The sequence below is a fragment of the Streptomyces bohaiensis genome, from assembly GCF_012033785.1.
Lineage (GTDB): Bacteria > Actinomycetota > Actinomycetes > Streptomycetales > Streptomycetaceae > Streptomyces > Streptomyces bohaiensis.
This window is the reverse complement of sequence record NZ_JAAVJC010000013.1, coordinates 1-45,771: the sequence shown is the minus strand read 5'-3', so window position 1 is coordinate 45,771 and position 45,771 is coordinate 1. Positions and strand designations below refer to the sequence as shown.

42 protein-coding genes, 1 pseudogene and 2 riboswitches are annotated in these 45,771 nt (G+C 74.3%); of the genes and pseudogenes, 24 read left to right on the top strand and 19 right to left on the bottom strand.

The genetic code is table 11. The annotated features are described in order from the left end of the window. Positions 1–47 precede the first annotated feature (47 nt). Complete coding sequence (locus HCN52_RS03515) at positions 48–515, bottom strand: ATP-binding protein (RefSeq protein ID WP_168086864.1); 468 nt, start codon at positions 513–515, stop codon at positions 48–50. 213 nt (positions 516–728) lie between these two features. On the opposite strand from HCN52_RS03515, the pseudogene HCN52_RS26335 reads away from it, so the two are divergent. Next, positions 729–1,178, top strand: a pseudogene (locus HCN52_RS26335) (siderophore-interacting protein); the annotation flags it as partial. 86 nt (positions 1,179–1,264) lie between these two features. Beyond that, on the top strand, positions 1,265–1,804 hold the full coding sequence (locus HCN52_RS24660; protein ID WP_209314116.1) for a hypothetical protein: 540 nt from the start codon (positions 1,265–1,267) through the stop codon (positions 1,802–1,804). A gap of 459 nt (positions 1,805–2,263) precedes the next feature. Here HCN52_RS24660 and HCN52_RS03505 read toward each other — a convergent pair whose 3' ends face one another. Beyond that, the gene (locus tag HCN52_RS03505) at positions 2,264–3,034 is read right to left on the bottom strand and encodes an enoyl-CoA hydratase/isomerase family protein (protein WP_168086863.1); all 771 of its coding nucleotides are present in this window, start codon (positions 3,032–3,034) and stop codon (positions 2,264–2,266) included. Between the two features lie 150 nt (positions 3,035–3,184). Continuing rightward, positions 3,185–4,417: a L,D-transpeptidase gene (locus HCN52_RS03500; RefSeq protein ID WP_312876515.1), complete on the bottom strand. Its 1,233-nt coding sequence runs from the start codon at positions 4,415–4,417 to the stop codon at positions 3,185–3,187. Positions 4,418–4,888: 471 nt separating this feature from the next. On the opposite strand from HCN52_RS03500, the gene glgX reads away from it, so the two are divergent. Next, positions 4,889–7,150 (top strand): glycogen debranching protein GlgX, encoded by a 2,262-nt coding sequence (gene glgX, locus HCN52_RS03495; protein ID WP_168086868.1) that lies wholly within the window; start codon positions 4,889–4,891, stop codon positions 7,148–7,150. A gap of 205 nt (positions 7,151–7,355) precedes the next feature. Here the strand turns inward: glgX and HCN52_RS03490 are convergent, their stop codons facing one another. From HCN52_RS03490 to HCN52_RS03475, 4 genes are all read right to left on the bottom strand, one after another. Beyond that, positions 7,356–7,751 carry a DUF6479 family protein gene (locus tag HCN52_RS03490; RefSeq protein WP_168086862.1) on the bottom strand — a complete coding sequence of 132 codons (396 nt, stop codon included), beginning with the start codon at positions 7,749–7,751 and terminating at the stop codon, positions 7,356–7,358. 11 nt (positions 7,752–7,762) lie between these two features. Continuing rightward, on the bottom strand, positions 7,763–8,965 hold the full coding sequence (locus HCN52_RS03485; RefSeq protein WP_168086861.1) for a baeRF2 domain-containing protein: 1,203 nt from the start codon (positions 8,963–8,965) through the stop codon (positions 7,763–7,765). 359 nt (positions 8,966–9,324) lie between these two features. Continuing rightward, the gene (locus HCN52_RS03480; protein ID WP_168086860.1) at positions 9,325–10,497 is read right to left on the bottom strand and encodes a glutathione-independent formaldehyde dehydrogenase; all 1,173 of its coding nucleotides are present in this window, start codon (positions 10,495–10,497) and stop codon (positions 9,325–9,327) included. 139 nt (positions 10,498–10,636) lie between these two features. Next, a complete protein-coding gene (locus tag HCN52_RS03475; protein ID WP_312876514.1) occupies positions 10,637–11,062 on the bottom strand; it encodes an ATP-binding protein in 426 nt (141 codons plus the stop codon). A 200-nt stretch (positions 11,063–11,262) separates the two neighbouring features. Between HCN52_RS03475 and HCN52_RS03470 the strand changes: the two genes are divergently transcribed. From HCN52_RS03470 to HCN52_RS03445, 6 genes are all read left to right on the top strand, one after another. Continuing rightward, positions 11,263–12,144 carry a helix-turn-helix domain-containing protein gene (locus HCN52_RS03470; RefSeq protein ID WP_168086859.1) on the top strand — a complete coding sequence of 294 codons (882 nt, stop codon included), beginning with the start codon at positions 11,263–11,265 and terminating at the stop codon, positions 12,142–12,144. Next, positions 12,137–12,346, top strand: coding sequence for a DUF397 domain-containing protein (locus HCN52_RS03465; protein ID WP_168086858.1), 210 nt, complete (start codon positions 12,137–12,139; stop codon positions 12,344–12,346). Before HCN52_RS03470 ends, HCN52_RS03465 begins: the two co-directional genes overlap by 8 nt. Before the next feature lie 90 nt (positions 12,347–12,436). After that, entirely contained in the window at positions 12,437–12,970 is a 534-nt protein-coding gene (locus tag HCN52_RS03460; RefSeq protein WP_168086857.1) for a flavoprotein, read from the top strand. Positions 12,971–13,101: 131 nt separating this feature from the next. Further along, the gene (locus HCN52_RS03455; RefSeq protein ID WP_168086856.1) at positions 13,102–14,241 is read left to right on the top strand and encodes an LLM class flavin-dependent oxidoreductase; all 1,140 of its coding nucleotides are present in this window, start codon (positions 13,102–13,104) and stop codon (positions 14,239–14,241) included. Then, complete coding sequence (locus HCN52_RS03450; RefSeq protein WP_168086855.1) at positions 14,238–14,966, top strand: CE1759 family FMN reductase; 729 nt, start codon at positions 14,238–14,240, stop codon at positions 14,964–14,966. Before HCN52_RS03455 ends, HCN52_RS03450 begins: the two co-directional genes overlap by 4 nt. Before the next feature lie 70 nt (positions 14,967–15,036). Further along, entirely contained in the window at positions 15,037–15,540 is a 504-nt protein-coding gene (locus tag HCN52_RS03445; RefSeq protein ID WP_168086854.1) for a TrmH family RNA methyltransferase, read from the top strand. Between the two features lie 391 nt (positions 15,541–15,931). Here the strand turns inward: HCN52_RS03445 and HCN52_RS03440 are convergent, their stop codons facing one another. Both HCN52_RS03440 and HCN52_RS03435 read right to left on the bottom strand, forming a co-directional pair. After that, entirely contained in the window at positions 15,932–16,840 is a 909-nt protein-coding gene (locus HCN52_RS03440; RefSeq protein WP_168086853.1) for an RluA family pseudouridine synthase, read from the bottom strand. A 162-nt stretch (positions 16,841–17,002) separates the two neighbouring features. After that, positions 17,003–17,464, bottom strand: coding sequence for an Lrp/AsnC family transcriptional regulator (locus tag HCN52_RS03435; protein ID WP_168086852.1), 462 nt, complete (start codon positions 17,462–17,464; stop codon positions 17,003–17,005). A gap of 62 nt (positions 17,465–17,526) precedes the next feature. Here HCN52_RS03435 and HCN52_RS03430 point away from each other — a divergent pair, with 62 nt between their 5' ends. Together HCN52_RS03430 and HCN52_RS03425 are read left to right on the top strand one after the other, a co-directional pair. Beyond that, on the top strand, positions 17,527–18,273 hold the full coding sequence (locus HCN52_RS03430; RefSeq protein WP_168086851.1) for an AzlC family ABC transporter permease: 747 nt from the start codon (positions 17,527–17,529) through the stop codon (positions 18,271–18,273). Then, positions 18,266–18,583: an AzlD domain-containing protein gene (locus HCN52_RS03425; protein ID WP_168086850.1), complete on the top strand. Its 318-nt coding sequence runs from the start codon at positions 18,266–18,268 to the stop codon at positions 18,581–18,583. The genes HCN52_RS03430 and HCN52_RS03425 overlap by 8 nt, the downstream gene beginning before the upstream one ends. Before the next feature lie 312 nt (positions 18,584–18,895). Here the strand turns inward: HCN52_RS03425 and HCN52_RS03420 are convergent, their stop codons facing one another. From HCN52_RS03420 to HCN52_RS03405, 4 genes are all read right to left on the bottom strand, one after another. Continuing rightward, entirely contained in the window at positions 18,896–19,720 is an 825-nt protein-coding gene (locus tag HCN52_RS03420; protein ID WP_168086849.1) for a hypothetical protein, read from the bottom strand. 66 nt (positions 19,721–19,786) lie between these two features. Further along, positions 19,787–20,728 carry an SRPBCC family protein gene (locus tag HCN52_RS03415; protein ID WP_209314115.1) on the bottom strand — a complete coding sequence of 314 codons (942 nt, stop codon included), beginning with the start codon at positions 20,726–20,728 and terminating at the stop codon, positions 19,787–19,789. After that, a complete protein-coding gene (locus HCN52_RS03410; protein WP_168086848.1) occupies positions 20,728–21,708 on the bottom strand; it encodes a hypothetical protein in 981 nt (326 codons plus the stop codon). Before HCN52_RS03410 ends, HCN52_RS03415 begins: the two co-directional genes overlap by 1 nt. A 294-nt stretch (positions 21,709–22,002) precedes the next feature. Continuing rightward, a complete protein-coding gene (locus tag HCN52_RS03405) occupies positions 22,003–22,323 on the bottom strand; it encodes a hypothetical protein (protein ID WP_168086847.1) in 321 nt (106 codons plus the stop codon). Positions 22,324–22,595: 272 nt separating this feature from the next. Between HCN52_RS03405 and HCN52_RS03400 the strand changes: the two genes are divergently transcribed. Continuing rightward, positions 22,596–25,034 (top strand): SpoIIE family protein phosphatase, encoded by a 2,439-nt coding sequence (locus HCN52_RS03400; RefSeq protein ID WP_168086846.1) that lies wholly within the window; start codon positions 22,596–22,598, stop codon positions 25,032–25,034. A gap of 81 nt (positions 25,035–25,115) precedes the next feature. On the opposite strand, the gene HCN52_RS03395 is transcribed toward HCN52_RS03400, so the two are convergent. From HCN52_RS03395 to gcvT, 4 genes are all read right to left on the bottom strand, one after another. Then, complete coding sequence (locus tag HCN52_RS03395; RefSeq protein WP_168086845.1) at positions 25,116–26,498, bottom strand: L-serine ammonia-lyase; 1,383 nt, start codon at positions 26,496–26,498, stop codon at positions 25,116–25,118. Between the two features lie 165 nt (positions 26,499–26,663). Beyond that, positions 26,664–27,923: a serine hydroxymethyltransferase gene (glyA, locus tag HCN52_RS03390; RefSeq protein ID WP_168086844.1), complete on the bottom strand. Its 1,260-nt coding sequence runs from the start codon at positions 27,921–27,923 to the stop codon at positions 26,664–26,666. Between the two features lie 167 nt (positions 27,924–28,090). Continuing rightward, entirely contained in the window at positions 28,091–28,468 is a 378-nt protein-coding gene (gcvH, locus tag HCN52_RS03385) for a glycine cleavage system protein GcvH (protein ID WP_168086843.1), read from the bottom strand. 98 nt (positions 28,469–28,566) lie between these two features. Further along, positions 28,567–29,730, bottom strand: a complete 1,164-nt coding sequence (gene gcvT / locus HCN52_RS03380) for a glycine cleavage system aminomethyltransferase GcvT (protein ID WP_168086842.1) — start codon at positions 29,728–29,730, stop codon at positions 28,567–28,569. 58 nt (positions 29,731–29,788) lie between these two features. Continuing rightward, a riboswitch (glycine riboswitch) is annotated at positions 29,789–29,890 on the bottom strand. Between the two features lies 1 nt (position 29,891). After that, positions 29,892–29,982, bottom strand: a riboswitch (glycine riboswitch). Positions 29,983–30,167: 185 nt separating this feature from the next. Here gcvT and HCN52_RS03375 point away from each other — a divergent pair. The 6 genes from HCN52_RS03375 to HCN52_RS03355 all read left to right on the top strand — a co-directional run bounded on the left by HCN52_RS03375 (position 30,168) and on the right by HCN52_RS03355 (position 35,255). After that, positions 30,168–30,959, top strand: coding sequence for an enhanced serine sensitivity protein SseB C-terminal domain-containing protein (locus HCN52_RS03375; protein WP_168086841.1), 792 nt, complete (start codon positions 30,168–30,170; stop codon positions 30,957–30,959). A 215-nt stretch (positions 30,960–31,174) separates the two neighbouring features. Continuing rightward, a complete protein-coding gene (locus tag HCN52_RS03370; protein WP_168086840.1) occupies positions 31,175–31,906 on the top strand; it encodes an enhanced serine sensitivity protein SseB C-terminal domain-containing protein in 732 nt (243 codons plus the stop codon). A 75-nt stretch (positions 31,907–31,981) separates the two neighbouring features. Further along, a complete protein-coding gene (locus HCN52_RS26080) occupies positions 31,982–32,152 on the top strand; it encodes a hypothetical protein (RefSeq protein WP_312876513.1) in 171 nt (56 codons plus the stop codon). 344 nt (positions 32,153–32,496) lie between these two features. Beyond that, complete coding sequence (locus HCN52_RS26075; RefSeq protein WP_376767083.1) at positions 32,497–32,871, top strand: thioesterase family protein; 375 nt, start codon at positions 32,497–32,499, stop codon at positions 32,869–32,871. Positions 32,872–33,078: 207 nt separating this feature from the next. Further along, positions 33,079–33,552 carry a Dps family protein gene (locus HCN52_RS03360; RefSeq protein WP_168086839.1) on the top strand — a complete coding sequence of 158 codons (474 nt, stop codon included), beginning with the start codon at positions 33,079–33,081 and terminating at the stop codon, positions 33,550–33,552. A gap of 347 nt (positions 33,553–33,899) precedes the next feature. Then, positions 33,900–35,255, top strand: coding sequence for a type III PLP-dependent enzyme domain-containing protein (locus tag HCN52_RS03355; protein ID WP_168086838.1), 1,356 nt, complete (start codon positions 33,900–33,902; stop codon positions 35,253–35,255). A 63-nt stretch (positions 35,256–35,318) separates the two neighbouring features. Here HCN52_RS03355 and HCN52_RS03350 read toward each other — a convergent pair whose 3' ends face one another. Then, positions 35,319–36,140 carry an N-acetylmuramoyl-L-alanine amidase gene (locus HCN52_RS03350; protein WP_168086837.1) on the bottom strand — a complete coding sequence of 274 codons (822 nt, stop codon included), beginning with the start codon at positions 36,138–36,140 and terminating at the stop codon, positions 35,319–35,321. A gap of 107 nt (positions 36,141–36,247) precedes the next feature. On the opposite strand from HCN52_RS03350, the gene HCN52_RS03345 reads away from it, so the two are divergent. Next, positions 36,248–37,417, top strand: a complete 1,170-nt coding sequence (locus HCN52_RS03345; protein ID WP_168086836.1) for a cysteine desulfurase family protein — start codon at positions 36,248–36,250, stop codon at positions 37,415–37,417. Positions 37,418–37,574: 157 nt separating this feature from the next. Further along, a complete protein-coding gene (gene mnmA, locus HCN52_RS03340; protein ID WP_168086835.1) occupies positions 37,575–38,702 on the top strand; it encodes a tRNA 2-thiouridine(34) synthase MnmA in 1,128 nt (375 codons plus the stop codon). Between the two features lie 19 nt (positions 38,703–38,721). On the opposite strand, the gene HCN52_RS03335 is transcribed toward mnmA, so the two are convergent. Beyond that, the gene (locus HCN52_RS03335; RefSeq protein WP_168086834.1) at positions 38,722–39,531 is read right to left on the bottom strand and encodes a carbon-nitrogen hydrolase family protein; all 810 of its coding nucleotides are present in this window, start codon (positions 39,529–39,531) and stop codon (positions 38,722–38,724) included. A 55-nt stretch (positions 39,532–39,586) separates the two neighbouring features. Here HCN52_RS03335 and HCN52_RS03330 point away from each other — a divergent pair, with 55 nt between their 5' ends. The 4 genes from HCN52_RS03330 to HCN52_RS03315 form a co-directional block, all read left to right on the top strand. Next, on the top strand, positions 39,587–40,276 hold the full coding sequence (locus HCN52_RS03330) for an SDR family oxidoreductase (RefSeq protein WP_168086833.1): 690 nt from the start codon (positions 39,587–39,589) through the stop codon (positions 40,274–40,276). Positions 40,277–40,493: 217 nt separating this feature from the next. Beyond that, on the top strand, positions 40,494–41,531 hold the full coding sequence (locus HCN52_RS03325; protein ID WP_312876511.1) for a methionine synthase: 1,038 nt from the start codon (positions 40,494–40,496) through the stop codon (positions 41,529–41,531). 14 nt (positions 41,532–41,545) lie between these two features. Continuing rightward, positions 41,546–43,807, top strand: coding sequence for an NAD-dependent DNA ligase LigA (ligA, locus tag HCN52_RS03320; RefSeq protein ID WP_376767082.1), 2,262 nt, complete (start codon positions 41,546–41,548; stop codon positions 43,805–43,807). Positions 43,808–44,068: 261 nt separating this feature from the next. After that, positions 44,069–45,771: GGDEF domain-containing protein (locus HCN52_RS03315; RefSeq protein ID WP_168086831.1), on the top strand; the 1,703-nt coding region annotated here is incomplete at its 3' end.

Genomic DNA, 45,771 nt, shown 5'->3' with positions numbered 1-45,771 from the left:
CGCCCGGGACGTCCCGGGCGACCACCGCCCCTCGCCGTGCCGTCGGCTCAGCTCCCGGCGCGGAGCTCGAACCAGGTCGACTTGCCCCGGGGCAGCAGGTCCACGCCCCAGCGGTCGGCGAGGTGGTTGACGAGGCAGAGCCCGCGGCCGGTGGGTTCCAGGGCGCCCACCGGCAGCAGGCAGGGGAGTGAGCGCGAGGGGTCGCGCACCTCGATCCGCACCCAGCCGCGCCGCCGCCGGACACGAACGGTGAAGGTGACGGCGCCGGAGTGCTGGAGCACGTTGTTGACCAGTTCGGAGATCAGCAGCACCGCGTTGTCGGTGAGCTCGGAGCTCAGCCCCCACCGGTTGTGAAAGTGAACACGGGTCAGTCGGCGTGCGGCTGCCGCCGCCTCGGGGCGGCCGGGCAGCTCGACTTCCCCGGCCGTTGCGTCGCATCTCAAGTCCATTGCGGCGCGCAAGAGTTCGTGATCGTTGTCGAGTCCCGTGCGAGGGCTGCTCGTGGTGACTGCCATGGCTCCATCATGGCGTGCATATGCCGATCGCGTGGTCCTTTCTCGTGCAAACTCACCGCCTGAACAGGCCGTCGCGTACCAGCGCACTGCGGCGCTCAGGGGGCGCGCGGGGCGCACTACCCCCGCGAACAGCAGCGATACGACCGGTGACACTGCGTGCTCCGACAGGATGGCAAGGAGGGCTCGAAAATTTAAGGTTGAGTTAAGACAACTGTGGCCGCGGTCGACCCTGCCGGCGTGCATGAAATTGCACGGCAAGTGTGCCGCGACGCGCCCTCCCGGACCTCCCGCGCGCCGCCGCGACGCCCGCTGCGCCGGGGCGCCGCGCCCTCGCTCCCGCCCCCGCGACGGGAGGGCCTTCCGCGCGCCGTTCTCGCCCGGTGGGTGTCGTCCCCAGCCGTCGACCGCCCCATCCACCGATCCCACCAGCATGGGACTCGCCGTTGCCCCTCGTTCCACGCCTCGCCCAACGTGCTCTTCGCCACGCGCGTCAGCGGGGTGCGACGGCCGTCACCGGGTTTCCTCCGCCTGACCCTCTCCGGGCCGGACCTGGATCACTTCGCCCCGTGCAGGCTCGACCAGCGGGTGAAACTGCTGGTCCCGGGCACGGCGGGCCACCCCGAGCCGCTCACCGACGACCTGCTGCACGAGCCGCGGTGGCGCGAGGTGTGGCGCGGCCTGCCCGAGGAGGCGCGGCCGCCGGTGCGCAGCGGCCCCCCCCGAGCGCCGTCCGCCCCGACCGCGCCGAGGTGGACCTGGGCGTCTACGTCCACGAGCGGCCCGGGCCCGCGACAGCCTGGGCGGCGGGCGGGATGGCGGGGGCGCCCGCACTGCTGTCGGGGCCGGACGTTCGCCGCGGCGCACCCCGGCACGGCATCCGGTGGGACCCCGGTCCGGCGGTGCGGCGGGTGCTGCTCGCGGGTGACGAGACCGCCTGCCCCGTCATCCGCAATATCGCGGCGGTCACCGCGGGCGACCCCGGGCTGCACAGGGACGTGCTGCTGGAGGCGGGGGAGGCCGAGGACGCCGCGGCGTTGCGCGCCGCGTTGCCGGGGGCGAGGTGCCACCCGTGCTCCGCCGCGGTGGGGAGCCCGGCGGGGCGGCGCCGGCCCGTGAGGCCGCCGCGTTCCGCGGCCGATGCCGTGCGCCTGGGGGAGGGGTTCCTCGCCCGGCCGGCCGCGGAGGGCACCCGGGTCGCCGGCATCCGGGACGGCCTGCGGGCGGCGGGGGCCCCGCCGCGCCGGATCCACTCCCGGGGGTACCGGCACGACCGGGTGCGGACGTCGTAGCAGGTCGGCTCCGGTGGCCCGTCCTCCGTCCCCCGCCCCCGTCCCCCGTGGCCGTGGTCAGGCAGAGCTGAGTCGTTCCGGTCCGGCCCGGTCCTCGGAGCGTGGTGTGTCCTCCCGCTGTCAGGGGACCGCCACGAACCTGTTCGCCCCCGCCCCGTGCGCCCGCGCCCCGCGCTCTCTCCCGCGCCGCCGTCCTGTCGGCTGTCGCGCCGGTCCTCGCCGCCTGCGGTGGAGGGGCGACGGCAGTGCCGGCTCGGTCGGAGGCGACGCGGCCGAAACCGAGCGCCGCACGGTCGAGCACGCCCGGAGCACCACCGAGGCCCCGATGCGCCCCAGCGTGCGGCGATCCCCGCCCCGGGCACCGGCACGCCGCCGGTGGTGCCGACGGACACCCGGCCCCGCCGAGGGCGGTGCGGGTGCCGGTGCCGGTGCGGGGCGTGCCGGCGGGAGCGGCGGGGCTCAGCGGGTGAAGCGGGCCTTCCCGGGGCCGTCCTCGACGAAGCTGCGCATGCCGATCTCGCGGTCCTCGGTGGCGAACAGCGAGGCGAACCAGGTGCGTTCGACCGCAAGGCCGGTGTCGACGCCGGCGTCCAGCCCGCTGTCGACGGCCTCCTTCGCCGCCCGCAACGCGATGGCGGGCCCGGCGGCGAGCCGCGCTGCCCAGGCGTGCGCGGTGTCGTAGACCTCCGCGGCGGGGACGACCCTGTCGACCAGGCCGATCGCCAACGCCTCCGGCGCCTTGACCTGGCGCCCGGTGAAGATGAGGTCCTTGGCGCGGGAGGGGCCCACCAGGCGCGGCAGCCGCTGCGTGCCGCCGGCGCCGGGGATCAGGCCCAGCAGGATCTCCGGCTGCCCCAGCCGGGCGTCCTCGGCGGCGACCCGGATGTCGGCGCAGAGCGCCAGCTCGCAGCCGCCGCCGAGCGCGTAGCCGGTCACGGCGGCCACGACCGGCTTCGGAATCCGGGCGACGGCGGTGAAGGACTCCTGGAGGCCGCGGGCGCGCGCGATCATCGCCGCCTGGTCCATCTCCCGCATCTCCTTGATGTCCGCCCCGGCGGCGAACACCTTCTCGCCGCCCCAGATCACCACGGCGCGGACGTCGTCCCGGCTGGTGACCTCCTCGGCCAGCTCCCGCAGCCTGTCCTGGACGGTGGTGTCGAGCGCGTTCATCGGGGGCCGGTCCAGCCGGATGGTGCCGACGCCGTCCGCTACTTCGAGATGCACAGTCATGCCGTCAGGTTAGCGGTCGTTCACCGGCGTCGGGGGAGCCGGTGCCGACCTCTCCCCGGACGCGCCGGTGGCCCGGCGCGGTCCGTCGACCGTGCCGGGCCACCGGGGGCCGACCGTGCGGGTCCGCCGATCAGCGGCGGACCGAGGGGGTCACTGCCCCGCGCCCCACTGGGACCAGTCCAGGTTCCAGCCGTTGAGACCGTTGTCCGGGGCGATGACGTCGTCGTCGGAGTTCACGACCTCGATCACGTCGCCGATCCGAGTGTTCTGGTAGAACCACGCGGCCTGGGTGGAGGCGTCGTTGCCGCCCTGCACGTCCTGCAGGCCGATGCACCCGTGGGTGTCGAGGTGGTTGCCGAAGGTCCCGGGGGTGGACCAGTAGTTGCCGTGCAGGAAGGTGCCGGAGGTCGACAGCCTGATTGCGTGCGGGACGTCCGGGATGTCGTAGTCGTACCCGACGGTCGCGCCGTCCATCCGGGTCTCGGTGAACATCTCCGAGACGACCATCTTGCCGTTCCAGGTGTCCTTGCCCGGGGCGCCCGCCGTGACGGGGATGCTCCGGATGACCTCGCCGTCGCGCTCGACGTCCATGGTGAGGGTGTCGATGTCCACCGTGCTGACCTGCCGGTGCCCGACGACGAACGACCGCTCGTTGTAGCGGGTGCCGTAGACGCCGGGGGCGGCCTCCACCCCGCGGGTGCGGAACTCGACCGTCACCTCGGTCCCCGGCTCCCAGTACTCCTGCGGGCGGAAGTCGACGCGCTGGTTGCCGAACCAGTGCGGCTTCACCTCGACCGCGGGGTCGGTGTTGACGCGGATCGCGTCGGCGATCGCCGCGGTGTTCTCCACCGGCTTGTCGAAGGTCACCGAGATCACGGTGCCGACCCCGACGGTGCCGCCTTCGTCGATCCAGGTCCACAGGTGGCTGTTGGTGTCGAGCGTCGCCTCGGCGGCCACGGTGGTGAAGGTGGTCGTCCCCACCGTCTCCCGCCCCTCGGCGTCCTCGCCCTTCGCGGTCACCTCGTAGGTGGTGTCGTTGGCGAAGTGCTCCGCGGGGGACCAGCCGGTGCTGTCCTCGGTGAACTCGCCCGGCACCTCCGTGCCCTCCGGGTCGGTGACGGTCACCTCGGTGAGGGTGCCGTCCTCGGCGCCGACCGAGAACTCGTCCCAGGTCGCCACCGACTCCGCGCCGTCCTCGGTGGTGAACTCCACGGAGACCGCGGCCGCCGCGTCCCCGCCCGTGCCTCCTCCGCCGCCCTTGTCGTCGCCCCCCGACGACTCCGCCTTGCTGGTACCCCCGCACGCCGTCGCAACCACCATGACGAACCCGGCCAAGCCGGCTATCGCCCCGTTGCGCCTCGCGCCCCACCGTCGCCTGTTCACCTGTAACTCCCCTCGCGCCCCGGGCGTCCGCGATGATCCACGTCCGCCGTCCCTCCAGCCAACCACACGCGTCCGGCGGTCATGCCCCGGAATTGTCACCGTTGCGTACTAGTGCTGACCACGACATGACGCAGAGCACGGAAGAGGCAGCAAGCCATGCCTTTCGCTCTTAAAAGTGATCAAATACCTCATGAGTGGTCTTGAGGCGGTCACGAGTGATGAAGAACCAGCGAGAGGGAAGAACCTGGGGAAAGCTGACAACCGGCCGACACCGCCGAGCGCTCCGGCAGCCGCCGCGGCCACCGGCGCCCGCGGCCACGCCCTCGCCCCGGCCGACCACCCGGCCCCACCGCCCCGCGACGCGCAGCGCCCCCCGCACCGCTGACCCGCCCCCATTCGCACCAGCAGGAGGCCCACGTGCCCCACGCACCCGAACCCGGGTCGGCCGGAACCGAGACGGCCGCCCCCACCATGGTCACCGGGCAACCCGCGGCCCCCGGCCCCTTGGCGCACAGCGTCCACGTCCGCCCGCCCGCCGGGCCCCCGCCGGAGGTCTGGCCCGGCAGCCCGCAACCGCTGGGCGCCCGGGTCCGCAACGGCCCCGGCGACGTCCCCGGCACCAACTTCGCCCTCTGGGCGGCCGGCGCCGAGGGCGTCGAGCTCTGCCTCTTCGACGACGCCGGCCACGAGACCCGCTGCGCCCTCACCGAGCTGACCCACGAGATCTGGCACGGCTTCGTCCCCGGCGTCGCCGCCGGACAGCGCTACGGCTACCGCGTCCACGGCCGCTGGGACCCCTGGACCGGTGCGCGGTGGAACCCCGCCAAGCTCCTCCTCGACCCCTACGCCCGCGCCGTGGACGGCGACTTCGCACCCGGCACCGGCAAGCGCCCCGTCCCCGCCGAGTGCTACGCCCACGCCCGCGACTGGCCCGACCAGGACGTCGCCGACACCGTCCGCGACGACCGCGACTCCGCCCCGTTCGTCCCCAAGGGCGTCGTCGTCGACGACCGCGACACCTGGGCCGACGACGTCCGCCCCAAGACCCCGTGGGCGGACTCCGTCATCTACGAGCTGCACGTGCGCGGCTTCACCCGCGCCCACCCCGACATCCCCGAGGAACTCCGCGGCACCTACGCCGGTCTCGCCCACCCGGCCGCCATCGACCACCTCACCCGCCTCGGCGTCACCGCCGTCGAGCTGCTCCCCGTCCACCAGTTCGCCCACGAGGACCACCTGCTGCGCCGCGGCATGTCCAACTACTGGGGCTACAACAGCATCGGCTACTTCGCGCCCCACGCCGCGTACAGCGCCTCCGGCACCCGCGGCGCCCAGGTCGGCGAGTTCAAGAACATGGTGCGCGCGCTGCACCGCGCCGGGATCGAGGTCATCCTCGACGTCGTCTACAACCACACCGCCGAGGCCGGGCAGCTCGGCCCGACCCTGTCGCTGCGCGGCATCGACAACAGCGGCTACTACCGCCTGGGGGAGGACCCCCGCTACTACGCCGACTACACCGGCTGCGGCAACACCCTGCACGTCGTCCAGCCGCAGGTGCTGCGGCTGATCACCGACTCGCTGCGCTACTGGGTCCAGGAGATGGGCGTCGACGGCTTCCGCTTCGACCTCGCCGCCGCACTCGCGCGGTCCATGCACGACGTCGACATGCTCTCCCCGTTCCTCGCCGTCATGGCCCAGGACCCCGTCCTGCGCCGGGTCAAACTGATCGCCGAGCCCTGGGACGTCGGCAACGGCGGCTACCAGGTCGGCGCGTTCCCCCCGCTGTGGACCGAGTGGAACGACCGCTACCGCGACACCGTCCGCGACTACTGGCGCGGCGCCGTCCCCGACGTCCGCGACCTCGGCTACCGGCTCTCCGGCTCCAGCGACCTCTACGCGTGGGGCGGGCGCCGCCCCTACGCGTCCGTCAACTTCATCACCGCCCACGACGGATTCACCCTCCGCGACCTCGTCAGCTACCACGGCAAGCACAACGAGGCCAACGGCGAGGACAACCGCGACGGCACCGACGACAACCGCTCCTGGAACTGCGGCGCCGAGGGCGAGACCGACGACCGGGACGTCACCGCCCTCCGCCGCCGCCAGCTCCGCAACCTCCTCACCACCCTCCTGCTCTCCACCGGCGTCCCGATGCTCGTCGCCGGCGACGAGATGGGCCGCACCCAGCGCGGCAACAACAACGCCTACTGCCAGGACAACGACCTCAGCTGGGTCGACTGGGGCCTGACCCGCGACCCGGCCTGGCGCTCCCTGCTCGACCTCACGGCCCGGCTGATCCGACTCCGCCGGAACCATCCCGTGCTCCGCCGCCGGGCGTTCTTCTCCGGCCGACCCCAGGGCCCCGAGGGGCTGCGCGACCTCGCCTGGTTCACCGGGGCGGGACAGGAGATGGCCGAGGCCGACTGGTACGCGCCCAGCCTCACGCTGGGCATGTACCTCTCCGGCCAGGACATCCCGCAGCGCGACGACCGCGGGCGCCCCGTCACCGACGACAGCTTCCTGGTCCTGCTGCACGCGGGCGCGGACGACGCCGTCTTCCCGCTGCCCGGCGCACCCTGGGCGGAGGGGTACGAACTGGTCCTGGACACCACCCGCGAGGAGCAGGCGGACGGCCCCGGCACGCTGCACGCACCGGGGGAGGGCCTCACTCTGCCGGCCCGCTCCGTGCTGCTGCTCCGCGCGGTCCCGCCGACCCCCGACGACGAGCCGTGACCGACCGCCCCGCGGGCCCCGGCGGCCTGCGGGCCTCGCGGGGCGGCCGCGGCCGGTGGGGTTCCGCGGGGCGGCCGCGGCCGAGGACGGTCCCGCACCGAGATGGGCCGACATGACGAGGGCCGGGACGACGACCATCGGTCGTCGTCCCGGCCCTCGCCGCGTCCGGCCCGTGACCCGCTCGTGGAGGGGCCACCCCCGTCACTCAGCCGCCGCGGTGGCCGCGCTCCCCGTCACCGGGGTCCGGGGTGTTGGGCCCCGGGGCGCGCTCGGCGTGGTCGCCGGGACCCCGCTCGGCCGGCGTGCCCGGCGTCGAGCCGTACGGCTGGAGCTCGTGGGGCCGCAGCCGTCGCCCGTCCTGGTCGAAACCGGGCTCCGCGGGGTGCTCCATCACCTCGCCCACGGGGCCGCCGGGGGGCGGCTTCGGCTGGTCCTCGGGCCGCGGCGGGGGCGACTCCCTCCGCCGCAGCCGGATGCCGTACCAGACCGCCCCGGTCAGTACCGCGACGATGAACAGCCCGAGCACGAAGGGGCCGATCCCGACCAGCAGGTCGCGCTCGGCCGCGATGGTGGCCGTTGCGCCCAGAGAACCGCCGTGCATGTGGTGCCTCCTCAGCCGCCGGCAGCCGTGGCCGGCTGCCCGCTCGCTTCTTGCGTCCGCAGGTCGTCGGCCGCGGCCGCGCCTGTCCCGTTGTCCTCGTGCGCCCAGCGCAGCAGTGCCCCGAGGCCGCCGCTGGGCAGCTCACCGTCCTCGGCCGCCTCCGGGTCCAGCACGACCACGTCACCGCCGGCCGCGATCACGGCCCGGAGCAGCGCGTCGTCCGCCCGTGCCGACAGCGGGTCGTCGGCGCCCAGCGACCGGGCGTCGGTGCGCCGCATCGCCAGTTGGTCCGGCTCGCCGCCGATCCACACCTCGCGGTTGTGGTCGGAGCCGCCCGGCACGATCAGCAACGTCGCTATCCGCCGCTCGCGGGCCGCCTCCACCAGCGCGGGCACGCCCTCGGTGGCGGGGGTGGCACCGGCACCGGCGAGCCCCGCGCGGAACCGCTCGACCAGTGCGCCCTGATCGGCCTCGCGGCGCTCGCGAAGCAGCCGCTCCACCTCCTCGTCGAGCAGCGGCGTGTCGGCGCCCGGCGCCCGCCCGCCGTGGTGGGTCTCCACGACCCGTTCGGTCAGCGCCTGCGGCAGCCGCTCGTGGACGCTGCGCCGCTGCCGCTCGTCGCCGACGAGCAGCACCAGGTCGGCCTCGGTCTCGACGGCGGTACGTGCCAGCTCCTCGGCGGTCTCCGACGCGTTGCGCTCCCAGGTGTTCTCCACGGCGGTCTGGAAACGACGCTCGGACCAGTCCGAGCTGGTCGTCTTGTTCACCGGCCAGTCCTCGCCCTCGACCCGGCCGACCATCTCGCTGCCGCGGGCGTGGCGGAGCTCGAAGTCGGCACCCTGCCGGTCCACGTAGGCCACCAGGCAGACCCGGGGCTCCTCCGCCATCTCCACCAGCGGGGTGAGCCTGGGCAGTGCGCTCCACGCGGCCTCCGGCTGCGGGGGAGCGGTGCCGAGCGGCACGGTGCGGATCACCTCGCCGGCGGCGGCGAACACGGCGCGGCCGGGCGGCCCCGGGCGCAGTTCGCTCAGCTCGCGGTAGACGCCGTCGCTCTCGGCATCGCCCGCACCCTGTTCGGCGAGGGCGCCCTTGGTCTGCCGCGCGGCCAGCTCCTGGTGGGCGGCGGCGTCGGGGCCGGGGGTCACGTTCGCCAAGTAGGCGGACGCCCAAGGGCCCGGGGTGCGGACAACGGGCTCCAGAAAGGCGAGATCCATCGATCCTCCTGATCCGTGGGGAAACACGTGCTGTTCGGATACCGGGGGGAAGGGGAGTGGGCGCGTCTGCTGCTGCTCCGTACTGCCGGTGGGCGGGTCGCCCGTTCGGCGGGGCCGGGTCGTGCGGATGGGTCGAGGACAGGAACTCAGGTGCCGTGATCTGTTCGTTACCGGTCCACCTGCCCCACGTGCCGCGCGGTATCCCTCCCGATCGGGGACGATTCGGCCGCCCCGTGCGGGGACGGCGCGGCCGAGGCGTGCGGGGACGGCACGGCCGAGGTGGTGGGCCGCGGGGTGCGGCGACCGCCCGGACCCCGGTCGGGTGGGGTCCGGGCGGCCGTGTCCGGGGGCGGTGCCGGTCAGACGCCGGCCAGCGTCCTGCCCGCCCCGTCGCTCATCGCCGCCGGCTTGAGGAGCACCTTGGTCCAGCCCTCCTCGCGGCGGTCGAACCGCTGGTAGGCCTCCGGGGCGTCGGCAAGCGGCAGGTGCTGCGAGACGACGAACGAGGGCTTGGCCCGGCCGGCGATGATCATGTCGCGCAGCTGCCGGTTGTACGCCTTGACGTTCGCCTGCCCCGTCCCCATGCGCTGGCCCTTCTCGAAGAACCGGCCCATGGCGAAGGTGAGCTGTCCGTTGCGGGCGCTCTCGTTCGGGCCGCCGGGGTCGGCCGGCACGTAGAGTCCGACGACGCCGAGCATGCCGGTGGGGCGGACCGCCTCCACCAGGGTGTTCAGCACCATCGCCGGCTGCTCCTCGCCCGCTGCGACGGTCGCCTGGTAACCGACAGCGTCGATCCCCTTGTCGCAGCCCTCACCGCGGGTCATCGCCTTGATCTGCTCGGCGGCGTCGCCCTGGGTGTAGTCGACGGGGGTGGCGCCTATCTCCGAGGCGAGCCGCAGCCGGTCCGGTACCCGGTCCACCACGAAGACGCGGGAGGCGCCGCGCAGCATGGCCGAGTAGGCGGCCATCAGGCCGACGGGGCCGGCGCCGAAGACGCAGACGGTCTCGCCGGGGGAGACGTCCGCCAGCTCGGTGGCGTGGTAGCCGGTCGGGAAGATGTCCGCCAGCAGTGCGAAGTCGTCCTCGTGCTCCTCGCCGGGAGGCAGCACCAGGCAGTTGAAGTCCGCGAAGGGCACCCGCAGGTACTCCGCCTGCCCGCCCTTGTACGGCCCCATGGAGACGTAGCCGTAGGCGCCGCCGGCGAACCCCTCGTTGACCGTGAGGCAGAAGCCGGTACGCCCCGCGAGACAGTTCTTGCAGAACCCGCAGGCGACGTTGAAGGGCATGACCACGCGGTCGCCCTTCTTGACCCGTACGACTCCGGAGCCGACCTCGGTGACGATCCCCATGTTCTCGTGACCGAAGACGATTCCCGGCTCGGCGCCGGTACGGCCCTCGTACATGTGCAGGTCGGAGCCGCAGATGCAGCTGGTGGTGATCTTGACGATCACATCGGTCGGGGCCTCGACCCGCGGGTCGTCGACCTCTTCCACCGCCACCTCGTAGGCCCCCTGGTACACCACTGCCTTCATCGCTCCTCCTCCGGTGCGAGTGCGTGCGCCGGCGCCCGGCCGTCGCATGTCGGAACCGCCGAGTGCCCGTCTCGAAACGGCCTAAACGGTGGAAAACGGAGCGGTTCGTGGAGCCCCTCGGGAGGTGGTGCGTCCGGGGTCAGTCCGGTGGTTCGGTGGCCGCGACCCGGCAGCGGAACCAGACCCACTTGCCCTCGCGGGTGAGGGTGTAGCCCACGCCCGCGGTCATCTCCCGCAGCAGCCAGAGGCCGCGCCCGCTCTCCGCGGTCCAGTCCGGCGCGCGGACCGCCGGGGCGGCGCGTGACCGGTCGAACAGCCTGACGGTGACGAAGGGGCCCTCCCGGCGAAGGTCCAGCAGGCAGCGCCGGTCGTCCACGTGGCGCACGACGTTGGAGAGGAGTTCCGAGACCCCCAGCCGCACCACGTCGGCCGTCGACCGGTCGGCGCCGAGTGCGCCCGCGATCGCGGCGACCCGGTCGCGCCACCACGCCACCTCGTCCGCGTCGACCACTATGGCCGCGGCGTATGCCTCGCGACGCAGCTGCTCGTCGACGCTCACGGTCACGGCCACCTCCGGGGGGAGGAGGAGTCGCGAGTGCGGTCACCCACTGTGCTCCTCGTGTCACCATCAGCCTCGCCCGCCTCGTGGCGCATCGTCAAGCACATGCCTGGCAAATTGCCACGCATGTGTGCAGCCGTGCGTGCGCACGGGGGGTAGTTCGTTGAGTACGCTCGATGTCCCCTGTTCGGTAGGAGGTGTGGGCGATGCCGGCTACGAGGAGCGGAGCGCCGCTCACCGCTCGACGGCGGCTCGGTGCGGAGCTGCGCAGCCTGCGGGACCGTCACGGCCTCACTGCCGAAGAGGTCGCCGGAAGGCTCGGCTGCCACTTCTCCAAGATCACCCGTGTCGAGCTCGGTCAGCGGGGCTGCGGCAAGGCTGATTTCGACGCGCTGATGGAGATCTACCGCGTCGGCGGCGAGCTTCGGGAGGAGCTTCGCGACCTACTGGTGCGCAGCACGCAGCGTCTCCCGCCGTGGTGGCGGACCTACTCGGATGTCATCAGCGCCAACTACGCCGAGTTCCTGGCGTTCGAAGCGGAGGCGCTCTCCTGCCGCGAGCACCAGATCCACTTCATTCCCGGCCTGGCGCAGACCGCGGCCTACGCCCGGGCGGTCACCGCCGACGGCATCGCACCGCTCGGGCCGGACCAGGTGGACGCTCTGGTCGAGGTCCGCATGCGGCGTCAGGAACGGCTGACCGGGGACGACGCCCTGCGGCTGGACATGCTGCTCATGGAGTCCGCACTGCGGTTGCGCGTCGGCGGCGCCCGGGTCATGGTCGGGCAGTTGACTCACCTGGCGGAGCTCGTCGAGACGGAGAACGTGACGCTCCGGGTCGTTCCATGGAGTGCGGGCGCACGGGGAGCGAGCACCGGGGCGTTCACGCTGTTCTCGGCAGAGGGTGAACGGGTGGGCGACGTGGCGTTCACGGAGTCGGCGGAGGCGACAACGGTTCTGCGGGACGATCCGCTTGCCGTGCGACGGCTGGGGCGTCTCTACGAGAACTTGTCCACGGTGGCGTTGTCCGTCGACGATAGCCTCGCCATGGTCCACCGCGTGAGGAAAGAGATGATCCAGGATGGGTAGTCCCGGAGTCGTGTGGTCGCTGCCGCAGTCCGCATGGTGGCGAAGCTCCCACACAGCGAGCAACGGCAACTGCGTCGAGGTGGCACGTATCCCCGACTCGGTGGCGATCCGGGACTCCAAGCGTCCGGGTGGCGGTGTCGCTCTGGTGCCGTGCCGGGCGTGGGCGGGGTTCGTGGCTGCCGTCGCGCGAGGCGGATTGTAGGGCGGCTCCGTCCGCCGGTCGTGCCTGCGCGGTCCCGCCGGGCGGTCGCGGTCGAAGACTTGCGCACACCCGCCCGGACAGTGTGGACTCATGGACATGCCCCGGGTCCTGTACCTCATAGCCACCGCCGCCGGACCGACCCAGTTCGTGGACCGTGGAGTGCGCGTCGCGCAGGAGGCCGGCTGGGACGTGTGCCTGGTCTTCTCGCCGATCGCCGCCACCTGGTGGTGGGGGCGGATGGACGAGCTGGAGGAGCTGACCGGCCACCCGGTACGCCACCGCTACACCGAGCCCGACGAGGACGCGCCGGACGTGCCGCCGGCGGACGCCATGCTCGTCGCGCCGCTGACGACGACCAGCCTGTGCCGCTGGGGCGCGGGCATCACCGACTCGCTGTCGATCGGTCTGCCGGCCGAGGCGGTGCACCTGGGCACGCCCGTGGTCGCGATGCCCTACTGGAGCACCGCCATCGGGACGCAGCCCGCGGTGCCCAAGGCGGTGGCGACCCTCCGTGAACAGGGCGTGCGCGTGCTGCTGGGGGACGGCGGTTTCGAGCCGCACCATCCCCGTGCCGACGAGCCCGCCGCCTTTCCGTGGGAGCTCGCGGTCGAAGCCCTGGAGTGAGCGCCGGGCCGAGGCGACGCGCCGGGCGTGCGGTGCCGCGGATCGGGGCGGGACCCGACCCCGGCGGGAATGCCGCGGGGCCCTCGTGCGTTCATTAAGTTGAACTTTCAAGCACGTTGAGAGGGCGCCCCATGCAGTTCGGCATCTTCACCGTCGGCGACGTCACCACCGACCCCACCACCGGCCGCACCCCCACCGAGGCGGAACGCATCAAGGCGATGGTCGCCATCGCCGTCAAGGCCGAGGAGGTCGGCCTTGACGTCTTCGCCAGCGGCGAGCACCACAACCCGCCGTTCGTGCCGTCCTCGCCGACGACCATGCTCGGCTACATCGCCGCCCGCACCGAGCGGCTGATCCTGTCCACCTCCACGACCCTGATCACCACCAACGACCCGGTGAAGATCGCGGAGGACTTCGCGATGCTCCAGCACCTGGCCGACGGCCGGGTCGACGTGATGATGGGCCGCGGCAACACCGGACCGGTCTACCCCTGGTTCGGTCAGGACATCCGCCAGGGCATCCCGCTCGCCATCGAGAACTACGCGCTGCTCCACCAGCTGTGGCGCGAGGAGACCGTCGACTGGGAGGGCCGGTTCCGCACCCCGCTCCACGGCTTCACCTCCACGCCCCGCCCGCTCGACGGCGTGCCTCCCTTCGTCTGGCACGGCTCCATCCGCTCCCCCGAGATCGCGGAACAGGCGGCCTACTACGGCGACGGCTTCTTCGCCAACAACATCTTCTGGCCCAAGGAGCACTTCCAGGCGCTGATCGACCTCTACCGGCGGCGCTACGCCCACTACGGGCACGGCACCCCCGAGCAGGCGATGGTGGGCCTCGGCGGCCAGATCTTCATGCGCCGCGACTCCCAGGCCGCCGTCCGGGAGTTCCGCCCCTACTTCGACAACGCCCCCGTCTACGGCCATGGTCCGTCGCTGGAGGAGTTCACCGACCAGACGCCGCTGACGGTCGGATCACCGCAGCAGGTGATCGAGAAGACGCTGACCTTCCGCGAGTCCTTCGGCGACTACCAGCGGCAGCTGTTCCTCGTCGACCACGCGGGGCTGCCGCTGAAGACCGTGCTGGAACAGCTCGACCTGCTCGGGGAGATCCTGCCGACCCTCCGCGAGGAGTTCGCCCGGCAGCGGCCCGCCGCCGTCCCCGAGGGCCCGACCCACGCCGCGCGCGTGGCCGCCGCCCGGGAGGGCGCCACCCCGCCCGCCTTCGACGGGGCGCCCGCCTCCGCCCCCGCGACCCGAGGAGCCGCCTCATGACCGCCCTGCCCCGTCCGCCCCGACTGGTCGTGGTCGCCGCCGGAACCGGCGTTCCCTCCAGCACCGGACTGCTCGCCGACCGCCTGGGGGCCGCCGTCTCCGCCGCGCTCGCCGAGCGTGGCGGAGCGCCCCGCGTCGACCGCGTGGAGTTGCGCGACCTCGCCACCGCGACCGCGGCCGCCGTCGTCACCCAGGTGCCCGACCAGCGGCTGACAGCGGCCCTCGACACCGTCCGGGAGGCCGACGCACTCATCGTCGTCACCCCGGTCTACAACGCGTCGTACAGCGGGCTCTTCAAGTCGTTCTTCGACCTGCTGCGCCCCGAGGACCTGGCCGGGACGCCGCTGCTCGCGGCGGCCACCGGCGGCACGCCCCGCCACTCGCTGGTGATCGACCACGCGCTCCGTCCGCTCTTCGGGTACCTGCGGGCGATCACCGTGCCCACCGGCGTCTACGCGGCCACCGCCGACTTCGGCAGCCATCGCGGAGCCGAGGCCGAGGGCGAGTCGCCGCTGGCCGAGCGCATCGCACGTGCCGCCGGGGAGCTGGCCGAGCTCACCGCGGGGCGGCTCCCCGCGCTCACCGGGGCGGCGCACGGCGCGGCCGGGCCGAGCGAGCCGCACGGGGCGGCCGAACCGTCCGACGCCCGCCTGCACGGGGCGGCCGACGACACGCTCGAGGTCGTGCCCTTCGCCCAGCAGCTCGCCGCCGTGCGGCGCGGCTGAGGGCGTGTGCGATCCTGAGCGCGCGCCGGCGGCGATGCGGCGTGGGAGCGGCGGACAAGGGGACAACGGGATGACGGCCACGTACGAGCAGCAGCGGCACAAGGAACCGGGGGTACTGTCCCGGCCCCGCGAACTCGTCGTGGCCGTCGCGCCGCTCAAGAGCCGGGTCAACCTCTCCACGATCCTGCGGGCGGCCGGCTGCTGCGGGGTCACGCGGGTCATCGCCTGCGGCAACGCCAAGGTCGACCCCACGGTCGCGCGGGACAGCCTGGACCAGATCACGGTCGAGGTCCGCCGGACGCTGCCGCCGGTCCTCAAGGCGCTCCGTGAGGACGGCTACCGCATCGTCGGCCTGGAGCAGACCACGAACTCCGTCAGCCTCCACACGTACCGGTTCCCCCGGCGCACCGCTCTGGTCGTCGGCAACGAGCGGCTGGGGATCACCGAGGAGGAGCTGCGGTACGTCGACGACTGCGTGGAGATCCCGGTCTGGGGCGCGCCGCACAGCTACAACGTCGCCACCGCGACCTCCATGGGGCTGTACGAGTACTGCCGCCAGTTCCCCGAGGGCTGACCGCCCGCGGCCGTGCCGATTCCCGTACGCGCCCTCGCGCCCCCGGCGCTGGGCCTGCGCCCGCGGTCACGCTCCGAGGCGTGAGGCGTGAGGCGGGGCGGCGGTCGGGTGCGCGCGCAGGCGATGCCCTGCACGGCGAGGACCGGCCCCACGCCGGCCCACCAGCACACCCGCACCGCGTCGGGCCCCGCCCCGTGCGGTAGACGGGGGAGCCCGGCCCGTGCGGGGCGCCGTGCGTCGGGCGCCCCGGTGCGCGTCGGGCCCGCCTGGTGCGGTGCGGGAACACGCCCCGTGCGGCGGCGCGGTGGGGCAGGGGCCCGCCCCATGCGGTGCGGCCCCATGCGGTGCGGCCCCATGCGGTGCGGCCCCATGCGGTGCGGCCCGTGGGCGGTCAGCGTGCGGTGCGCGCCTGGCGTTCGAGTCGGCCGAGCAGCCGGCCGGCCCGCTCCACCAGCTCGTCCGGGGTGCCCGGGATCCGGTCGCGCACCGGGGCCCAGAACGCCTCGTCCGGGTCCGCGGAGACCGTGACCCGGGAGCCGTCCGCCCACTCCTCTTCGTACCCCAGCTGCCACGAGTGCAGGCAGGTCCGCGCCCCGGACGAGGCGGCCGCCCGGTCGAACAGCGGGTCTCCCTCGATGGGGTGGCCGATCCACGCCAGATGCACGCGGATCTGGTGCCGTCGCCCCGTCACCGGCCGGACGACCAGCACGCTGTGCCGCTCGTCCTGCCAGACGGTGGCGAAGAGCGTCCTCGACGGATAGGTGCGGACCTTCGGCAGCACGTCCTCCTCGCGCACGCTCCAGCGGCCCCCTCCGCCACGGATCGACTCCCGCGGCGCCGCCACCCGCACGCGCGACTTCCGCCCGACGCTCAACGGCAGCTCCACCTCGCCCTCGTCGGGCAGCGCGGAGCCGGTGCCGGACAGGCCGTCGTTGCGGACCACGGCCAGATACGCCTTGCCGACGCTGCGGCGGTTGAACTGCCGCGCGAGGTCGGCGTGGACCGGCAGCGAACGAGCCAGCAGCACCACGCCGGAGGTCACCTTGTCGATGCGGTGGGCCGGCATTAGCCACTCGCCGGCGTCCTTCGCCAACTGCATCAGGTCGGTGTCGTGGCGCTCCCCGACGACGGAGACGTCGGCGGGCTTGTCGATCACCAGGACCGCGTCGTCCTCCCGGACCGTCGTGCGGCGCCGGATGGCCGGCCAGTCGGCGGTGGTGGTGGCAGCCGTCCCGCCGTCCGTCTCCGGGCTGCCGCCCGTCGCCGTCTCGTCCGGTGCTCCGTTGTGCCGCGTCGCCATCGTTCCGCTCGCCGTCCTGTGTCGTCCCCGGTCGCGGGGGCCCGCGGCGGGCGCTCCACTGTACGTGACCGGGTGCCGGTGCCCCGCCGTGTGCGTGCCCCCCCCCGTACCCCGCCCCGGGGCGCCGGCCCCCGCCGCCGGCACGGGCCGGTGTGCAGCCGCTCAGCGGTCGGTGTCGATGTTCTTCATCGTGAGATGGGACCCGATCCGCAGCACACCGGGCAGGCTGCTCAACTTCTCGGTGAGGAAGGCCTCGTACGCGGCGTGATCGGCCACCGCGACCCGGAGGAAGTAATCGGGGCGGCTGCCGAACATCCGGCGCAACTCGACCACTTCCTCGCAGGCGGAGAGCGTCTCCTCGAACTGCTCGAAGCTCGTCCGGTCCGTGGCGCTCACCTCCACGTCGACCAGCACCTCCAGCCCGCGCCCGACCGCGTGGGGGTCGACCACCGCCCGGTAGCCGAGGATGACCCCGGCCTCCTCCAGCCGCTTCACCCGCCGCAGGCAGGGCGGGGGAGTGAGCCCGACCCGCCGGGCCAACTCGACGTTGGTCAACCGGCCGTCCCGGGAGAGCTGCAACAGAATTTCACGATCGATGGCATCTAGTGTTGTTTCCTTGCGCACAGGGCCATCGTAGCGCCATGAAAGGTCATCACAGTACGTCACTATTGTTCTAATCTTCTGTCATGACTCGCGTTCTTCTGTCCGACGTGGGGCGCCCCGGGCTCACCTCTCCGGCCGAGCCGGAGACACGAACGGCGACCGCCGCGCTGCGGGACTCCTTCTCCGTCGGAATCGCCCTGGTGCCCCTCGGTCTCGCCTTCGGCATGGTGCTCACCCAGGCCGGGCTCGACTGGTGGTGGGCGACGGTCTTCACCGCACTGATCTACGCCGGTTCCTTCGAGTTCCTGCTGATCGGGCTCGTCACCGCCGTCACCCCGCTGGGCACCATCGCCCTCACCGCGATGCTCGTCAACCTGCGGCACGTCTTCTACGCGCTCTCCTTCCCGCTGCACCGCGTGCGGGGCGTCCGCGCCAAGCTCTACAGCACCTTCGCCATGACCGACGAGGCGTACGCCCTCACCGCCACCGCCGCCTCCCGGAGCTGGTCCGGATCGCGCATCGTCGGCCTCCAGCTCTTCCTCCACCTCTACTGGGTCATCGGAGGCACCGCCGGTGCGCTGCTCGGCGCCCTCGTGGGCGACTCGGTGGCCGGCCTCGACTTCGCGCTCCCCGCGCTCTTCACCGTGATGGCCATCGACGCGGCGCGCGAGCGCCCCGACGACGTCAGCGGCCCGGCGTGCGCGTTCGTCGCCGCGGTGGTGGCCGCCGTCGTCGCCCCCGGTCAGATGCTTCCCACTGCCTTCGCCCTGCTGACCCTCGCGCTCCTCGTCTCGCTGGGCGCCTCCCGACTCCGGAGCCGACGTGCCTGACGCCCCGTACCTGCTCGCGGCGGTTGCCGTCACCGTGGCGGTCACCTGGTCGCTGCGGGCGCTGCCCTTCGTCGCGCTCGCCCCGCTCCGGGAGAGCCGCACCCTGCACTACCTCGGCCTGCGGATGCCGACCGGCGTCCTGGTGGTGCTCGTCGTCTACTGCCTGCGGGGCACGCCCGTCGCCGACAACGCGTGGATGGCGCCCGCCGCCGCGCTCGCCGTCACCGCCGGCCTGCACCTGTGGCGCCGCAACCTGCTGCTCAGCATCACCGCGGGCACCGCGGTCCACGTCATCCTGCTGAACGTCTGAGAGCGGAAAGCGACACGCCGCCCGTGCGACGCGCCCGCTCGTACCGTCACGGGTTCCGGCGCCGTCGCGACGGACGGCCCGGGCGGCGCGTCCGCGTGACGAGCCGGTAGTCCACCCGGACCTGCTCGTACTCCGCACCCGGTTCGACGCGGTCCGGCAGGTTCTCCCGTGTGGACTCGGAGGACGACGCGACCCCCGGGCCGTCGCGGAACGCCACCCGCGCGTCCGGCGCTTCCGCGAACCGCAGACGATCCGCGTGAAGACGGGCGGCGAAGCCGATCTCCGGCGGACCCCTACGGTCTTCCGGTGCCGTCACGGCGGATGGCGCCGGACGGCACGGCCCCCCACCGCCGGATCGCGCCGCCGGCTGCGCCGCTCGTCGGCGGAGGTACTCGTCCGCCGCGGCCGCCCCGTGCCGGTACGGGGCGTGGGGCGGCGTTTCGTCCGCTCGCTCCCGCTGTCCGTCCCGTCATCCGGACGCTGCTTCTTCTTCCGCGGCGAGCCGTCCGGCGGCCTCTCCGCGCCTCGGCGCCCGGACGGGTGCTCCGCTGCGCCGTCGGGCACGTCACCGGAACCCTGTGCTGCGGCCCCGGCGCTGTCGGCGTCGTCCTCGGTGAGTTCGCCCGCGGTGTCGACGACGGATTCCGCCGCGCCGCCGACCGCGTCCGCCGCGCCGCTCCCCACGGACTCGACCGCCCGGGACGCGTGCCCGGCGGTGTCGGCCGCGGCGCGGCCCACCTCCGGTAGCGCCTCCGACGCGGCGCCACTGACACTCTGCGCCGCGGACTCCGCCGTCCGCGCGAGGTGGGCCACGATCTCCGGGTTCTCCGCGAGCGTGGTGAGCGCCGTCTCGATCATCGAGGCCACGTTGTCGAGGTGGACCTGGAGTAGCGCCTGCACCTCCACGCCGCGCACCCCCACGTTCAACCGCCCCAGCGACGCCTCCGCCCCCACGTTGATCTTCAGCAGATCGAGCAGCTCGGCCTGGAGCGTGACATTGGCCCGCAGGTCCTCGGCCTCGATCTCGATCTCCTCGACGTTCAACACCGGCACGTCGAGAGTGACGTCGGGTGTGACGCCCGGCGTCGGGGTCCCGTCGTCGGGACCGAACTCCTCGGGGGACTGGTCAGCGCTCATGGGGCGGTCTCCTGCGACAGGGGCCGTGGTGCGGCCCGGTGGGCAGCGGGGCCGGGCAGGCGGGCGTCACCGCTCGTCCTCCGGCTCCTCCTCCTCGTCGTCGTCGAGCTCGTCATCCCACTCGTCGTCCGGCTCGTCCTCCCGGTCCTCCGGGCCCTCCGCGTCCTGGGCCTCGGCGGCCTCCATGGCCTCCTCGTGGGAGCGAATCACCTCGCCGTCACGGATCTCGCCGCGCCAGCCCTCGATCTCCGGATCGGCCGACAGCGTGACGTACCGCTGGAAGTTCTTCATGTCCAGACGCAGCCGGCGTCCCTGAGCCCGCCACAGATTGCCGAGCTTCTCGAAGAACCCGCTGGGCGAGTACTCCACGACCGCGATCACGCGCGTCAGGCTCGGGCCCAGCTCATGGAAGGTGACGGCGCCGTAGGTGGTGCCCTTCGCTCCCTCGGAGCTCCAGATCACCCGGTCGTCGGGGACCTGCTCCTCGATCGTCGACTCGTACTCCCGGCTGGAGAACACCATCTTGAAGCCCCAGGTGGCCTTCTCATCCTCCATCTGGGTGACGTTGGTGACGCCTTTGGCCCAGGTTCCGAAATCCTCGAACTCGGTCCAGTGGTTGTAGCAGACCGACCGCGGGACACCGACATCGATCGCCTCGATGATGGCCGTCACCTTGCTGAGGAACGCGTGCTCGTCGCCCTCGCCGGCAGCCGGCTCGCGGTCCTCGTCCGACCCCATCCCGGGGACGTGCCGCGTGATCCCTTCCTTCAGCGAACCCGCCGTGGCCGCCGCAGGGTTCTCGCCCTGGAGAACCCGGCCGGCGGCATCCGGTACGACCTTGCTGCCCGTCGCCGACTCGGCGGCGCGCATCCCGGAGTCCTTGATCTTCTCGCCGGTCGCGCGCACCGCGGCTTTCGCCTGGGCGGCGAGCATGCGCATCAGCTCCTCGCGGACCCGTCCCATCGCCTCCGGCAACGGACCGGGCTCGTTCTGCCGCGTGGTGGTCATCACTCCTCCTCTCCCCGCCGAGCACGGGTGGCAGGTGCGCTGCGCCGCGCGCTGCGTGTGGCGCGGGGCTTCCGCGGGGGGCGCTCGTCCCCGGAGGCCGCCGGTGCTGCGGCGGACTTCCGGGGCGTCTCCTTCGCGGGAGCCGACTTCTTGGCGGTCGGCTTCTTCGTGCCTGCCTTCTTCGTGGTGCCGTTCTTCGTGGTGCCCTTCCTCGCCGGGGCCTCGCGGGCGGCGGACTTCTTCGCGCGGCCCGTGCTCGCGCCCGAGCCCGTCGCGCTGGTCGCCCGACTGCCGGAGGACTTCGTGGCGGATCCGTCGCGCTTCTCTGCCGTGGCCTTCCCCGCCGTGCGCTTCGCCGTCGCCTTCGCCGTCGGAGCGACCTTCGCGGTGGGCTTCGACGTGGTTTCGTCGCCGCTCGGTTCGTCGTCCGCGTCGTCCGCGTCGTCCTCGACCGGTGCCCCGGCCTCCCCCGCCTCGGCGTCCTCGTCGGGCGCCGTGCCGTCCGGCTCGGGCGGCTCAGGCGTCCGACGGTCTTCCGAGGCGCGCCGTCCGGCGGGTTGCTCGCCGTCGGCAGCGTCCTCGCCGTCCCGCGCACCGTTCGCCGCAGGCGCGCTGTCGCCGTCGCGGTCGGTGGCGTCCTCGTCGGTCGCCGCACCTCGCTGCTCCTCTCCGGCCGTCAGCGCTTCGGTGCGTGCCGCGAGCGCGGAGGCCAGGGAGGACGCTCCGTGCCGGATCCCCGAATCAAGGGTCGAGCGCCCCGAGGCGACCACCCCGCCACCGGCGCTGGTCAGCCGGTCCAGCAGGGACGAGTTCCCCACCCTGTGCAGCCCGCCCTTGGCCGCCTCCGCCGAGCGGGCACCCTTGCCGCGCCGTCCCAAGGCGACACCGGCCAGGGCGAGAGCCACCTTGGCTCGCTTGGTGCGGCCCAGCAGGTAGCCCGCGGCCACCCCCGCAGCCATGGCAGAGCTGGAACGTCCCATGGTCTTCGCCTTCTCTCCGTGGTGGCCGAGCGGCGCCGGGAAAGAGGCCTGTCGCGTGGTCGCAGTCCGCCCGGCTCGTCGTCCACCGGGGCGCGCGCCCGGCCGACGAGCCGCCCCGTGCGGTCGCGACATCGGATCGTGCCGGTAGGGGCAGCGAAGGGCCTCGGCGTATCGCTCGCTAGTCCATTGGAACGCCGCGGCGCGCAGTTCGCATGTCCTGGCGGCACCGCGGCCGCGGCCTGCCGCGACACCGACCGTACGGGGCGGCAACGGTGCGGCCCCGGCGGTCCCGGGTCACGCGCCGTCGCCCTCGTCCAACGTCGCCAGACCGGCCTCCCACCGCTCGCGGCGCTCCTCGTCGCTCTGCTCCCACCAGGGAGTACCGCGCTCCCCCAGAGCGGTCTTCGCCGCGTGCACCCGTCGCCGGGCGCGGCGCTCGGCGCCCTCGTCCGCAGCGCGCAGCGCGACCCCCACCTCACGACGTGCCGCCATGAGGTGCCGTCGCAGCCGCCGTCCGACCTCCTCGGGGAGCATCGGATCCGTGGCCCGCCACCGGCGGCCGTTGATCAACAGGTAGCGGCCGTCCTCGGTCGTGCACGGCGTGTCGTCGGCCATGGCGCGATCCTGCCCCGCGCGGGGCAGGACCGGCGAGCCGACGCACCGGGCGGACCGCGCTTCCCGGCTCGCCGAGCGGCGGGCCGCGGAGCGCCGCGCAGGGTGCCGCAGCCGGCGCGGTGCGCGCCGCCCCGTACCGGTCGGTGCCGCCGCGCGGGGCGCCTGCCCGTCACCCCCGTGACGGGCCCGGGTTGTCGGGCGGGCCGGATGGGCCGACGCTGGATCCGGGGCCGCCGCCGAGACGGTGGCACGCCGAGACCACGGGAGGCGGCATGGCGCAGGGCGCGTGCGGACCGCTGGACGATCCGTGGGCCGAAGTGCCGGACGAGGCCGCCACCGCGCGGGCGATCCTCGACCCCGCCGCCACCGTCACCTGCTGGAACGACGGTGCCCGGCGTCTGCTGGGGCGGCCCGCGGAGGAGGTCGTCGGCCGCCCCGTCGCCGAACTGCTGGCCGACCCCGAGGCGCTGTCCCGCGTCGCCCGAGCAGCCCGCGGGAAGCCCCGCTGGCACGGCACGCTGGAGGTGCTCCACCGGACCGGGCGCGCCCTTCCGGTCCGGGTCATCGCCCACCGCCTGACCGACGCCGACTGGGGCCCCCCGGGATGGCTCGTCGTCACCCCGTTGGAGGGTCTCGAGGCCACCGGAGCCGACGCCGACCTGCCCCGCGACGCCTTCCGCCACGCGCCGAACGCACTCGCGCTGTACGACACCGCCGTCCGCCTGCGCCGCGCCAACCTGGCCATGGAAGCCGTCCTGGGGCTCCGCGAGGACGACATAAGAGGGCTGCGCCTCTCCGAGATCGGCGGCAAGCGGCAGAGCATGGAGCTGGAGAACCAGGTCCGGCAGGTCGCGGAGGAAGGTCGGCCCCGTGACGTCCGCACCCGGCTGCGCACCGGGGGTGAGCGGCGGGAACACGCCTGGATGGGCCGACTGGCGCCGATCCGCGACGCCCAGGACCACCTCGTCGCAGTCGCGCTGTCCGCCGTCGACCTCAGCACCGAGGACGAGGCACGCAGCCGCCTGCAGCTCATCAACGACGCCGGCACCCGTATCGGGACCACCCTGGAGGTCGACCGGACCGCCCAGGAGTTCGCCGACGTCTGCGTGCCGCGCCTCGCCGACTTCGTCAGCGTCGACCTGCTTCAGGAGCCCCGAGATCCCGGGGCCGACACCGACTGGCCCGCGGAGGGCCACGTGCGGCTGCGCCGCATCGCCCACTGCTCCAGCACCCCCGGCACCCCCGAGGCCATGCTGCCGATCGGCGCGGTGTGGGACCACCCGATGGCGGCCGGCACCGTGCACGCCCTGCTCTCCGGCGAAGCCGTCACGGTCGTGCGCGGCGAGCCCGGGTTCCTCGCCTGGGTGGCCCAGGACCCGGAACGGGGCCGCCACGCGGCCGACCTCGGGGTCCACTCGATCCTGGCCGTGCCGCTGACCTCCCGCCGCAAGACCCTCGGCGTCGCGCTCCTGCTGCGGTACCGGCGCCCCGACCGGTTCGCTCCCGACGACGTGCTGCTGGCACGAGAGATCGCCTCCCGGGCGGCCGTCTCCCTCGACAACGCGCAGCGGTTCACCCGCGAGCGGGACACCGCCCTCGCACTCCAGCGCAGTCTGCTGCCGCGCACGCTCCCGCAGCTCTCCGGCGTCGACGTCGCCCACCGCTACCTGGCCGCGTCCGGCCACAGTGGGGTCGGCGGCGACTGGTTCGACGTGATCGCGCTCTCCGGAGCGCGCGTGGCGCTGGTCGTCGGCGACGTCGTGGGGCACGGCGTCCAGGCCTCCGCCACCATGGGGCGCCTCCGCACCGCGGTGCGGACCCTCTCCGACGTCGACCTCCCGCCCGACGAGCTCATCGCCCACCTGGACGATCTCGTGGTCCGTCTCGCCGAGGAGACCGGCGGCGGCGAGAGCGCCGGGGACATCGGGGCCACCTGCCTGTACGCCGTCTACGACCCGGTCTCCGGGACGTGCAGCATGGCGCGCGCCGGCCATCCCCCTCCCGTGGTCGCCTCTCCCGACGGCGCCACCGTCACCACCCTGGACGTCCCGGCGGGTCCGCCGCTGGGCCTGGGAGGTCTGCCGTTCGAGGCGGCCGAGTTCGTCCTGGCCCCGGGCTCGGTCCTCGCGCTCTTCACCGACGGCCTCGTCGAACGCCGCCAACGGGACGTCGACGCCGGGTACCGGGCGCTGCACCTCGCGCTCGCCCGCCCCGCGGACTCCCTCGACGACCGGTGTGCCGCGGTGCTGGACGCCCTCCTGCAGAACGAGCCGCCCACCGACGACGTGGCCCTGCTGATGGCCGCGACCCGCGTGCTCGACGCCCGCCACGTCGTCACCTGGGACGTGCCGCACGAACCAGCCGCCTGCGCCACCGCCCGTCGGGGCGTCGCCGAGCAGCTCGACCGCTGGGGCCTGTCGGAGGCCGCCTTCACCACCGAGCTGGTGGTGACCGAACTGCTCACCAACGCGATCCGCCACGCCACCGGCCCGGTGAAGCTCCGGCTCATCCTCGACGACACCCTGATCTGCGAGGTGTCCGACACCAGCGCCACCTCGCCGCACATGCGGCGGGCGAGCAGCTTCGACGAGGGCGGCCGCGGGCTGATGCTCGTCGCCCAGCTAGCGCAACGGTGGGGCACGCGCCACAGCCCGACGGGCAAGACCATCTGGGCGGAGCAGCAGCGCCCCGACCGTTCCGGCGAGGGCTGAGCGCCGCACGGGGCGCCCCGCGGGGCGGTGGCGTCACGACAGTACGGCCGCACCGCGGACCGCGCGCCGTCGGCCGAGCTGTCAGCACTCGATGACGTTGACCGCGAGCCCGCCCCGGGCCGTCTCCTTGTACTTCACCTTCATGTCCGCCCCCGTCTCCTTCATCGTCTTGATCGCCTTGTCCAGCGAGACGTGGTGGCGTCCGTCGCCGCGCAGCGACATGCGCGCCGCGGTGACGGCCTTGACGGCGGCCATGCCGTTGCGCTCGATGCAGGGGATCTGCACCAGGCCGCCCACCGGGTCGCAGGTCAGTCCCAGGTTGTGCTCGATGCCGATCTCCGCGGCGTTCTCCATCTGCTCGGCCGTCGCGCCCAGCACCTCCGCCAGCCCGCCCGCGGCCATCGAGCAGGCCGACCCGACCTCGCCCTGGCAGCCGACCTCCGCACCCGAGATCGACGCGTTCTCCTTGAACAGCATGCCGATGGCGCTCGCCGCCAGCAGGAACCGCACCACGCCGTCGTCGTCCGCGCCGGGCACGAACCGGGTGTAGTAGTGCAGCACCGCCGGGATGATGCCGGCCGCCCCGTTGGTGGGCGCGGTCACCACGCGGCCGCCGGCCGCGTTCTCCTCGTTGACCGCCATCGCGTAGAGCGTCACCCACTCCATGGTGTGCTCCGCGCGCTGGCCCTCGGCGCGCAACTGCCGTGCCGTCTGCGCCGCGCGTCGCCGCACCTTCAGCCCGCCGGGAAGGATGCCCTCCCGCGTCAGACCGCGCGCCACGCACGCCTCCATGACGCCCCAGATCTCCAGCAGCCCCGCCCGGATCTCCGCCTCGCTGCGCCAGGCCAGTTCGTTCTCCAGCATCAGCGCCGACACCGACAGCCCCGTCTCGCGGGTCAGCCGCAGCAGCTCGTCGCCGGTGCGGAAGGGGTGGCGCAGCTGGGTGTCGTCGAGCTTGATGCGGTCCTCGCCGACGGCGTCCTCGTCGACGACGAAACCGCCGCCCACCGAGTAGTAGGTCTTCTCCAGCAGCGGCCGGCGCTCGCGGTCGTAGGCGCAGAGCGTCATCCCGTTGGCGTGGTACGGCAGCGACCGGCGCCGGTGCAGCACCAGGTCCGTCGCGGGGTCGAACGCCACGGTGTGGCTGTCGCCTATGGCCGTCCCCAGCAGCCGCAGCCGCCGCTGTTCCCGGATCCGGTCCACCTCGGCGTCGGCGGTGTCCACGTCCACCGTGTCGGGGGCGTGCCCTTCCAGGCCCAGCAGCACGGCCTTGGGGGTGCCGTGGCCGTGGCCGGTAGCGCCGAGCGAGCCGAACAGCTCCGCCCGCAGGGACGCCGTCGAGGCGAGCGCGCCCTCCTTCTTCAGCCGGTGGGCGAACATGCGCGCCGCCCGCATGGGGCCGACGGTGTGCGAGCTGGAGGGGCCGATGCCGATGGAGAAGAGATCGAAAGCGGAGAGGGCCACGGTGGCGGACTTCCTTGTCTGCTCGTGATGTGCCGCCCGGGTGGAGCGGACGTCGCACGGGGCGGGCGAGGGGCGGGTCGCGCCCCGTGCCCGCGCCACGGGGCGGCGCTCCGGCCGCCCCGTGCGGCCGCCGCACCGAGGCGCGGCGGCCGTGGGGTCACGGGGTCACAGCCCCGGGTACAGCGGGTACTTCTCGGCAAGCGCCGTGACGCGGGCGGCGAGCGCCGCGGTGTCGGGCGACGGCTTCAGCGCCTCGGCGATGATGTCGGCGACCTCGCGGAAGTCGTCCGCCTGGAAACCGCGCGTGGCGAGGGCCGGCGTGCCGATACGCAGGCCGGAGGTCACCATCGGCGGCCGCGGGTCGTTGGGGACCGCGTTCCGGTTGACGGTGATGCCGACCTCGTGGAGGCGGTCCTCCGCCTGCTGGCCGTCCAGGTCGCTGTCGCGCAGGTCGACCAGGACCAGGTGGACATCGGTGCCGCCGGAGAGCACCGAGACGCCGTGCTCGGTCACGTCGCTGCGCAGCAGCCGCTCGGCGAGAACCCGCGCACCGTCGAGCGTGCGCTGCTGGCGGTCGCGGAACTCGTCGCTCGCGGCGATCTTGAACGAGACGGCCTTGGCGGCGATGACGTGCTCCAGCGGTCCGCCCTGCTGGCCGGGGAAGACCGCGGAGTTGATCTTCTTGGCCAGCTCCTGCTTGGAGAGGATGACCCCGCCGCGCGGACCGCCGAGGGTCTTGTGGGTCGTGGTGGTGACCACATCCGCGTGGGGCACCGGGTTGGGGTGCAGCCCCGCGGCGACGAGCCCGGCGAAGTGGGCCATGTCCACCATGAGCAGTGCGCCGACCTCGTCGGCGATCTGCCGGAACGCCGCGAAGTCCAGCTGCCGGGGGTAGGCCGACCAGCCCGCGATGACCAGCTGCGGGCGGTGCTCGCGCGCGAGGCGGGCGACCTCGTCCATGTCGACCAGGCCGGTCTTCTCGTCGACGTGGTAGGGAACCACGTTGTAGAGCTTGCCGGAGAAGTTGATCTTCATGCCGTGGGTCAGGTGACCGCCGTGCGCCAGGTCCAGGCCCAGAATGGTGTCACCCGGCTTGATCAGGGCGAACATCGCGGCCGCGTTGGCGGACGCGCCCGAGTGGGGCTGCACGTTCGCCGCCTCGGCGCCGAACAGTTCCTTCACTCGGTCCCGAGCGATGGTCTCGATGACGTCGACGTGCTCGCAGCCGCCGTAGTAGCGGCGGCCCGGGTAGCCCTCCGCGTACTTGTTCGTCAGCACGGAACCCTGCGCCTCCAGCGCCGCCACCGGCGCGAAGTTCTCGGAGGCGATCATCTCCAGCGTGGACTGCTGGCGGCGCAACTCGGCGTCGACCGCTGCGGCGACGTCCGGGTCGACCTCGTGGAGCGAACTGTTGAGAAGAGACATGGGGCCTTCCTGGCCTTCCTGAGCCGATGGCTGCGGCCTGCTGTCCGCGGGGCGCGGGCGGCACGGCCGGACGGGGCGGAGTGGTGCGGGAACGCGGTGCGAGCGGCGGGACCGCAGGAGCGCCGGGGCATGGACGGTGAGCGGTCCGTGCCCCGGCGCCTCCGAGGTCAGCCCGCGGTGAACGCGGTGTACTCGTCGGCCGACAGCAGGTCCGCCGGCTCGGAGTCCAGCCGCACCTTGAACAGCCAGCCACCCTCGAACGGGGCGGAGTTCACCAGCGCGGGGTCGTCCACGACGTCCTGGTTGACCTCGGTGATCTCACCCGTGACGGGGGAGTAGAGGTCGCTGACGGACTTGGTCGACTCCAGCTCGCCGCAGGTCTCACCGGCGGTCACCGCGGCACCGACGGCGGGCAGCTCGACGTACACCACGTCGCCCAGCGCGTCCGCGGCATGCGCGGTGATGCCGACCGTCGCGACACCGTCGGTGGCCGGCGACAGCCACTCGTGCTCCTTGCTGTAGCGCAGCTGCTGGGGGTTGCTCATGGCGTGGATTCTCCCGGGTTGAGGTGGTGCGAGGTCGTGCGGTCTTGGCAGGTGGACGCGGCCCGTGCCCGCAGGCGGGTCGGCGCGACGCGGACGGATCAGCGCGCCCGCTTGTAGAACGGTAGGGCAACGACCTGGTGGCTCTCCCGAGCGCCGCGGATGTCGACCCCGACCCCGGACTCCTCGGCGGTGGCCGGAGCGGCGAACGCGCCGTCCACGAACGCCATGGCGATGGGGCGGCCCAGCGTGGGGGAGGGGGCGCCGGAGGTGACGGTGCCGATCGTGGCGCCGTCGGCGGACACGACCCGGTACCCCGCACGCGGCACCCGCCGCCCCTCGGCCACCAGACCGACCAGCACCCGGGGCGCGGACTCCTCCGCGCGACGCGCGGCCGCCTCCAGAGCGGTGCGGCCCACGAAGTCACCGGGCTTCTCGAACTTCACGACCCGCCCCAGGCCGGCGTCGAAGGGCGTGGTGTCCCGGGTCAGCTCGTGGCCGTACAACGGCATACCGGCCTCCAGCCGCAGCGTGTCGCGGCAGGAGAGCCCGCACGGCACCAGGCCGTCGGCGGCGCCGGCAGCGGTCAGCGCCGTCCACAGCGCCGCGGCGTCGCCGGGCGCGACGAAGAGCTCGAAGCCGTCCTCCCCGGTGTACCCGGTGCGGGCGATCAGCGCCTCGACACCGGCGACGGTGCCCGGCAGCCCGGCGTAGTACTTCAGGCCGTCCAGGTCGGCGTCGGTCACTCGGGCGAGAATGCCCGCCGCCGCCGGGCCCTGCACGGCCAGCAGCGCGTAGGCGTCGCGGTCGTCCCGCACCTCCGCGTCGAACCCGGCCTGCCGCTCCCGCAGCGCGTCCAGCACCGCCTGGGCGTTGGACGCGTTGGCGACGACGACGTACTCCTGCTCGGCGAGCCGGTAGACGATCAGGTCGTCCATGATCCCGCCGTCGGCGTCGCAGATCATGGTGTAGCGCGCCCGCCCCGTCCGCACCGCGGAGAGGTGGCCGACCAGGGCGAAGTCCAGCAGCTCACCCGCCGCCGGGCCGGTGACGGTGATCTCGCCCATGTGCGACAGGTCGAAGAGGCCGGCCGCTTCCCGCACCGCGCGGTGCTCCTCGCGCTCGCTCCCGTACCGCAGCGGCATCTCCCAGCCCGCGAAGTCGGTCATGGCGGCACCGAGCGCCCGGTGGGTGGCGTCGAGCGCGGTGGTGCGCGGAGCGGCGGGCGTGTCGGAGGTGTCCGGAGCGGACGGAGGGACGGTCATCTGCTGGCTCCCGGGGTGTGGACGGTGACGGTGCGCGGGACGCACCCGTGCGGGCGCGCCCTCCCCATCTGTCATCGGCACCTGAGAGGTTCGCCTGCCCGTTCGAGGGCGGCTTGCACCGTCGGTGGGGCCGTGCGGCACGGCCCGCTTTTCAGATCTGCCTTCCACGCGCGGTAGGTGGGCCTGAGAGATTCAAGGGAGGACTTGCTCCTTCGGCGCCCCGTGTACCGGGGGCTCTCCCGCGCGCGGTCGAACGGCCAGTGTGTGATTGTCGGCCCATCATCGCACGCGGCGTCCGGTCGGCCCCGTTGACCCGCCGCAGCTCCGGACGGGGCCCGCACGGCGCGGGCCCCGCGCCGTGCGCGGCTGCGGGCCCGTGCGCTGCGGCGCCCGGTCCGTGGCCGACCGCCCCGTGCACTGCATTAGGGTCAGCGTCCATGAGCGGAACTGGGCCCGCACCGGGCGGAACATGGCCGGCCAACGAGCTGGAGGAGGCGCTGCAGGCGGCGGTGGGCGACCCCGAGGCCGGGCCGCGGCTGATCGAGGTGCTGGCACGCAGCTCGCTGTGGGTGCCGCTGCCTGAGGGCGGCGGCCCGCAGAGCCGCAACCTGGACCTGCCCACCCTGGAGATCGAAGGCGGCGTGTACGTGCCGGTCTTCAGCTCCGTCACCGAGTTCCACACCGCTGCCGGTTCGCACCTCTCGTTCGCCGTCGCCCCGGGCCAGGAGTTCGCCCGCGGCCTGCCGCCGCAGGTGGGCGTCGTCGTCAACCCGGGCGGCACCATCGGCGCCCCCGTGCCGGCGCCCGCCGTAGCGGAGATCTGCCGCGTGGAACTCGACGGGCTCGGCACGGGGCGGCCCCGCGGCGCCCGCATGCGGCTCTTCGAGCCCGACTGGCAGCAGGAGCCGGTGGACTTCCTCGGCTCCGTCGCCGGCGAACTGGCCGTGCTGGGCTACGTGCGGACAGCACGCCGCGGTCTGACCAGCGCGGAGGGCGGCGCTCCGTCGCTGTGCGTGGGGATCGAGGTGGACGCCATCGAGCACCACACCCACGCGGAGCTCCAGCAGGCGCTCGGCCGGGCGCTGGCGCTGCACCCCGTGCCATGGCCGGTGCAGTTGCTGCTGATGGACGCGGCGGAGGACCCGCTGATCGACTGGCTGCGCACCTGCATCAGCCCGTTCCACCGTCGCGAGGACCAGTACGCGGCCGACGGCGGGGCGGGACTTTAGACCGCAGACCGCAGACCGCAGACCGTAGACCGCGGACCGCCCCGTGCGGCGCCGCGACGCCGGGCACCGGGCGCCCCCGTGCCGCCCTCGCACGCCTCCCGGCGCTGCGGCGCGGCGGGGTGTCGGCACCCACCGTCCCCCTGCTTGGATGGGCCCGGCGAGTGCGTCCCGCGCGCGCCGGGCACACGGACGGACGACAAGGAGGCGTGCCGAGGATGAGCGCGGGCCCCACCGCTGCCGAACTGCGGACCCGGGTGACGGGACCCGACCGCCTCGGGGCGTACGAGGAACTGCTCGCGGCACTGACCCGCCAGGAGGTCCTCATGCCGCTGTGGGAGGGTTCCCCGGACGACGAGGACGCGCGCTTCGGCCTGATGGAGGTCGACGGCCACGCCTACGCCCCGGGGTTCACCTCCCACGAGCGGCTGACCGCCGCGCAGTGGGGGCGCGCCCATCTCGTCCTGCCCTGCCGGTCCGTGGCGGCCGCCCTCTACCGCGACCGGTGCGGACTGTGGCTCGACGCCCACGAACCCGACGGCGGGATGGGCATTCCCTGGCTCGACCTGCGGCGGATCGCGGAGGGCATCGACCGGCTCCCGGCCGGCCCGCTCCGGCTGACGGAGCCCGCCGTCCCCCTCGCCGACTTCTGCCGGCGGTTGGCCGCCGACGCCGCACACGTCCCCGGACTGCGCCGCCTGTGGCGCGCCTGGGTGCACCCCGCCGTCGGGGAGGCCCATCTGGCGGTGGGGATCGAGTCGGACGTCTCCGTCACCTCGGCAGGCGCCTCGATCCTGCCGCTGGTGGGCCGCGCGGTGCCGCTGCTTCCCCCCGGCGTCACCGTCGCGGGGGTGGACATGGCCGACCCCTACGACCCGGTCGCGCTCTGGCTCCGTTCCGCCTCTGCGCCGTTCTACGACCGCGACGCGCCCCGTGCGGCCGCCCCGTGAGGTACCGCGGGAGGTCGGGCGGCGGAGGCGGCGAGCTGCTGCCGGTCGGTGGCATCGCGCGATAGCTTCCCGCGCATGGTCCACAGCGCCTTCCGGGCACCGGCGACCGGCGAGCCCGGAGCCGCCCCCGCCCCCGAGCACGAGTTCGACCGCGACGCCGCGCTGGTGCCGCGTGGCGACGGTGGATTCGACGCCACGATCTCCGCCGACGGTCCGTCCTCGGAGCCGTCAACGGCGGCTACCTGAAGGCGATCCTGGGGCGCGCGCCGGCGCTGACCCTGCCCCGTCCCCACCCCTTCACGGCGACCGCCTCCCACCACCTCTCCGCCCCCCGCTCCCGGGTCGGCGGCCCCGCGCGCCACGGTGCTGCGCACGGGGCGGACACTCTCCACGGGCGTGGTCTCCCTCCACCAGCGGGGCGCCGACGGCGTCGTCGTCGAGCGGCTCCGCAGGCGGCCACCTACGGCCACCTCGACGCTCTCACCGACCACATCGTGACCACTGCGCCCCCACCGGCCGTCGCCCTCCTGCGAGCGGTGCCTCGCGCTGGACCCGGCGGCTGGCGCGACAGCTCTCGGCAACACGCGATCGTGGCGCGCCTGGCCTCGCGGCTCGACCCCGAGTCGGTCGGCCGGGCGACGGGCCGGCCCTCGGCACGCGGCCGGACGGCGGGCTGGTTCGTCTTCGCGGATGGTCGCGATCCCGACCCGCCGGCGCTGCTGCCGGTCGGTGACGCCATGCCGCCGGCGGCCTTCGGCCTCGGGGTGACGGGCTGGACGCGGACCGTGGAGTTGGCCACGCACGTCCGGGCGCGCCCCGCCGCGGGGCCGCTGTGCGTCGTGGCGGTCACCCGGAATCCCGCGGGTGGCTTCCTGGAGGAGGCCGCGGAGGTCTGGGACTCCGCCGGGCGCCTCGTCGCCCAGGCGCGGCGGCCGGCACGGATGCCCCGCGCTGCCGCCGGCTGACCAGGCCCCTTCTGCCCGACCTCTTCTGCCCGGGCCTCGCGGCTCGCGGCGGCCGGGCGGAGCACAACGACCGGCAGCCGCGCGGCGCGGGGCGCAGCGTCGTCCCCCACCGCCGCCCCGGTAGCGGCTCTCCGTCGGCAGGGCGTGGCCCCGCCGCCGGGAGTATCGTGACCGAAAAGCCCCGAACCGGCAGAAAGTGGACGCCTTATGTACACGGTGAAGAGCACACTGCCCGACGCAACCCTGAAGGTCGTGGGGGAGGCCCTGCAAGGCGCCCTGGTCGACCTGGTGGATCTCTCCCTCGTGGCCAAGCAGACGCACTGGAACGTCGTGGGGCCGCGATTCCGCTCCATCCACCTGCAGCTGGACGAGGTGGTGGACAGTGCGCGTGCCTACTCGGACGTCGTCGCCGAGCGGGCCTCCGCCCTCGGGATCTCCCCGGACGGCCGTGTCGGCACCGTGGCGAGCCACACCGGGATCGCCACCACCGCGGAAGGGTGGCAGCGCGACACCGACGCCGTCGCCACCCTGGTCGCGGCGCTCTCCAGCGTCGTGGCCCGGATGCGTGAGCGCATGGCGGCCACCGGTGAGGTGGACAGCGTCACGGAGGACATCTTCATCCAGGTGACCGGCGACCTCGAGAAGCACCACTGGATGTTCCAGGCCGAGAACGTCGGCTGAGCTCGCACGGCCCCGCGGGCCCGGTCGGGCCTCGCGAACGGCGCCGACCGGCCCCGCCGCATGGGGCGGGCGGCTCCGGTGAGGCGGCGGCTGTCACGCAGGCGGAGCGCCCGCCGTCCGAGGGGCGCCCACCCCACCGCCCGACGCCGACCGAGGCGCCGGGCGCCTCCGCGTCGTGGGCCGGTGGCCCCACCGCCCGCCCCGTGCGGGTGGGGTCCGCCGCCCCACGCGGTCCCGCTCGGGGCCGAACCGAGCCCGCCACCCGACCCGCGCCACGGCGTACAGCGCTGACGTCCGCGACGCGCCCCCTCTCCCGCGAACGGCCCCCGGCATGCTTGGCTCGGGGGATGGCAGACACGACCGAGACCGCAGCCGCCGACGGAGCCGCCGCGCGACTCCGTGCCCGACGAGACCTCGCCGTCGCCGCCGCAGTCGGGCGCGGCCTCCTCGACGACACCCGCCCCCTGGTCGCCCTGCTCGACCTGCGGACCGTCCGCGAGACGGTCCGAGCCCTCCACGAAGCCTTCGCCGACGCGGGCGACCCCGCGCGGCCCGCGCTCCACACCTTCGCGGTCAAGGCCGGCTCCCTGGTCCCGGTACTGCGACTGCTGCACGAGCTCGGCATGGGAGCGGAGGTCGCCAGCCCCGGCGAACTCGCCCTGGCGCGCGCGGCGGGCGTGCCCCCCGACCGCATCGTCCTCGACTCGCCGGCGAAGACGCCGACCGAGCTGCGGGAAGCCCTCGCGCTGGGCGTCGCTCTCAACGCCGACAACCCCCAGGAACTCGCCCGACTCGACGCGCTCGTCGCCGACCGTCCGCCCCGCGGCCCCGTCGGCCTGCGGGTCAACCCGCAGCTCGGCGCGGGCAGCATCGACGCGATGAGCACCGCCACCGCCACGTCCAAGTTCGGCTTCGCGCTACGGGACCCCGGCGCGCGCGACCGGGTGCTCCGCGCCTACGCCGACCGCCCGTGGCTGACCGCGCTCCACTGCCACGTCGGCTCCCAGGGCATGGCTCCGGAGCGGATGGCCGCGGGGGCCGCCGCCATCGTCGACCTCGCCGAGGAGATCAACGCCGCCGCGGTCGCGGCCGGCCGGAGCCCCCAGGTCGACACGCTCGACATCGGTGGCGGCCTCCCCGTGAACTTCACCTCCGACGACATCGCGCCGTCCTATGCGGACTTCGCGCGCCTGCTGCGGGAGCGGGCGCCGGTGGCGTTCGGCGGCCGGTACCGCATCGTCACCGAGTTCGGCCGCTCCGTGCTCGCCAAGGCCGGGGTGATCCTGGCCCGCGTGGAGTACACCAAGGACGCCGGCGGCCGCCGCATCGCCGTCACCCACGCCGGGGCCCAGGTCGCCACCCGCACCGTGTTCGCTCCGGAGGCGTGGCCGCTGCGTGTCGCCGCCTACGACGGTGAGGGCCGCCCCGCGACCACCGCGCCGCTGCGGCAGGACGTCGCCGGTCCGTGCTGCTTCGCCGGGGACCTCGTGGCGCACGACCGGGAACTGCCGGAACTGCGCCCGGGGGACCACGCCGCCCTGCTCGACACCGGCGCCTACTACGCCTCCACCCCGTTCGGCTACAACAGCCTGCCGCGACCGGCGGTCCTCGGCTTCACCGTCGACCCGGCCGGCCAACCGCAGTTCAGCACCCTCCGGCGCGCACAGACGATCGAGGAGCTGGTGGCGGAGTCCGGAGGCTGACGAACGGACCCTGCGCCCGGCGGTGACGCCGGGCGCCCCAGGCCTGCGGCCCCAGGTGGCGCGTCATCCCAACGCGTCGCGCTCGGAACGGACCAGCTCGATGTACCGGTCCCAGTCCCACGCCGAGCCGGGACAGACCCGGACCACCTCCGGCACCTCCCGGTGCCCCACGATGTGGTCCCGGTCGACCGGGATGCCGTGACGGGCGCAGATTCCGGCGACCAGCGTCGCGGAGGACCGGTACATCGCCTCGGTCAGGTACTCCGGCTGGTCCGCCCACCCCTCGTGCTCGATGCCCACCGAGCGTTCGTTGAACGCGCGGTTGCCCGCGTGGTAGGCCACGTCCAGTTCGCGGACCATCTGTGCGACGTGCCCGTCCTCCGAGCGCACCACGTAGTGCGTGGAGGCCCGGTGCGAGGGGTCCTGGAAGACCCGCAGCGTCACGTCGTAGGTCGCCTCGGGCATGTGGACCACCACGCGGTCGATCCCGAAGTCACGCGGGCGGCTGGCCCGGCGCAGGTTGGCGCCGGACGCCGGTATCCACTCCGCTCCACCGTGGTCGACCTCGCCCTCCACCCGGGGCGCCGCGGCACCGGAGTACCGCCACCACCAGCGGTCCAGCTCCTCGCGCCTGCTGTACCCGAACGCCCCGGCCCCGCCGAGGAGCACCGCGCCGGTGAGCAGGGCCCGACGGCTGACCCCCGCGCTCCGCCGCTCCCCGCGCTCCGCCTCCCGCCGCGCCCGACGGCCGTCCGGCCCCCCACCGTCGACCGCTCCGCCCGCGCCGGACTCGGCCGCGGGCGACGCGCCGTCGCCGGGGCCCCGCTCGTCCCGCCCACCCCCACGGGGGCGCGCGGCGGCGTCACGCTCCGGTTCCCTGTCCATTGCTCCTCCGGTCATCCGCCCCGACAACGCCGCCGAGGCCCCGACGGTTCCCTGCCGCTCGGGCGCCCTGCACCCCGCGACGCGCGGCTCGTAGAATCGGCGACACCATGCCGTACTTCGACCACGCCGCGACCACGCCGATGCTGCCCGAGGCCATCGCGGCCATGGCCGCCCAACTGCCCCTGACCGGCAACGCCTCCGCCCTCCACGCCGCGGGGCGTCGGGCCCGCCGCACCGTCGAGGAGGGCCGCGAGCAGTTCGCCGCTGCCGTGGGGGCCCGTCCCAGCGAGGTCGTCCTCACCTCCGGCGGCACCGAGGCCGACAACCTCGCCGTCAAGGGACTCTACTGGGCCCGTCGCGCGGCCGACCCGCGCCGGATCCGTGTGCTGGCCAGCCCGGTCGAGCACCACGCCGTGCTGGACGTCGTGCAGTGGCTCGGCGACCACGAGGGGGCCCGCGTCGAGTGGCTCCCGGTCGACCACCACGGCCGGGTGCGGGTGGAGACGCTGCGCGAGGCGATCGCGCGCGACCCCGAGGACGTCGCCCTGGTCACCGTGATGTGGGCCAACAACGAGATCGGGACACTCCAGCAGATCACGGAACTCACCGCCGCGGCCGCCGAACACGGCATCCCGGTGCACTCCGACGCGGTGCAGGCCGTCGGCCAGGTCGAGGTCGACTTCGGCGCGTCCGGCCTCGCCTCGATGGCGGTCTCCGGGCACAAGATCGGCGGCCCCTACGGCGTCGGGGCGCTGCTGCTCGGCCGGGAGTGGAGCCCCACCCCCGTGCTCCACGGGGGCGGGCAGGAGCGCGACGTGCGTTCCGGCACCCTCGACGTGCCCGCCGTCGCGGCCTTCGCCGTCGCCGCAGAGTCCGCCACCGCCCGCCGCGAGGAGTTCGCGCGGGAGGTCGGGGCGCTCCGCGACGACCTCGTGGCGGCGGTGCGGTCCGCCGTCCCGGACGCAGTGCTCAACGGGGACCCCGACCCCGCCGGCCGGCTTCCGGGCAACGCACACTTCGCCTTCCCCGGCTGCGAGGGCGACTCGCTCCTGCTGCTGCTGGACGCCCAGGGCATCGCCTGCTCCACCGGGTCCGCCTGCACCGCGGGCATCGCCCAGCCCAGCCATGTGCTGCTGGCGGTGGGCGCCGACAGCGACCTCGCCCGGGGCACCCTCCGGTTCTCGCTGGGGCACACCTCCACGGCGGAAGAGGTCGCGGCGCTCGGCGCGGCGATCGGCCCCGCCGTGCAACGGGCACGGGGCGCCGGCCTCAGCTGAAGCCCCTGGGCGCCCCATCGACCCCGTGCGGGGCGGCCGTCCCGGTCGCGGGGCCGACGCCGACCGGCCGTTTCCCGAGCCGACCGGGCCACCCCCGGGCCCCCGGCCCGCACCGGCGCGGGGCTGGCGGCGCGGGGCCCGTACCCTGGAACGCGTTATGACTGCCACTCCCCGTTTGCGTGTCCTCGCCGCGATGTCCGGCGGGGTGGACTCCGCCGTGGCCGCCGCCCGCGCCGCCGAGGCCGGCCACGACGTCACCGGTGTCCACCTGGCGCTCTCCGCCAACCCCCAGTCGTTCCGGACCGGCGCCCGCGGGTGCTGCACCCTGGAGGACTCCCGGGATGCCCGCCGAGCCGCCGACGTCATCGGGATCCCGTTCTACGTGTGGGACCTCGCCGAGCGGTTCCGTGAGGACGTCGTCGACGACTTCGTCGACGAGTACCGGGCCGGCCGCACCCCGAACCCCTGCCTCCGCTGCAACGAGCGCATCAAGTTCGCGGCGCTGCTCGACCGGGCCCTCGCCCTCGGCTTCGATGCCGTCTGCACCGGTCACTACGCGCGGATCGTGACCCGGGCGGACGGGGAGCGCGAGATGCACCGTGCCTCGGACGAGGCGAAGGACCAGTCCTACGTCCTCGGGGTGCTGGACGCCCGTCAGCTCGCGCACGCGCTCTTCCCCCTCGGGGACACGCTCACCACCAAGGCCGAGATCCGCGCCGAGGCCGAGCGCCGGGGCCTGGCCGTGGCCAAGAAGCCCGACAGCCACGACATCTGCTTCATCGCCGACGGTGACACCCAGGGGTTCCTCGCCTCCCGCCTCGGCGAGGCCGAGGGGGACATCCTCGACGAGGACGGCGAGCGGATCGGCACCCACCAGGGGGCGCACGGCTTCACCGTCGGACAGCGCAAGGGGCTGCGGATCGGCCGCCCCGCGCCGGACGGCAAGCCGCGCTACGTCCTGGACATCTCGCCGGTGGACAACACCGTCACCGTGGGACCGGCCGAGTCCCTCGACGTCCGCTCGTTGACCGCGATCCGGCCGCGCTGGTGCGGCACCCCGCCGCAGGGCCCCGCCCGGTACACCGCCCAGCTGCGAGCCCACGGCGACGAGACTCCGGTGACCGCCGCGCCCGAGGGGGAGGGGCTGCGCGTCAGCTTCGACGCCCCGGTGCGCGGCGTCGCCCCCGGGCAGGCAGTCGTCCTCTACGACGGCACGCGCGTCGTCGGATCGGCGACGATCGCGGCGACCCGCCGCGCGCCCGACGGGGCCGCCGCCGACCGCTGAGCGGCCCGGCCCCGTGCGGTCAGCCGGGCAGCACGTCGGTGCGGCGGTTGGTCAGCACCGGAACCGCGTGCCGCGCCTCGTCCACCGTCTTCTCCGGGTCGACCTCCACCGTCACCAGCCCGGGTTCCGCACCGAGGCGGCCGACCACCTCACCGAGCGGCGACACGACCATGCTGTGCCCGACGCCGGTCGGCGCCTTCTCCGACGGGACGACACCCACCGAGGCGGGATCGGCCTGATCGCAGGCCGCAACCCAGCAGGTGCTGTCCAGCGCGCGGGCCCGCACCAGGACCTCCCACTGCTCGATCTTGCCCGGGCCGGCCCCCCACGAGGCGGGCAGCAGCACCACGCGGGCGCCGTCCTCCGCGAGCTGCCGGAACAGCTCAGGGAACCGCACGTCGTAGCAGGTGGCCACGCCGATCGTGGTGTCGCCGAGCGCCACGGTCACGGCGCGGTCGCCGGGCGCCACCGTTTCCGACTCCGCGAAGCCGAACGCATCGAAGAGATGCAGCTTGTCGTAGTGCGTGTCCACGCCGCGGCCCGTGATCAGCACGGTGTTGTTGACCCGGCCGTCGGCGGCGGGGGTGAACATGCCCGCCACCAGGAGCAGCCCGGTGCGCTCCGCGACCTCCCGCACGCCGTCGGCCCAGGGCCCGTCCAGCGGCTCCGCGACGGGGCCGAGCGGGATGCCGAACCGGGCCATCGCCGCTTCGGGATACACCACCACCTCGGCGCCCTCGTCGGCTGCCCGCTCCGCCTGCTCGGCGATCGCCCCGAGGTTGTGCTCCGGCTCCGTACTCGACACCAACTGACTCAACGCGATTCGCATCGTGCCTCCCTCACCCCTCTCTACCACGCACCGCCTCGTGCGGAATCATGGCGACATGGCTACTCATGTGATCACCGGCGCCGGATCCGGTATCGGCGCCGCCCTCGCGGAACGACTCGCGGAACGCGGGGACGACCTCTGGTTGTGGGCGCGCGACGCCGGCCGCGCCAAGGAACTCGCTGCCCGGTTCCCCGGGGCGCACACCCTCGTGGGCGAGCTGGCGGAGCCGGGCCGCCTCTCCTGGGCGCTCGGCCACCAGGAGCTTCCCGACCGCATCGACTCGCTGCTGCACGTTGCCGGCGTGGTGGACCTCGGCGGCATCGGCGAGCTGACCCCCGCGGCCTGGCAGCACCAGCTCGCCGTCAACCTGGTCGCTCCCGCCGAGCTCACCCGGCTGCTCCTTCCGCAGCTCCGGCTCTCCCGCGGGCACGTGGTCTTCGTCAATTCGGGCGCGGGGCTGCACGCCCACCCGCAGTGGGGCGCGTACGCCGCGAGCAAGCACGGACTGAAGGCCCTCGCCGATTCGCTGCGGGGCGAGGAGCAGCCCCACGGGGTGCGCGTCACCACGGTCTACCCGGGCCGCACCGCGACTCCGATGCAGGTCAAGGTCCACCAGCAGGAGGGCAAGGAGTACGACGCGGCCCGATGGATGACGCCGGAGTCGGTCGCCACCACCGTCCTCACCGCCCTGGACCTGCCCCGGGGCACCCACCTGACCGACCTGACGGTGCGCCCGACGGGCTGACCCGCTGGCGGGGCGTGCACGGTGCGGGCATGGCGCGGACACGGGACGCGCCCCATCCGGGACCCGTACCCCTCCACCGGGCGCCGGAGTCGCCCCGCCCCGTGCGGCGTCCCGCCCCGTGCGGTCCGCACGGTCCCGGGTGCCCCGGGACCGTGCGGCGTCCCGCAGCGCCCGGGTGCCGCGGGACGACGCCGCGCACGGGGCATACGCTTCGCGGGTGACTGAGAGCGTGACCGACCCCCGCACCGCCCGCCCCTGGGGCCCCGCCGCCGCCACGGGCGTCGGCTCCCTCCCCGGGACCGACGCCCGAGAAGCCGCCCGCACCGCCGCCGGCGCGCTGGAGACCCTGGTTTTCCTGCCGGAGCTCCCCGCCCGCGGCCCCGGCGCCGACATGATCGGTCGCACGGCGGGCCTCCTCACCGACCTGCACGCGCAGCTCGAACCCAGTGGCTGGCGCATCGCCGACCACCCCGGGCGGGACGCCCGCCGCGCCGCTGCCTGGCTCCGCGAGGACCTCGACGCCACGGAGGAGTACACCCAGGGCTACGAGGGCGCGCTCAAGGTCTCGGTCACCGGCCCCTGGACCCTGGCCTCGGCCCTGCAGCGTCGGAACGGCGAGGCCATGCTCGGCGACGCCGGCGCCTGCCGTGATCTGGCCGCCTCCCTCGCCGAAGGGGTCCGGGACCTCCTGGCGGACGTCCGGCGCCGCGTGCCCGGCGCCCGCCCCGTCCTTCAGCTCGACGAGCCCTCGCTGACCCCCGTCCTCGGCGGGCGGGTCCGTACCGCCAGCGGGTACCGCACCTACCGGGCCGTCGACCGGGTGGTCGTGGCGGACACCCTGCGCTCCCTCGTCGAGGCTGCCGGCGACAGCCCCACGGTGGTGCACTCCTGCGCGCCCGACGTGCCCTTCGCCCTGCTGCGCCGCTCCGGTGCCGCGGGTTTCTCCTTCGACCTCTCGCGGATCACCGAACGTGGCTACGACGCGATCGGCGAGGCGGTGGAGGACGGCATCACCCTCTTCACCGGAGTCCTGCCGGGCGACGGCGCGGATCCCGCGGGACTGTCCGACCCTGCCGGTACGGTCAGTGGTGTCAGGTCGCTCTGGCGCAGGTTGGGGCTGTCACCCGCGCTCCTCACGGAGTCCGTGGTGATCACTCCGACGTGCGGTCTCGCAGGCGCCTCCCCGGCCTACGCCCGGGCGGCGCTCACCCACTGTGCACGCGCGGCCCGATCCCTCGCCGACAACCCTGAGTGACGGGAGACCAGACGGTGGAAGAGCAGGGGCTGCCCGCCGAGGCCCGCGAGCGGCACGCCCGCCTCGCCGAGCGGATCGAGGAGCACCGATTCCGCTACTACGTCCGCACGCCGGTCATCAGTGACGCGGAGTTCGATCTGTTGATGCGGCAGCTCCAGGAACTGGAGGAGGAGTTCCCGGCGCTGCGCACCCCGGACTCGCCGAGCCAGCGGGTCGCCGGCACCTACCAGACCGAGTTCACCGCGGTCGAGCACCACGAGCGGATGCTGTCGCTCGACAACGCCTTCGACGACGAGGAACTCGACGCCTGGGCCGCCCGCGTCGCCGAGGAACTGGACGGCATCCCGTACCAGTACCTCTGCGAGCTGAAGATCGACGGCCTCGCCGTCAACCTCACCTACGAGCGGGGCCTCCTCACGCGGGCCGCCACGCGAGGCGACGGTCGTACGGGGGAGGACATCACCCCCAACGCGCGCACCATCGAGGGCATCCCCCACCGGCTGGCCGGGGAGGACCCGCCGGAGTTGCTGGAGGTGCGCGGCGAGGTCTTCTTCCCCATGGAGCGGTTCGAGGAGCTCAACGCCGGCCTGGTCGAGGCGGGGGAGAAACCGTTCGCCAACCCCCGGAACGCCGCGGCGGGGTCCCTCCGGCAGAAGGACCCCAAGGTCACCGCCGGCCGTTCGCTGCGGATGGTGGTCCACGGCATCGGCGCCCACCAGGGCCTGACCCTCGGCAGCCTCTCCGAGGGCTACCGGCTGCTGCGCGACTGGGGGCTGCCCACCTCCCCCGCGGCGCGCGTCGTCCCGACCCTGGACGAGGTCCGCGCGTTCGTCTCCCACTACGGCGAGAACCGACAGGCCGTCGAGCACGAGATCGACGGCGTCGTCGTCAAGGTCGACGAACTGCCGCTCCAGGGCCGCCTCGGCTCGACCTCCCGCGCCCCGCGCTGGGCGATCGCCTGGAAGTACCCGCCGGAGGAGGTCAACACCACTCTGCTCGACATCCGCGTCGGGGTGGGGCGCACCGGCCGCGTCACCCCGTACGCCGTGGTCGACCCGGTGACGGTCGCCGGCTCCGAGGTGGAGTTCGCCACCCTCCACAACCGCGAGGTCGTCGCCCGCAAGGGCGTGCTCATCGGCGACACGGTGGCGCTGCGCAAGGCCGGCGACGTCATCCCCGAGATCCTCGGTCCCGTCGTCGACCTGCGGGACGGCTCCGAGCGCGCCTTCGAGATGCCGACGCACTGCCCCGAGTGCGGCACCGAACTCCGTTCCATGAAGGAGGGGGACATCGACCAGCGGTGTCCCAACGCCCGCTCCTGTCCGGCCCAACTGCGGGAACGCGTGTACTACCTCGCGGGGCGCCGGGCGCTCGACATCGACCACTTCGGCTATGTCGCCGCCACCGCCCTGACCCAGCCGCTGGAGCCTGCCGAGCCACCGCTCACCGATGAGGGCGGCATCTTCGACCTGCGCATCGAGCAGCTCCTCCCCATCCGCTCCCACGTACTCGACCCCGACACGGGCCTGCCCAGGCGCGACCCGGAGACGGGCGAGCCCAAGACCGTGCACTTCTTCGCCAATCAGAAGGGCGAGGCGAAGAAGAACGCCGTCGCCATGCTGGAGGCGATCCAGGCGGCCAAGGAGCGGCCGCTCGCCCGCATCCTGACGGGGCTCTCCATTCGTCACGTCGGTCCGGTGGCGGCGGAGGCCCTGGCGCGGGAGTTCCGATCGATCGAGCGCATCGCGGAGGCGAGCGAGGAGGAACTGGCCGCCACCGAGGGCGTCGGGCCCACCATCGCAGCCTCGCTCACGGCGTGGTTCGCGGAGGAGTGGCACCGCGAGATCATCGTGCGGTGGCGCGCCGCGGGCGTGCGGATGGCCGACGAGGCGGCCGAGGACGAGGGGCCCCGTCCGCTGGCGGGCATGACCGTCGTCGTCACCGGCACGCTCGCGGAGTACACCCGGGACGGAGCCAAGGAGGCGCTGCAGAACCTCGGCGCCAAGGTGTCGGGCTCGGTCTCGAAGAAGACCGCCTTCGTGGTCGTCGGCGACAACCCCGGGTCCAAGTACGACAAGGCTGTGCAGCTCAAGGTGCCCGTCCTCGACGACGCCGGGTTCGCCGTCCTGCTGGCCGACGGACCCGACGCGGCCCGTGAGGTCGCCACCAACCGGCCTCCGGCGGAGGAGCCTCCGGGCGAGGCGGTCGCCGCACCTGCCGCAGGCGAGGCGGCCGCCGCACCGACGCCTGACCCGGCGGCCGCCACAGAGGACTGACGCACCGTCGGCCACCGGGCCCGCCCCGTGCGGCGGGCGTCCTCCTCGCGGTCGCCGGACAGGACGCAGGTGTGCGGGGCGCAGGTGAACCCGGCCGCAGCCACTCGAACGGTCGGTGTGAAACCGCCCCTTGGTGGGGGATGCCATAGCGGAGAGGCCGTTCGCCGCGAACGGCAGCGCACACCGGCGGCGGTCGGGTGGGCGGGTGCCGCGAAGCGGTGCCGCCCGCCCGCTTCGCCGACCGCCGCGAAGGAGGCCTGCATGGAGACGGCTCGCGCCCGGAGGACCGCCGGCCGTTCCCGTCTCGGCCGGCGCCCCGTCGCGGAGCGCGCGCGGCGGACGCTGCTCCTGGTCGGCGCGGCCGTCGCGCTCGCCGCGGTCCTCGCCGAGGCCTCCGTCACCGGCCGGGCGTGGCTGCCGCCCGGTGCCGCCGGATGGGGCCTGCTGGCCCTGGCTGCCGCGCTCGCGGTCCCTTCCGTGCTCCCGGGCCACGGAACGGCGCGCGTCACCGGTGCGGTTGCGCCGCTCTCACTTGCCGGGCTGCTGCTCCACGGCCCCTCCGCAGCGCTGCTCCTCGCGCTGCCCCTGGTGCTCGCCCCGGTGGTCCACCGGGGGCGGCGCCTTTCCGCCGTGCTCCGCGCGGCGTGCGAGGTGACCGCAGTGGCGGTGGCCGCCGGTGCCGTCGCCCTTGCCGGGCTGCTGCCTCCCGGCTCCGGGCCGTGGACGCCCGAGCAGTGGGCGAGCGCGGCCGTTCCCGCGCTGCTCGTCGGCGGGACCGCGCACCTGGTGCTGCGCGGAGCCCTCCTCAGCCGCTGCCTGCCACCGACCGTCGGGCCGGTCGGCCCGGCACGGCCCGCGCCGGCCGCCGCCGCGCTGCTCGCGGCCGCGCCGCTCATCGTCGTCGTGGCGACCCATGCCCCGGTGCTGCTGCCCCTGTTCGCCCCGGCGTTGGGAGCGTTGGACGCGGCGCTCCGCTCCGCGCGGGCGCGCGCCACGGATCGGCTGCTGGACCCGCTCACCGGACTGCCGAACCGCCGCTGGTTGGTGCAGCGCACCCGGGACGCGCTGGTCGAGGTCGAGCGCACGGACAGTCGATGCGCGTTGGTCCTGATCGATGTCGATCGTTTCCGGTCCGTCAACGACACCCTGGGCCACGGCACCGGAGACCGGCTGCTGCTGGAGATCGCTGAACGCGTGGAGCGGGCGGCACCCGCCGGTGCGGAGACGGCGCGCCTGGGGGCTGACGAGTTCGCCGTGCTGCTGCCCACGATCCCCTCCGTCGGAGCGGCCCACCGGGCGGCGCGCGAGGTGGTGCGCGCGATCGAGGCGCCCGTCGAACTGGACGGCCTGACCGTGGTGGTCGAGGCCAGCGCCGGGGTCGCCGTCTACCCCGACCATGCCGCGCCCCGTACGGACGGCGGTCGCGGCGCCCCGGCCGGTGCCCCGCCGTGCCCACATCCGCCCGCCCCGGCCCGCTCCCTCACGGGGGAGGCCGGTCGGCCGCTGCCCGCGCCGCCCGAGGGCGTCACCGCCGCGCCCGGAGCCCCGTCGGCCGAGCAACCGTCGGCACCGCTGCGCCCTCGCCTGCCCGTTCGCGCCGCGCACCGCGGTGAGGGTTCCGTACGCGACCTGCCCACGTCCCCGGCGGGGCGACGGGGCACCACGGTTCCGCCCCCGGCCGCACCGCCGGCCTGTGGCCCGGCAAGCACCGCGGAGCCACCGGGCCGGACGGACCGGCACCCCGATACGCCCGGCCCGCATCCGCCGCCCCGGCCGACCGTCCCCCCGCCGCCCACCGTGCCGCCGGCGGCCACCCGGCCCGCACCCGCCGCCCCGTCCAGCGCCGGGGCGGAGGCGATCCCTCCATCAGCACCCCGCGACCGCTCGTCGGACCGGGCCGAGTCGGCCGTCTCGGCGGCAACCCGGTGCGCTTGGCCACCGCCGCTCGGCCAGTACCTTCCAGG

Bases quoted from the DNA above. Each gene is read 5' to 3' on its own strand.
- HCN52_RS03515 (WP_168086864.1), bottom strand. From the start codon at position 515: ATGGCAGTCACCACGAGCAGCCCTCGCACGGGACTCGACAACGATCAC.
- HCN52_RS03505 (WP_168086863.1), bottom strand. From the start codon at position 3,034: ATGACTGTGCATCTCGAAGTAGCGGACGGCGTCGGCACCATCCGGCTG.
- glgX (WP_168086868.1), top strand. From the start codon at position 4,889: ATGGTCACCGGGCAACCCGCGGCCCCCGGCCCCTTGGCGCACAGCGTC.
- HCN52_RS03490 (WP_168086862.1), bottom strand. From the start codon at position 7,751: ATGCACGGCGGTTCTCTGGGCGCAACGGCCACCATCGCGGCCGAGCGC.
- HCN52_RS03485 (WP_168086861.1), bottom strand. From the start codon at position 8,965: ATGGATCTCGCCTTTCTGGAGCCCGTTGTCCGCACCCCGGGCCCTTGG.
- HCN52_RS03480 (WP_168086860.1), bottom strand. From the start codon at position 10,497: ATGAAGGCAGTGGTGTACCAGGGGGCCTACGAGGTGGCGGTGGAAGAG.
- HCN52_RS03470 (WP_168086859.1), top strand. From the start codon at position 11,263: ATGCCGGCTACGAGGAGCGGAGCGCCGCTCACCGCTCGACGGCGGCTC.
- HCN52_RS03465 (WP_168086858.1), top strand. From the start codon at position 12,137: ATGGGTAGTCCCGGAGTCGTGTGGTCGCTGCCGCAGTCCGCATGGTGG.
- HCN52_RS03460 (WP_168086857.1), top strand. From the start codon at position 12,437: ATGGACATGCCCCGGGTCCTGTACCTCATAGCCACCGCCGCCGGACCG.
- HCN52_RS03455 (WP_168086856.1), top strand. From the start codon at position 13,102: ATGCAGTTCGGCATCTTCACCGTCGGCGACGTCACCACCGACCCCACC.
- HCN52_RS03450 (WP_168086855.1), top strand. From the start codon at position 14,238: ATGACCGCCCTGCCCCGTCCGCCCCGACTGGTCGTGGTCGCCGCCGGA.
- HCN52_RS03445 (WP_168086854.1), top strand. From the start codon at position 15,037: ATGACGGCCACGTACGAGCAGCAGCGGCACAAGGAACCGGGGGTACTG.
- HCN52_RS03440 (WP_168086853.1), bottom strand. From the start codon at position 16,840: ATGGCGACGCGGCACAACGGAGCACCGGACGAGACGGCGACGGGCGGC.
- HCN52_RS03430 (WP_168086851.1), top strand. From the start codon at position 17,527: ATGACTCGCGTTCTTCTGTCCGACGTGGGGCGCCCCGGGCTCACCTCT.
- HCN52_RS03420 (WP_168086849.1), bottom strand. From the start codon at position 19,720: ATGAGCGCTGACCAGTCCCCCGAGGAGTTCGGTCCCGACGACGGGACC.
- HCN52_RS03415 (WP_209314115.1), bottom strand. From the start codon at position 20,728: ATGACCACCACGCGGCAGAACGAGCCCGGTCCGTTGCCGGAGGCGATG.
- HCN52_RS03410 (WP_168086848.1), bottom strand. From the start codon at position 21,708: ATGGGACGTTCCAGCTCTGCCATGGCTGCGGGGGTGGCCGCGGGCTAC.
- HCN52_RS03405 (WP_168086847.1), bottom strand. From the start codon at position 22,323: ATGGCCGACGACACGCCGTGCACGACCGAGGACGGCCGCTACCTGTTG.
- HCN52_RS03400 (WP_168086846.1), top strand. From the start codon at position 22,596: ATGGCGCAGGGCGCGTGCGGACCGCTGGACGATCCGTGGGCCGAAGTG.
- glyA (WP_168086844.1), bottom strand. From the start codon at position 27,923: ATGTCTCTTCTCAACAGTTCGCTCCACGAGGTCGACCCGGACGTCGCC.
- gcvH (WP_168086843.1), bottom strand. From the start codon at position 28,468: ATGAGCAACCCCCAGCAGCTGCGCTACAGCAAGGAGCACGAGTGGCTG.
- gcvT (WP_168086842.1), bottom strand. From the start codon at position 29,730: ATGACCGTCCCTCCGTCCGCTCCGGACACCTCCGACACGCCCGCCGCT.
- HCN52_RS03375 (WP_168086841.1), top strand. From the start codon at position 30,168: ATGAGCGGAACTGGGCCCGCACCGGGCGGAACATGGCCGGCCAACGAG.
- HCN52_RS03370 (WP_168086840.1), top strand. From the start codon at position 31,175: ATGAGCGCGGGCCCCACCGCTGCCGAACTGCGGACCCGGGTGACGGGA.
- HCN52_RS26080 (WP_312876513.1), top strand. From the start codon at position 31,982: ATGGTCCACAGCGCCTTCCGGGCACCGGCGACCGGCGAGCCCGGAGCC.
- HCN52_RS03360 (WP_168086839.1), top strand. From the start codon at position 33,079: ATGTACACGGTGAAGAGCACACTGCCCGACGCAACCCTGAAGGTCGTG.
- HCN52_RS03355 (WP_168086838.1), top strand. From the start codon at position 33,900: ATGGCAGACACGACCGAGACCGCAGCCGCCGACGGAGCCGCCGCGCGA.
- HCN52_RS03350 (WP_168086837.1), bottom strand. From the start codon at position 36,140: ATGGACAGGGAACCGGAGCGTGACGCCGCCGCGCGCCCCCGTGGGGGT.
- HCN52_RS03345 (WP_168086836.1), top strand. From the start codon at position 36,248: ATGCCGTACTTCGACCACGCCGCGACCACGCCGATGCTGCCCGAGGCC.
- mnmA (WP_168086835.1), top strand. From the start codon at position 37,575: ATGACTGCCACTCCCCGTTTGCGTGTCCTCGCCGCGATGTCCGGCGGG.
- HCN52_RS03335 (WP_168086834.1), bottom strand. From the start codon at position 39,531: ATGCGAATCGCGTTGAGTCAGTTGGTGTCGAGTACGGAGCCGGAGCAC.
- HCN52_RS03330 (WP_168086833.1), top strand. From the start codon at position 39,587: ATGGCTACTCATGTGATCACCGGCGCCGGATCCGGTATCGGCGCCGCC.